Below are 57,671 nucleotides of genomic sequence, written 5' to 3' on the forward strand. Positions count from 1 at the left end.
CCCACGTTAAACTGCAGCCCATCGACTTTTCTACCAAGGGGGTATTTGTCTGCGGCCTGGCCCATTCGCCCAAACCGGTGGACGAGGCCATCGCTCAAGGCCTGGGCGCGGCGTCTAGGGCCTCGGTCATACTTTCTAAAGACAACACTACGGTTGAAGGCATTGTCTCTCATGTGGATGAGCATTTGTGTCGGGGCTGCGGCGAATGTGTTCAAGCCTGTCCTTATGGTGCTATTGAAGTCGAGGATAGAAAAGAGGATAAAAAAGTGGCCCATGTGCAGGAAGCGCTTTGCAAAGGATGCGGCGCCTGCTCTGTCGCCTGCCCCACCGGCGCAGCCTCGGTTTTTCACTATGAAGACCAGGAGGTGCTGACCATGGTGGAAGCCGCTTTGAATTGAAGATTGACGATTGAATTACCGATCAATCAACAAGCATTGATACAAACAGGAGTATGTATGACCGAAGAATTCAATCCAAAAATTATCGCTTTTGCCTGCAACTGGTGCGCCTATTCTGCCGCCGACCTGGCAGGTGTGTCTCGGTTGCAGTATCCGTCAAACGTTCGCATCATCCGTGTGATGTGCAGCGGTCGGGTCACACCCGGTTTTATTCTCAAAGCCCTTCAAAAGGGTGCCGACGGTGTGCTGGTGGCCGGGTGACACATCGGTGACTGCCATTACCTGGATGGTAATGTAAAGGCCGAAAAAATGTTCCAAACGACACAAGAACTGGTAAAGCTTCTTGGTATTGACCATGAAAGAATTCATCTCGAATGGATTTCGTCTGCAGAGGGCGCCCGTTTTGCCGAAGTCGTAAGAGATTTTACCGAAAAGATTAAATCTAAAGGGCCGGCCCAGCTAAGGCAGGCAGCTTAGACAGTAGGTTAATGGAAAAAGAGCCGTTTGGCTAAAAACAATTGCCAAATGTTTCAAAGGAGATAGATTGTGAGTAAAAACATTCTTGTTATCGGAGGAGGAATTGCCGGAATCCAGGCATCCCTTGACCTTGGCGAAATGGGGTTTAAAGTTCACCTAGTGGAAAGTCTGCCCAGCATCGGCGGAAAGATGGCCCAACTGGACAAAACCTTTCCCACCAATGACTGTGCCATCTGAATTCTTTCGCCCAAGATGCTGGATGTCGGTCGACATCCCAATATCGAGCTTTTGGCCTATACCGAAGTGGAAAAAGTAGCAGGCGAGGCAGGCAATTTTAAAGCAACCATTAGAAGAAAAGCCCGTTTCGTGGAAGAAGACAAATGTACCGGATGCGGGGCCTGCACGGAAAAGTGCCCGACAGTTGTTCCCGATGCATTTAATGTCGGCCAGGGGTCTCGCAGTGCCATTTACAGCTGGTTCGCACAAGGAATCCCCTCCACCCACACCATCGATCCCGATCATTGCCGTCAGCTAAACGGCAAGAAGTGCGGTATCTGTGCAAAGACCTGCCAGGCCGAAGCAATCAATTTTGATCAGCAAGATAGGACGATCAAACTCGATGTGGGGGCTATCATTGTTGCGATCGGTTATGATGTTTTTGATCCTTCACGAATCCCGGAGTATAATTATAAGGCCCTGCCCAACGTTATCACCGCACTTGAGTTCGAAAGATTCTTAAGTGCCAGCGGGCCCACCGGTGGCCATCTGGATCGCCCATCGGACCGGGCCATTGAAGCTGAAATTAAAGGGCTGGAAAAGAAAGTGAAGAAATCACAAAAAATGCTGGACAAATTTGAAAAGAAATATAATGAAAATTCTGCAGATTTTTATAACGCATTTTTAAACGGTGAATATAAAGATGAAAAAGATCATAAAAAATGGGCGGACAAATATGCCGCACATGTGGCCAACGCCACTCCGCTCGAAGCTTTGAAGAAAAAGGCCGAAAGCTTTACCTCAGCGAAAAAACTGGCTTTCATCCAGTGCGTCGGTTCGCGTGATTTCAGGTTCTACCCGTTTTGTTCCGGATACTGCTGCATGCATTCCATCAAGGAAGCGATCATTGCTCACGAGCATGGCCCTGAAACCACCTCCACCATTTTTGGAATGGATATCAGAGCGGTGGGAAAAGGATTTGAAGAATACAAGGTTCGTGGCGGAAATAATTCCAACATCAGCTATCGCCGTGGCAGGGTTGCCGAAATCAATGAAGGTGCGAATCATAACCCGATTGTAATCTATGAAGATACTTTAGCGCAAACAGTCAAAAGAGAAGAATTCGATTTGGTAATACTGGCCACAGCCTGCGCACCGAGCAAGGGAACAACGCAGTTGGCCCAACTTCTTGACATTGAAGTCAACGAGTTCGGATTTTTCCAAACCACATCTTCCCACCCCCTTGATACCACCCGGCAAGGCATTTTCGTATGCGGCTGTGCTCACGGTCCCATGGATATCCCGGAATCCGTTGCCCAGGCCAGTAGCGCTGCATCCAGGGCGGTACAGACAGTGGTGGGGGAAGAAATGCGTAAAGCGTCGTAAAGGAATCGTACAGTATGAGCAAAAAAGATAAAGACCCTGAAAAACTTCGTGTTGGTGTTTTCATCTGTGATTGTGGTTCTAATATTGCCGGACATCTGGACTGCCCGGAGGTAACTGAATATGCCTCCACTCTTCCGGGGGTTGTGTTTACCAAAGAAAATCTCTACACATGTTCCGAGGCAGGAATCTCTGAAATTCAAAAAGCGATTAAGGAAAACGATTTGAACCGTGTGGTGGTTGCTTCATGCTCACCACGCACACACCAGCCGCTTTTTTCCAGTTCATGTGCCCAGGCAGGACTCAATCCATATCTTTTTGAAATGACGAACATACGGGATCAGTGCTCGTGGGTACATATGGGCCAGCGTGAAAAAGCCACCAAGAAGGCAAAAGATCTTGTGCGCATGTGTGTGGCAAAAAGTGCTTCACTGGAGCCTCAGCAGGAGATTGAAACCTCTCTGATCCGCAAGGTACTTGTGATCGGCGGCGGGGTTGCCGGCCTGTCGGCAGCCGAAGCCCTGGCCTCCATGGGCCTTGATGTAATACTGGTAGATAAAAAACCTGAGTTTGGCGGACTTCTTCGCAAGGTCAACCGTCTTTCCAATGGCGCACTGGCGGCTGACCGCATTTCAGAGCTGGTTGAACAGGTTAAGGCAAAATCCAATATCACTATTCATCTCGATGCCGAGGTGAAAACAGTGGGGGGGTATATAGGAAATTTTGACATTGCCATAAAAACAAAACAAAACACTGTGGAAGATAAAGTTGGCTGCATAATAGTGGCGACAGGTGCATTGCCGTTAATCCCCACCGACATGTTCAGTTACGATGGCAAACAGGTCATTACCCAGATAGAACTGGAACAAAAGCTGAAAAAAGGAGCCCTTGATGCCCAGCGTATTGTAATGATTCAGTGTGTCGGAGCACGCACCCAGGAAAGGGAATACTGCTCACGAATCTGCTGTATGACCGCAGTTAAAAATGCGCTTTTGATTAAAGAGCAAAACCCCGATGCAGATATCCATATCCTGTATCGTGATATGCAGATGTATGGTACGGAAAATGAAAAGATGCTGTGGGAGGCAAGAGGAAACGGGATCAAGTTCGATGTATACCGTGCCGACCAACCGCCTGAAGTTAATAAAGGAAAGGTCCGCTTTAATCACTCCTTACTTGGAGAAAACATGGATATCCCCTGTGATCTGGTGGTTCTGTCAACCCCTTTGGTTTCACGGGAAGATGCGGGAGTTGTTTCCCAAATGTTACGGGTTCCCATGAATCAGGACGGATTTTTTCTTGAAGCTCACGCAAAGCTAAGACCTCTTGACTTTGCTGCAGATGGTATCTTCGTATGTGGCAGTGCACGTTATCCGGCCACAGTTTCAGAAGCCATGTCCCAGGGCATCGGTGTCTCCTCCAGGGTGGCAAGCATTCTTTTTAAAGACAAGTTGATCACAAGCGCAATTGTTGCCCAAATAAACCCGGAAACATGTGTGGGATGCATGGGATGCATGGACGTATGTCCGTTTCAGGCCATTTCTTTTAATCAAGAAAAAAATATTTGTGAGATAAATGAAATCCTATGCAAGGGATGTGGAAATTGTGCCGCTACATGCCCCTCTCAAAGTGCAATGCTTAAAGGATTTAAACCGCCGCAGCTTTTGTCTATGATAAGAGCGGCATAAAAAAGGATAAAAAACATGAGCAATAGTGATTTTGAACCCAAGGTTATTTGTTTTCTATGTACCTGGTGAGCGTATGCCGCTGCTGACCTGGCCGGGGTTAGTCGTATGCAGTACCCGTCGAATATTCGGATCGTCCGGGTAATGTGCAGTGGAAGCGTGTCCCCCCATCATATCATCCGTGCTTTTCAGCAGGGTGTGGATGGTGTTTTTGTGGGCGGGTGACGTCTGGACGATTGCAATTACCTGTATGGTAATTATTCAGCCCAGAAGCGGGTACGCTTTTTAAGACCGTTGCTAAAGTTCAGCGGTATTGAAGAAGACCGCCTGCGGGCCAGATGGGTTTCTTCCGCTGAAGCCCCTGAATTTGTCGAAGAGATCGAAGATTTCATTAAGGCGTTGTGCGAAATGGGGCCTTCGCCGCTGAACAAAGAGTCTGTTGAAAACAATATGCTGTCTGTTGCCACCGGATGAATAAGGGAAAACCATGATTGAAAAGGTAAAAGAAAAAGTACAGGAGCTTTTAAAGTCGGAAAAAATAACGGGATTTCTGGGCCTTGGCGAAAAAAACGGCCATATCGGTCCCCATCTTTTTTGTGATGAAACTGATCTTGACAACCTGGTTTTGGGAGACTGGAAAAAGCCGGGAGATACACGTTATCCCCTTAATAAACTGCTGGTTCATCTCGCCCGGAAGTATCCTGAAAAAAGTTTTGGAGTGCTGGTGCGCGGTTGTGACGAACGTGGACTTAAAACCCTTTATATCTGGAACCAGCTTAATCCGAACAATGTCGTTCCGGTGGGCATTGCCTGCCCCCAGGAGCTTGCGGACGCCTGTGAATGCAGCCAACCTTTCCCAGAGGAGTTTGTGGCCGGAGACAAGGCAAAAAAATCCACGGCTGTTTCGGTGGCCAATGTAGATGAGCTTGATCTTAACGCACGATTTGCCCACTGGATGGAAGAGTTTTCAAAGTGCATCAAATGTTACGGTTGTAGAGACATCTGTCCCATGTGTTTTTGCAAAGAATGCAGCCTGGAAACGGATGAACTGATCAGTACGGGCAATATTCCACCTGAAATACCCGTTTTTCATCTGACCCGGGCCATACATATGGCAGGCCGATGCATCGATTGCGGCCTTTGCGAGGAAGCCTGTCCCGCGGATATCCCTTTGAGGACCCTTTATAAAAAAGTTGCTGCAATCATGGAGAAAGAATTTGACTACCGGACCGGGTTTATGGATGAAAAATCACCTTTGAACATTTTAGACCAGGCGTCTGGAGAATAAAAAAAGAGGAGTTTATATGGATTACAGGACCGTACTTACAACCTGCACCCACTGTGGTTGCGGATGTAATTTTTATCTGGAGGTGCTGGACGGTCAAATTATCGACACGATTCCCTGTAAAACCAGCCCTACCAATGAAGGAAAGCTCTGTATAAAAGGGTGGAATGTTCACCAATTCATCCAGAGCGAAAAAAGACTGACCAAACCCCTGGTACGTAAAAAAGGTGAGCTGGTCGAAGTCTCCTGGGATGAGGCACTCGATTACACGGTTTCCAAACTTAAAGAGATCAAAAAAGCCAACGGGCCGGACAGCATTGCCTTTTTAACTTCCGCCAAGGTCACCAACGAAGAGAATTATTTGCTGCAAAAGTTTGCCCGGGCTGGGGTGGGTACCAACAACGTCGATCACTGCGCACGTCTCTGACATTCTTCAACGGTGGCAGGTCTTGCCGCCGCATTCGGCAGTGGCGCAATGACAAATTCTGTAGCGGAGCTGGAAGATTCGGACTGTATTTTTGTCATCGGCTCAAATACGACTTCGTCTCATCCCCTGGTAGCCACCCGCATCTTTCGGGCCAGACAAAAAGGGGCCAAGATTATTGTGGCCGATCCCAGAAAAATCCAACTGACCCTGTTTTCCGATATACATGTCCGGCAAAACCTGGGAACAGATGTGGCACTTTTAAATGGAATGATGAATGTCATCATAGAGCAAGGATGGCATGGCCAGGGTTTTATTGAAAATCGTACCGAAAATTTTGACGAGTTTAAAAAAGTAATTAAAGGCTACCCTCCGGAAAAGGTTTCTGAGATTACCGGTATTTCCGCCGATGATATTATTAAGATGGCCGAATATTACTCTCATGCCAAGGCAGCATCAATTGTTTACTGCATGGGAATTACCCAGCACACCACCGGGGTGGACAATGTTAAATCCCTTGCCAATCTGGCAATGCTTACGGGTAATTTAGGCAAAGAATCCACCGGTGTAAATCCTCTTCGGGGTCAAAACAATGTTCAGGGTGCCTGTGATATGGGTGGACTTCCCAATGTATTTCCCGGATATCAGCCGGTAAATGATATTCCGTCTAATCAAAAATTTTCCCAGGCCTGGGGAGTAGACCTCCCCCGGGAAGTGGGACTTACCATTCCTGCAATGCTTTCCGGCCTTGCCGAAGGCACTGTTAAAGCTCTCTATGTGCTTGGTGAAAATCCTATGGTCAGTGACCCGGATATTAACCATGTTGAAAAAGCCCTGAAAACTGCTGAACTGCTTGTGGTTCAGGATATCTTTCTCACTCCAACAGCGAAGCTTGCCCATGTGGTACTTCCCGGATCTTCCTTTGCCGAAAAAGACGGCACCTTTGCCAATACAGAGCGACGGGTGATGCGTGTCAGGGAGGCTATTGCGCCTGTAGGAGATGCCCGTGTGGACTGGAAAATCATTCAGGATATTTCCAACCGGTTCGGATATGAAATGAAGTTTGATTCACCGGAAGATGTAATGAAAGAAATTGCAAGCCTTACACCTTCTTACGGTGGAATTAGCTATGATCGTTTGGAAGGTGAGGGCCTCCAGTGGCCGTGTCCCACCGCTGATCATCCTGGAACCAAATTTCTCCACAAAGATGCCTTTTCTCGTGGAAAGGGTCTTTTTCACGCCATAGAATTCATACCGCCTGACGAAAGTGTTGATGAGGAGTTCCCCTTTTGGCTTACCACCGGTCGTGTATTTGCTCATTATCACACCAGAACCATGACCCAGAACTGCCCCTCTCTGGATAGCGAAATTTCTGAAGGCTACCTGGAAATAAGTCCTGCAGATGCACAACAAATGGGCGTATGCCAGGATGATGAAGTGAAAATAACCTCGCGTCGTGGCCAGATTACAGCCAAAACCATGGTGACCGAACGGGTTAAGGAGGGTCTGGTATTTATGCCGTTTCATTTTGTGGAAAACTGCGCCAATATCCTAACAAACCCGGCCAATGACCCCGTTGCCAAGATTCCGGAGTTTAAAGTTTGTGCCGTAAATGTTGAGAGGGCAACCGATTAGAAAAAAGTATCCGCTCTTTTATTGAATTGTTAACACCCGGTCTTTTTTACAAAAAGCCGGGTTTTTATTTACGCTCTCTTATATATGGATTTTTTATCGTTTAAAACAGAATATATTTTCCAGAATTACTATAGAATTATAAAAGGGACCAAGAATTAATGGCCTGCCACCTTTCTTGCTTAAGATAAAGTAGAAAAATATGAGCAACCATGAAATTAAAAAAGAAGAATTGCAAGCCGAAGATATCGCAGTGTTAGGCGTTCCGTATGACAAAAATTCATCATTTCTAAGAGGGACAGCATTAGCACCTGCGCGAATCCGCGAAGCGCTGTTTAGTGAGTCATCAAACATGTGGACAGAGAATGCGATTAACTTGGGATTAATGGCCGGCTGGCAAATATTAGACGACTTAAAACTGGAAGATCATGGGAAGGCATTTGGGCAAATTGAAAACAAAATAACTGAGTTACTGAAAAGAACGGCTCGAGTCATTTCGCTTGGTGGGGACCACTCAATCACTTATCCCATCATCCGGTCATATGAAAAGAAGTTTAGCAACCTAAGTATCCTACAGTTGGATGCACATCCGGATCTCTATGATGAATTAGATGGCAATCGCTATTCCCATGCTTGTCCCTTTGCCCGGATAATGGAAGAAAACCTTGTTAAGAGATTGGTGCAGGTGGGAGTTCGCGCCCTGACCGGCCACCAGCGCGAGCAAGCCAAACGATTCGATGTTGAGATAATTGAAATGAAAGAGATCAACAAGGCAAACGGAATTATGTTTAGCGGGCCTGTATACCTGTCGATAGACTTGGATTGCCTGGATCCAGCTTTTGCTCCAGGGGTTTCCCATTACGAGCCAGGAGGAATGAGTACTCGAAACGTTTTGCAAATAATCCAGAATCTGAAAGGGCATTTAGTGGGTGCCGACATCGTAGAATACAATCCAAAAAGGGACCCGCAAGGGATTACAGGAATGGTTGCAGGAAAGTTTTTGAAGGAAATAATTGGTAGGATGATGGAAGAAAAATCAGCGGCAATACGGATCTTGGGAAAGAATCGAAGTTGACAATATTGTGGAAAGTACCTATTATGAAAGAATGGATGCCTTAATGAAAAAGAAACTGCAATCAGTGCTTGACAGGGTGAAAGAGCCCGAGACCAACATGGCGCTCTCCGAGCTGGGTCTGGTTGAAAGGTTTCGTTTTTATCCAGAGCAAAAGAAACTCTCCGTTTTTCTCAATCCAATAAAACCCGGCAAAGTCTGCTGCGCGATCATTTCCAGTCTTCTCCTGTCATCAACCATTAAAGATCTCATGAATGAACTCCAAAAGGAATTTTCGGATCTTCATGTGGAACGAGCCCAATAACATGGTGTAATCATTTTTTGTTAGAACTATTCAATGTGCCGAAACATGAGCAAGTGTTCTTTCGGTCATGGCTTCTTGATAAAAAGTCTCCACCCACATACAAAGGAGGTAGTTATGTTTAGGCTCACTATTGCTTCAAAGCGTGTTTTTTTACTCATTATGCTTATGGTGGCTCTCTCTGTTCTGGGATGTGCTTCTAATCAGTTCGTTCCTGACGCTGACACAGAGAAGTGGATTGGAAAAATTAGTGGAATGGCCCAGGGCGATTTGGAGCTTTATATTAAAAAAACAAAAAGCCAGAACAATTTTTATTCAGTTACAGGCCCTTTTACTATGAATTTAGCGACAACGGGAGGGTATGGTAGCGCTTCAGCCAAGGGCAAGGTGAACGGTAACATCAAAGATGGAAGCATCAAGGCCAAACTTTCAGGACATGCTCAAGCCGAGGACGGCACCTCGCATATATCCGGTAAAATGATCGGCAGTATATCCGAAACACAGGCAGTGGGAACTTGGGAGTTGGGACATATAGAAGGCTTCCTTTCGGGAAAATGGGCTGCAGAAAAGGTGGCAGAATAAATCGGTCGCAATAAATAATCCACCCATCCCTTTATAAAGAAAACATAGCCGTCTCGATTCACATCTGATTTTATATGTTATAAGCTGTCAGCACATCTTTGTTTTTATAAACCGGCAGGAAGAGAAACAGTATTTATTTCATGAAGTATCCAGAGACTCGCCACTTCCCGTCTTTGTCCCGCATGGGGGTGACGGTTTCAAGAGCATGTCTCTTGTTCTCGAAGGAGGAATCGTATTTGATTACAACATATTCTCCGTCCGGAGCTCCCGGCAGGGAAGTAAGATAGAGCTTTGACTGGAGTTTTCTTGAGATGTTTTTCCCCATAGGCCTTCGCACCGATTTCATTGATTGCAGCCACTGCTCTTTGGGTACAGCGCCTTTAAAAAACCCGGCTGTCTCATACCAGCTTTCTTCATATTTTTCACTATCCACCAAAGCCAGCCAGGCTTTTGCCGATTTTTCCGCTGCTTCTTTGGCTTCCGAGTTGCCAGATGGGGAACACCCGACAACGCTGATCATTCCAATTCCCACCAGAACCCAGACGAATTTTTTCATATTCATGCTCTCCTTTAATATGACAGCTACCCAATCAAAGAATAGTATTTTGCAAAACCTTCTGTTATTTCGTTTCGCCGGAATCATTTAAACGTACTACAGCCTTTTTTATTTTAGAAAAGCCGGGAATCAGGGTGTTGGTACTACTCACCCCCGGTATGAGGCGTACTTTTTCATGCACAAACTGAGAAATGGTTTCGGCATCTGAACTGAGCAAATCACGGGTTAATTCAACTTTCACCAAAAAATCCACATCTCCATGAACGGAATAGATCTCTCTTACCTCTTCAAGCTCATAGAGCCTGTCGATGATTTTAGACTCTTTTTTGGCCTGAACGTTCATTAAGATGAAAACGGTTATTCTACTTTTCATTTCCGGATATTTGATCCCTTTTAGATTATTCATTTTCGTTCGAAATTCCTCCATATTTTGCTCAATGAGTTTTGCGATATTAATACCATAACGTCGTTTACGGCCTTTTCCCCATTGGTGAAACGTAATATAGGAATACAAATCGGCATCGGTGCGCCCGGGAAAAGAAGCGACCAATTTCTCCCGTTTAATAATGGTACAAAGTGGACGGTAAATCGTTTTGTACCAATCCAGGGCCGCCTTTTCAAAAGGAATCATATCCCCCTTTTCCTGCTGAAGGTATTCCTGATGCTTGGTAATCTGATCTATAATATGTGAATATTGTCCGACCTCAGTCAGATTGATTTCAGCAGGTAAATTTGTTCGATCGGCAAATTCCGCCCGTTCACGGTAAAGGATGTTGGCAAGGGTATCTTCCGAAGGGATAAACTCGACAATACGAGCCAATATTTCATCGTGACCAAATTCCTTGGCTGCTGCTATCCGGTGATTTCCATCCAGCACATAGTATTCGTCTTTGATCTGAAAAAGCTCAACCGGCTTCAGTGACCGACCAAGGCGCATGGATTCTTTGATCCATTGCAACCGTTCCGATGAGCTGCTCTGCTTGAAGCGAAACTGGTTGTCAAAATCCTGGTAACGACAGACACTGCCGACAACCCGGCTCAAAGGGACCGTTCGGATTCCACGGTCTCTGGAGTCAAATGCCGCTTCCTTTTTCTGCTGATCCTTGAAGCTCTTTACCTCTAACGGCTCAGCACTTTTCTTTGGAGAATCCGCAGATTTATTGAATATCTGCAGGAAACGCGATTTCCAGGAGGTAATACCCATACGTGTTCACCACCTTGGTTGAATTAACCACCGTTAACCGGTCGGAGTCATCGGGAAATATTTTATGGATGTGTCCATGGATGAAATAACTCGGTTGATATTTATCAATCAGGCGGCGAAAGCATTCAAAACCCTGATGACACGGGTCTTCAGCATCGTGTACATATCGAGGTGGCGCATGGGTAAAAACGATATCAACACCGCCCTGCCACCAGATTGTCGGTCGAAGCCAACGTATAATGGAGCACATCTGCCTTTGTGTGTATTGATAAGGACCGCCATTGTACCAGTGGGATCCTTCCAAACCAAGAATATTTATTCCTCCAACCTTGACCAATTTGCCGTGTAAGTCATGCCCCCCTTCAGGCTGTTTATCTTTATAACGAATATCATGGTTGCCTTTGACATAGTACAGGGGGGCCTCCAGATAATGAACCAGACGGGAAAGATATTCAGGAGGCAGATCACCACAGGAAACAATCAGGTCAATTTCTGAAAAAGGTGCGGAATCGATCCGCTGGTCCAATATCGGATCAACAACGTCCGAGACCGTTAAAATTTTTATCTTCCTGCCGGTATTCAATTTAATCCGCTTTCAATCAGTGGATTTTTTCCTTTTTACCAAGGTGGCTGCATTCTTGCCGCAAATGCGATCCATTTCAGCTTTGGATAAACCCGCTTGTTTCATTTCGTTAAAATATCTTTCCGGCTTAATGAGGGGAAAATCACTTCCGAAAAGAATCTTGTTTTGTCCGGCCAGCTTTATTGCATACCGGTAAACTTCAGGGTCATAAAGAAACGGAGAGGCTGCTGTGTCGAAATAGACATTTTTCAGGCTCTCTTTTACTTCCTTTTTTAGAATATTATACAAAAAAATTCCACCGCCCCAATGAGCCAGCACGATTTTATTTTCAGGAAACCTTTTAACCAGATTGTATATCTGGATCAGCGTATTTGGGGTTTTGCCCGCATAAATGTGTCCAATGGGTTCATTGGTGTGAATCAGTGCAGGTAAGTCATTTTCCCGGCAGATTTCAAAAAGGGGTGCCAGTTTATCAAGGGCGGTTTCATCAATTCCGGATTCATAAAAGGCAAGTTCACCTATTCCTGCAAGTCCTTGCTCAAGGCATCGCATCACCTCATTAACCGCAAATTTGTTGAACGGGTCAAGACAGCAAAGGCCGATCAGTCTACCAGGGTACCTTTCCACCGCATCCAGAATATAGTCGTTTTCTTTTCTAAAGATATCGGAATTTTTCCATGGAAACCCGAAAACAACAGATTGGTCCACACCGTGTTGGTCCATTGAGCGTATGACTTCACTTGCGCCCACAATCTTCGATTTTGGCGATTTATACAAAAGCTTGAACGCAGGTTCGGGAATAAAGTGTTTTTCCCTGTTTTCACGGATTTCCTTAGAAAAAATGTGAGTATGAAAATCGATAATCATAGGTCTCTCTCCGTTTATAACTTAAATTATTTCCACCTTTAGCCGTGCTTGAGATTGTGCTCCCTGAGTACCTGACAGTCAGCATTCCATTTTTCAGCAATATTGATAATATCTTTTCTTAATTCAAGATGCTGAACTTTGCAAGAGTCCGGTATCTCTCCACGAAGCTGGCTGCTCGAATTCTCAACCAGTTGAATAAGCTCAGTGGCGATGATCGAGTTGATCTTAACCAGATCTTTCATAATTTCAATTAGGTCGGTTCGATTTTCGCTCATGTATTCCTCCAAATCTAGCAAAAGAAAAAAGGATTTGTAAATGTTGACGGTTTATGTTCTTTTTTTATAGTATTTAGTCACATTTAATAGCATGTTTTATATTCATATGCCATCATTATCATGTTTATCATCGCTGGTGTTTCACCAAAGACAATAATTATAGATAAAAACCCAAGGCGGTGCCCTGTATGCGGGTTGCACCAGGCCTATTTTACCAGGGTGGATCATTATTTCAGCCTGTTTTTTATTCCGTTAATACGGGTTAAAAAGGGCGAGCCTTTTATTATGTGTGACCGATGTAAAGGCCAGGTGAGTGAATTTGGTAAAGAACAAAATGTCCGACCGGGAAGACAACAGCATCGATGCAAAAACTGTGGACGAAGCATAGATAAGGATTTTAAATTTTGTCCCCACTGCGGTAAACATGTGTCATAAACCCAATAAAAATGCGAAAAGCAGTTTTGAACGTCATGTGGTGCTGGTTTCTCCTGAAATACACTGGAATACCGGAAACATAGGACGTACCTGCCTGGCAGCAGGGGCATATTTTCATCTGATTAAACCCCTTGGATTTTCCCTTGAAAGCCGTGAGGTGAAACGGGCGGGATTGGACTACTGGAATAAAGTCAAGTTAAGTGTCTGGGACAATTTTGAAGATTTTAAAAGAAACATGGCACCACAAAAAGACGAGGTGGTCCTATTGACGAAAAAAGGAGCTCAGCCTTTTTGGTCAATGCCCATATGCGACCGGATGTTTCTTGTTTTTGGCTCAGAAACCTTAGGGCTTCCTGAAAAAATCCTTTTAATGTACAAACAGTCCACCTTCCATATCCCCATCACCCAACAGACCAGAAGCTTAAATTTATCCACCGCGGCAGGAATTGTGCTGTATGAAAGCCTGCGGCAAGTAAAATTTAACCATTTTTGGGCCTGATTTTGCAATATAGCTATCTGAGGGGTCAGGGTGCTTTTCTATCTCTACTCAGCTCGTCCGGGGAAGCGACCCTATGCCGGTACAAGCCTTAACCAATGAGCATATCACTCTGTACACGCCCCCTATCCTTTGCGTTAAACCGATACAGGCAGTAATGATCATTGTCACCGTGGGAATCTGTTTGATGGGGCTGGTTCAAATCCAGTCTCAGTCCGCCTAGGCGGACCGTACGTAAGTATCTCGGTATTATTTTTAAGGCTTGTACCGGCATAGGGTCGCTTCCCCGGACGAGCTTCTATAGTGGTTGTCAAAAAAACGTTCCGTTATCGAAACGTTTTTTTTCTACAACCACTTATACCGCAATTCCAGATTTCTGAACATATTTATGGCAAGCGGTATAACAATCATTAAAGCGCAAATGGTTCACCAAAAAGGCCATTGATGAAAAACTCCCAAATTCCTCAGCTATTTGTTTTTCAGCTTTTCCAGCTCTTTTGCCAGATCTTCTAAATCCGGCCTTTTGTTAATATCCCCCACATGAGCATATTGCAGAATTCCTTCTTTATCTATCACAAACAGCGCTCTTTCGCTGCTACCATCAGAGCGAAAAACACCGAACATGTCCGCCACTTTACCATGGGGCCAAAAATCAGAAAGCACATGAAACCATAATTTCCCCATCTGTTTTGTCCAGGCAAATAGGGTGGGAATATTATCAACCGTAATCCCCAGAAGAATCGCATCATGCTCGTCAAATATGGATTTTGCGATATTATATCCCGGCCATTGATCGGAGCATACAGGGGTCCAAGCAGCCGGAACAAAGGATATAACCACATTTTTTTCCCCTTTAAATTGATGGAGGGAAATCTTCTCTCCCGATATAGAAGGGAGTGTAAAATCAGGGATTTTTTCACCGACTTTAACTTTCAGAACGCTGTCTATCGGTTTTAAGTTGCCCGGGTTATAGATGTTATCTTTAAATGCTGCTGAAAATCCATCGGCATGACCACCTAACAGCCCAGAAACTACAAAGAACATGGTAATAATGAATATGTTTTTCCCCATGGCAAATACCTCCTTATTATAATCCTGAGCGTTTTAAAAGCCTGTTTAGAAACTGCTGGGCATTCTTGGGGCCACCAAGCTGTGAATAAAATATGATCGCTTTTCCCTTGTCCGTTATTTTAAGAGCGATAAAATAGGGTGTTCTGACCTCGCCGATTTTTTGGTGAATGAGAAAGTCTCCATCGGGAAAAAGCGGAAACGGAACGTCATACTTCTTTTGAAAAACCCCCATTTCAAAACTGGAGTTACCCGCACCAATTCCGATAAGCTTGACTTTACCTTTTAATTTTTTACTATTTTCAATTTTTCGATAAAATTCATTTATAGTCGGCGCTTCCCTTTGACAGTGAGGACAGTACATACTCAAAATCTCAATGATCACCACCTTGGCTTTTATCTGGGGTACTTTGAAGGTTCCCTCACCTGTTAGGCCGAGATACTGTTGGTGTCCCTGATTTTTGGGAATGGTCAGCTCCATGTCAGGAAGCTCGTTGCCCTCAGTCAGTGGGCTGCCATATAAATAAGCAGGATATATTGATGAAGCCAGAAAAACCAGAATATATAGCAAGATAAATTTTATTTTCATAATGCTCCCCTCCGTTTATTTCAAAAATATTTAATTGATATTTCAGTTAAAATTTAGCGGTTCCTTAATCCAGCCCGGCGAGACCGCGTGGCGCTGTATTGCATAACCATTCAAGGGGCGATATACAACTCATGGTTATCCGGCTTTAGCAAGGCAGGCCTTTTTATGCCGTTGCTTTTTAGCAGGGGAATTCAAATTTTCTACAGATTCGTCACAATTTGTCTAATAACAAAAATTTTGAGAAATTTTATCAATGCGTAGTTAGAAGATTAGCCGTGGAAAGCAATAATAACTAAGTAGCGTAACCGGTAAATGAGGAATGCTGGACCAAGAATGTATTGCGAATAAAATGTAGGGTTAAATAAATACGCAAAATTTATGTTGACATCTAACAAAAATTATAATTAGTTGGGGACATTGTCAAGTGTTGTGTGTGGAAAATTCAGGCGGTGATCCGTTTTTCTTCAACTCCTTTGGCAAATTTCACTTCATTAATGACTTCTCTTATTCTTGCTGAAAGATGTAGGGTCACTTATTCTCAGCACACCATCACCGTTTTAATTCCACCGTTAAAACCATCTTTGATGAAAAACTACTTCTTACTTTAGCTGTTTACGGATCTATAAGTGTTGATAGTTGGGGATTTTTAGTTCGTATATTTACTCAGTGCTTGGCTGAGAAATGATTAAATGGCTTTGGCTTCATCCTCATCCGGTCCCATTCAGATCCGATATTATTTTTCCACACATCTTCAGCTGCCGAGATTAAAACAAGAAGTGTCTCGGTTACCGGCTTTGAGCTGAAAAATTCAGCGAGTCCTTCTATGCCTTAACCGAGGAATAATAACCCATAACTTAAAATGGAGGTGATGGCTATGAAGGTAACTCGGCGAGAGTTTATCCAGGTCACAGGTGCAACGGCCGCGGGTCTTGCAGTCAGTGGACTGGGTTTTGACCTTAAGCCGGTCAAGGCCCACGCCCAGATGCTTAAGACCAAGTATGCCAAGGAGACCACCACAATCTGCTGTTACTGTGCAGTGGGATGTGGGGCAATTGTGCATACAAGCAAGAGAGGGGACGGCCGTGTCATAAACATCGAAGGTGACCCGGATCATGTGATCAACCGGGGATCGCTTTGTTCCAAAGGGGCTTCACTTAAACAGCTCACGGAAAATTCAAATCGACTGACCGAACCCATGTACAGAGCTCCCTATTCCAAAGAATGGAAACAGGTATCATGGGACTGGGCACTTTCAAAAATCGCTAAAAAAGTAAAAGAAACACGCGACGCCACTTTTCAGGTAAAAACCCAAAAAGGACAGGTGGTCAACCGTACCGAAGGAATTGTGTCTGTGGGCAGTTCGGCACTGGACAATGAGGAGTGCTGGATTTACCAGGCCCTTATGCGTTCTCTCGGGCTTGTATATCTTGAACACCAGGCGCGTATCTGACATAGCGCAACTGTTGCGGCTCTGGCAGAGTCGTTCGGACGCGGCGCTATGACCAATCATTGGATTGACATCAAAAACAGTGACTGTATTTTAATCATGGGGAGCAATGCGGCAGAAAATCATCCCATATCCTTCAAGTATGTGACCGAGGCACAGCAAAATGGTGCCAAACTCATCAGTGTGGACCCCAGGTTTACCAGAACATCCTCCAAGGCGGACATATACACTGCCTTGCGCTCCGGAACAGACATCGCCTTTCTCGGCGGGATGATCAAGTACATCCTTGATAACCAGCTTTATAATAAAGAGTATATAAAAAATTATACCAACGCCCCCTTTATAGTTGGCAAGTCTTTTAAATTTAAAAACGGTCTGTTTTCAGGGTATGATAAGAAAAAGAGAAAATATGATAAAAAGCAATGGGCCTTTGTCATGGATAAAAAGGGAGTCCCCAAAATGGATCGGTCATTAAAAAATGGCCGCTGCGTTTTTCAGCTCTTAAAGAAGCATTATAAGCGGTATAATACAAAGCTGGTTTCTAAAATTACAGGCACACCCAGAGAGGATCTTTTAAAAGTTTATAAAACCTATGCTGCGACAGGGGCAAGGGGCAAAGCAGCAACAATCATGTATGCCATGGGCTGGACCCAGCACACAGTGGGGGTTCAGAATATTCGAACCATGGCCATGATTCAGCTCCTCCTTGGCAACATGGGTGTTGCCGGTGGTGGTGTGAATGCGCTGCGCGGCGAATCGAACGTACAGGGCTCTACGGACCATTGCTTATTGTTCCACATCTGGCCGGGTTATTTGGCTACGCCAAGCACTAAATGGCCCACTCTGGGAGATTATCTGAAAAGAAGAGCCAAAAGCAACGATCCCCTTTCCGCTAACTGGTGGCAAAATGAGCCAAAATACATGGTGAGCCTGTTAAAATCGTTCTTTGGTGAAAAGGCAACTAAAAACAATGATTTTGGCTATAACTGGGTGCCGAAGATTGATGCCGGTAAAACGTATAGCTGGCTTGACCTGTTTGACAAAATGTACAGAGGCTCAGTCAGGGGTTTATTTGCATGGGGTATGAACCCGGCCTGCAGCGGTGCCAATGCAGGGAAAAACAGAAAAGCCATGGCAAAGCTTGACTGGATGGTCAATGTGAACCTCTTTGACAATGAAACCGGTTCTTTCTGGAAAGGGCCGGGAGTAAATCCTGCCAAGGTCAAAACCGAGGTTTTCATGCTGCCGGCGTGCACATCGGTTGAGAAGGAAGGAAGCATTACCAACAGCGGCCGCTGGATGCAGTGGCGTTACCAGGGGCCAAAGCCTCTTGGCAACAGCCTCTCCGACGGCGATATCATCATGAGGCTGGGCAACAAAATTAAAAGTGAATATAACAGCAGCGGGGTTTTTCCTCAAGCCATCCGAAACCTGAAATGGGATTATATGACTCACGGTGAATATGATCCGCACAAGGTAGCCAAAGAGATTAACGGGTATTACCTTGAAGGCCCGAAGAAAGGAAAACTGGTAGAGTCTTTTGGTAAACTTAAAGCGGACGGCTCGACATCTTCCGCCAACTGGCTTTACTGCCACAGCTATACGGAGAAAGGAAATATGTCCGCCAGGCGCAGCAAGAAAGATGCGCCAAACAACATCGGCCTGTATCCCGAGTTTGCCTGGTGCTGGCCGGTAAATCGCAGGATTATTTATAATCGCGCTTCCGTCGATCTTAAAGGACAGCCCTGGGACAAGAAAGATTGGGTGATTAAATTTACCGGTGATGTTAAAGATGGCAAGTATGTTTCAAAAAAATGGGTCGGTGATGTCCCTGACGGTGGGTGGTATCCTCTGGAAAACCCGGACGGATCAAAGCGAAAGGATGCCAAATATGCCTTTATCATGAAACCCCATGGGCATGCGAACATATTCGGGCCCGGTCGTGCAGATGGGCCGTTCCCGGAACATTACGAGCCTTTGGAGTGTCCGGTTGAAAAGAACCTGATGAATAAACAGAGGGTCAACCCGGTAGCACCTATTTATACTACGAAAGCAGATGCTTTTGCCACTTGCGATCCCAAGTATCCTTTTGTCGGCACAACTTACAGAGTGTCGGAGCACTGGCAGACCGGTCTGATGACTCGTCCTCAGCCGTGGCTCCTTGAGCTCCAACCACAGGTTTTTGTGGAGATGAGTGAAGAACTTGCCAGGCTGAAAGGGATCAAAAACGGGGAACGGGTTTTGGCTATGTCGGCTCGTGGATCTCTTAAGTGCACGGCTATTGTAACCAAACGATTTAAGCCTTTCACGATTGCCGGCAACACGGTATATCAGGTTGGCTTTCCATGGAATTTCGGATGGCGTTGGCCTGAAAGTGGGGAAGAGGAGAGCGCAAACCTCCTGACACCATCCACCGGCGATCCAAACACCCGGATTCCGGAAACCAAGGCTTTTATGGTCAATATTAAAAAAATATGAAAGGGAGGTGATCTGATATGAGTAAGTCATTTTTTATTGATACAACACTGTGTACGGCCTGCAGGGCTTGCCAGGTGGCATGCAAACAATGGCACGATCTTCCTGCAGAAGAAACCAACAACCGTGGAACTTACGAAAACCCCGCAGATCTCTCCTTTGACACCTATAAGCTGGTGAGAATGCGTGAAGAGGTAATCGGCGGTAGGTTGAAATGGCTTTTCTTTCCTGAACAGTGCAGGCACTGCGTTGAGGCGCCGTGTCTTGATACAGCAGGAGATGCGTCAGCTATTTACAGAGATATGGCAACCGGAGCGATTATTTTCACAGCCAATACAAAGGGCATGAATGTTGATGAAATTATCGAGTCCTGTCCGTACAATATCCCACGGAAAGGACCGGACGGTGCTTTGGCAAAGTGCGACATGTGCCTTGACCGGGTTCATAACGGCCTTTTACCGGCATGTGTTAAAACATGCCCCACAGGCGCCATGAATTTCGGTGAACGTGAGCAAATGGTTTCTCTGGCTAAAAGTCGCCTTTCCATAGTCAAAAAGGCGAATCCAAATGCAGCACTTTTAGATCCCGATGATGTGAATGTCATTTATCTTGTGGCTGAAAAACCAAGCCTGTATCACAAGTTTGCGGTTGCTTCCAATACGGCATTCGATATTACCAGACAGGTTGCCCTGCAAAGGATGTTTAAACCGCTGACAAACTTTGTTTCACGACTTCTATAATAAGGGCATCGCAGCATAACCAGGAAGAGGGGGGAAGATTTATTTCTTTTCCCCTTTTTCTATTTTTTATGATAGGGTAAGCAAAAATTTTTTCTTGCCGGTCATCACCACACCAGGGAAGAATGCTAAGAAATTTTGTCTTAATTTAAACAGTTTATATTAAGGGGGACATTATCTTAAGGAGATCTCATGATAGACAATATAGCTCTTACTTCAGACCATATCAAACAGGCAGTAACCGCATTAAGGAGTCTAAGACCCGTATATAGGGATCTGCTCGATTTTTATCAGCAAATTTTCATTGCCCAGGAAGATTCCAAAAGCCACGTACAGATAGAGCCTATTCAAATTCCCCACGATATTATTTCAGTTAAGGCTAAGGATGATTTTCCCTTAATCAATATATCGGATTTCGTTATTGATATACAGGCATCAAAGGATCTGCTGATACAAATATGCAATATTATCAAAAAGATGAAAGGTGATATGGCTGCTTCAGCTCAAGCCGTTTTACAAGGAATTGAGACAGGAAAACTAGATCCTGAATCGCTTTTTTTCAGCCTTTTTGAAGGGGGGGCTTCCTTCTTCGAAAAGACGGCCACCAGGCTTAAAATCGATAAAAGTGCACTGGCGTTCATCACTTACAACAGCATAAAGCCTTCCTTAACTATCTGTGCAGCCCAGTTGTCCACTTATCTGGAAAAGGAAAGTATGTGGGAAAAAGGTTATTGCCCCGTTTGTGGGAGCATGCCGGGGCTATCAATGTTTATGGAAAAAGGAGAGCGTTTTTTATTTTGCAGTTTCTGCTGGCATCAATGGTCTTCCCAACGGCTGCATTGTCCTTTTTGTAATAATACAGACAGTAAAACACTAAATTATTTTTACAGCGAAGAAGAGAAAGAGTACCGGGTCGATCTTTGTGACAGCTGCAAAAAATACATAAAAACAATAGACACACGAGAAACTCAGCGTTATATTTACCCGCCCCTTGAAGCCGTCTCCACGCTTCATCTTGATATCAAAGCACAGGAAAAGGGCTTTGAAAGCGGTGTAGCGCTTGATTTGAAAATATAGCCAAACAAGAAAAGCACAATATCTTCAATCATCACGTTTTTAATGCTTGCTACACGCCATGATTATACGGATAATTCCAGGCGAGTCGCCTTATTTTTCGGCCGCAAATTCCACTTTCTTTGTTGACATGTTTAAGATAGACAAATCAAAAATAAAATCAGCAAAGGGCAGGTTTATATGAAAAAGATTCTGGCATATGTTGCTGCAATGCTCCTGATACTAAGCGCTGCTTGTGGTCCGTCTGAAACGATCGCCGGAGACATGGAAGATCTCCTGTCACCGATTTCAACCAAAACTGCCGGCGACGTTGTTAAAGTACGAACGGCCTGGTCGCTGGACAGGGTGCATCCTGGAAGTCATATTATACTGGCTGTTATTTTTAATATTGCAAAAGGTTTTCATATCAACGCAGACGAAAGCCAGATTATTCCGCTTAAAGATTTAACCCTGTTCCCCACCAGAGTGAAGGTTATAGAAATCCCTGAAGGAATAGCGGCGGAAACCCCTCGATTTCCACGGGCTCACCCAATAAAGGTCGAATATGCAGACAAACGTATGATGTTCTTTACCGGGCAGGTGGTCGTTTATCTTCCCATAAAAATCGATGAGAAAGTCAAGCCCGGACTCCGGCATGTTAAAGTTCAAATCGATTATCAGGCATGTGATGCGCGGACCTGTTTATTGCCCAAGAAGGCTGCAGTGGAAGAGACTCTTGAAGTGATTGAATTAGATCAGGAGCCAGTAGAGATTAACACAGAACTTTTTGCGGACTATAAAACCCGGCACACAGACGTATTCCGAAAAGCAGTCGGGTTTGATCTTTTTGGCTGGAGATTCTCGGTTAACGTTTCATCATGGTTTGGCAAAATTCTGCTGATGCTCACCGCAGTACTTGGAGGTTTGTTGCTCAACTTTACCCCCTGTGTTTTGCCGATCATTCCGATCAAGATTATAAGCTTATCAACAGCTGCAGAAAACAGGAAGCGATGTTTTATACTTGGTCTGACCATGTCTTTCGGCATCCTGGCCTTCTGGCTGATGCTGGGCATGATGGTTGCCCTGGTAAGCGGATTCACTGCGGCGAATCAGCTTTTCCAGTATCCGGTTTTTACCATTTTAATCGGTGGAATGATCGCAGTGATGGCCGCAGGCATGTGCGGGCTGTTTTCCCTTCGTCTGCCCGGCTTTATTTACCTGATTCACCCAAGACAGGACAGCCTTCAGGGGTCTTTTGGCCTTGGCATTTTGACCGCCATTTTGTCCACGCCGTGCACGGCTCCTTTTATGGGTGCTGCAGCGGCATGGGCGGCAACCCAGCATCCGCTGACTACCATAATCACATTTGCATTTATCGGGTCTGGAATGGCTTTGCCCTATCTGGTACTTTCAGCTTCACCCGGGCTGGTTAAAAAGATGCCAAAAACAGGACCGGCCAGTGCATTAATAAAACAGGTAATGGGTCTGTTTATGCTGGCTGCCGCAGCATATTTTATCGGCAGCGGCTTAAGCGCACTTTTATCATCCCCACCTGACCCGCCGGGCACATCATACTGGTGGGGCGTGATGTGTTTTTGTGCTACTGCAGGCGGGTGGTTTGCTTATCGAACTGTTCAAATCGCTTCCGCAAAGGGGCAAAAAATATTTTTTGTGGTCCTCGGCATTGTTATGATTGTCATTTCCGTCATTGGCGGCGTGCGTCTCACCGCCAGGGGACCCATCGACTGGGTTTATTATACCCCGGAACGTTTAAACAAAGCTTTCCAACATCGAAAAATTGTGGTGTTGGATTTTACCGCCGAATGGTGCCTGAACTGCAAAGCACTGGAACACGGGGTTTTAAACACCCGCAAAATAACTGATCTTTTTGCAAACGACGATATTGTGGCCATCAAGGTGGATATCACCGGCAAAAACCCGGCGGGTAAAAGAAAATTGAAGGAGGTCGGCTCTCTGACCATCCCTTTGCTGGTGATCTATTCTTCGAATAACAAGCTGATTTTTAAAAGCGATTTTTACACTGCGGATCAGGTGGTGAATGCAATTAAAAAAGCAAGAGAAAAGAGGAAATGACGGTGTCGTGAAGGCCATTAATCGGCAAGCATACTCAGGTAATACCTGATCACAGCGATCTGGTCTTCGTATTCCGCAACATTTTCGCTTTGATGGATGGCATCTATCAGGTGCCGGGAAATCGATCTGGCAAGCTCCGGTTTTCCGAAATCTGCAAATTTCCGGAACAGGTAACCGTAAATTGCTATTTGGGAGGAAAGGGAGCCTGCTAAAAAACTTGCCGCAGCCTCATCCCACCTGCTCTGATCTGCCAGGTAAGCACATGCCAAGGTCTCAAATCTGTTGTTATCATAATTGTTCTGATAATCGATGGAAAAAGGGAGAAACCGTTCCAGGTAATTTTTGATAATCGGCGGACTATCAGGAGAACAGTAATAGTAAGGCTGAAGGTATCCTTTGGATTTTTCTCCATACAAATGTTCATCATGACCAAGTTGTTCAACCAAACGACTTAAAGGGGTGCCCTGGTAAATTCTTCCACCTATGGTATATTCGTATCGTCTGATTGCATTGGGAGGGTATTTCACCATTTCTCCGACGGTGTGATCCATGGTTTTATAAGATTCACCAGGCAAACCGAAAACAAGATTTACCGTGCAGTCAATATTGAATTTTTCGCACAATTCAATGGTTCCGGTGATGTCTTTTTGGCGATAGGATGTCCGGTTTTTCGATAGAACACTGTCTGCAAAACTGTCACAGGTAAGGATAACGGAAAAGCCGGTTTCGGCCAACAGTTTGGCAAAATTTTCATCAAAGGGTTTAGGCAAAAATTGAGAAGAGAATCTGAGATAGTTATGTAACCCTGCCTCCAGGATTTTTTTAACCAGATGGGAACAATCTGTAAGGTCGGGTAGATTAAATTCAGTATCGGTAAAGAAAATGTTTTTAATGCTGGTGTAATTTTCCAATATGGTGTTAAGTTCTGCAATAATGTCACCATGGTTCCGGAAAATAAATTTAGTCCCTTCAATCATGGGCTCCACACAGTATGAGCAATGCTGATTGCATCCCCGTTTTATCGTTACGGGCAATCCATGGGTTTCATGGGCATAGTTGAATTTGCTGTTTCTTTTATTTAGAAAACTGTTTTTGTTAAAAACGTAAGTCTGTCTCCGGTTTACCTGAAACCCGGGACTTACTTTAAATACCATGTTGGGAATCTTATGTATTTTTTTCTTATCCGGGTACGCCTTAAGAAACTGCACCAGAGAATTTTCGCCTTCACCGATAATTCCGTATTCCATTTCCAAAAATTCTAAAATGGCTTCAGCGGATACGGTAAAAGCCCCTCCACCGGCAACAATTGGAATGTGAGGGGAGACCTTTCGAATAATTTCAACGATTTTTTTAATATCGTGGAGGAAGTAAAAGGTTTTGTAGCCTGACCCCTCAAGGTTGCCAAATTTCTCACAGGACATGGCGGTATCAATATTTCTGATACCCAGACCGATTGCGTCAGGCTGGCAGCGCTTTATGGTCTCAATCAGATTGGTTTCAATGTCCGGCAGCGGAAGGAAGGGATAGTCGATGGTCACATTAAAATGATGACGCCTTAAATGATTGGCAACCAAATCAAGCCCAAAGGGATAGACCTGTTTTATGAGATAGTACTTATCTGTATAAAGGAGTAGTACATTTTTAAGGTTGCGAGGCATAGGTATTAGGAGAGCTTTGAGAGGCCTTTGCAAAAAGTGCCATTTTGCAAAGGCTTCGAAGGAAGACGCTATTTTTCTTCAGTGTCTTTCCGTGATAATCCGTGGTGACCTATCATTCAAGAAGGGACGCCCCTAAAAGATACTCTTCGTATTCGGTGGGTCCATCTTGATAAATTTCCATCATCGCATCAAATTCTTTTCTTTTACTACTGTTTATCCAGGTATGCCAGCTTTCAATATTTTCCCACGTGGTGATCACCAGCATATGCTGAGGGTCGTTATGTTCCAGCAGGGTCTCACCGGAAATATATCCCGGCTGACTCAAGGCTGCAGAGCGCAATTTTTTAAACAAAGCAAATATTTCTTTTTTTTTCCCTACTTTAAAGCGTCTTCTGATTAAAATCTTAGCAACCATGGTATCCTCCTTTTATACCAGAAAACTCCACAAAATACCGGCGCATATTGCGGAACCGATCACACCGGAAGAGTTACATGCCATGGCATGCATCAAAAGATAATTGGTAGGATCTTCATGTTGTCCGACCAGGTGAACTTCCCGGGCGGATCCGGGTACGGCTGACACACCGGCAGCACCCAATAAAGGATTGATTTTATCTTTAAGGAAGAGATTCATTATCTTGGCAAATATAACCCCTGATGCAGTGGCTATACTGAACGCAATGGCGCCTAGGCAAAAAATACCAACCGATTTTCCGGTCAAAAACACATCCCCCTGGGTGCTCGCTCCAACGGTGAATCCAAGGAAAATGGTGGCAATATCGATAATGGCTGTGCGTGCAGTTTGAACCAGGCGTTTGGTTACACCGCACTCTTTCATAAAATTTCCAAAAAAGAATGTTCCCAGCAGAGGGATAGAGGCCGGAGCCAGAAAACAGCAAAGGATCATACCGACGACAGGAAAAATGACCAGTTCCTTCTTGGACACCTCGCGCGGTTCCGACATGTGGATCAGCCTTTCCTTACGGGTGGTCAGCAACCTCATGATGGGAGGCTGAATGACCGGTATCAGTGCCATGTAGGAATATGCAGCGATGGCAACCGGTCCGATAAGATGCGGTGCCAGTTTTGCCGTAAGGAATATGGATGTGGGCCCGTCAGCGCCACCGATAATTGCGATGGATCCGGCTTCCTTGGGCAAAAACCCAAGCGCAAGGGCACTCAACAGAGTAAAAAATATACCCATTTGAGCAGCCGCTCCCAAAAGCATCAGTTTGGGGCGCGCAAGCAAAGAGGAAAAATCGGTCATTGACCCAAGCCCAAGAAAAATAATAGACGGGTAACATCCGGTGGTAACTCCAAAATACAAATAATGTAAAACACTATTCGGTTCATATATACCCAGTCCAAAACCTTTAAAAAAGGGTACATTACCCACGAGAATACCGAAGCCAATGGGTACGAGAAGAAGAGGTTCAAATTGCTTGGCTGTGCCCAAATAGATAAATATAGACCCCACCACCAACATGATTATGTTGCGATAATCTGCAAGATAATAGCCTGTATTTGTTAAGAATTGAATTAGAAGTTCCATTTATTTACCTTTTTTCATAAATTCTTAGGGTTGGTTCCAGGTAAACCGGCCATCTCCAGCGGGTGCCAGGATACGGGCCTGTCTGAAGTTTGAAATCGTTATATGCGGATGCGGAAAGCCCTTTTGCTGACAAATTTCATAAAGCCGGGTTAGCTCAAAAGGCTGTTCAAGTTCTTCAATCAAATGAGAATAATAACGCGCAGCTTCATTGATGTCTGCAGGAAAACGATGGGGGATCACGGAAGTATCTTCATCCTGCACTTCTTCGGTTTGTTCCGGGGGATGATTATGGTTGAATTTTGATATGAAATTTTCCCAGAACCTTAAAACTCTATTAAGCTGGGAAACCACAAAAGACAAAACCACCAGACCGGAAAAAACGATGATGGCTCCGGTATAAGCCATGGCCCATCCATTGGCATTATTTATTGCTTCTAAACCGTACAATTTAAACCTCCCTGTTTAACTAAAGAAACCGTGGTAAATGCTAAATCAGCAGTACCTTTAATAGAACATCGGTTAAAATAAACAAAAGAGTTAGTTGCTCATAAAACATAAAAGATGTCAACAGAAATGATACTTTTTAATAAGGAAAAAACCGTTTGCAGCAGACAGGAATGATGATACCCTTGTTATATTTTCTATTGTAAAAAAAAATTGCCCGGCATAAATAAAAAACGGATAGAAAGGATACGACTTGCCCATGTCTACTTCCGCATCTGAAAAATTGCGCCGTTTTTATGATCAGTTTTCCAGCAATGACCATGTGCTAATCTTGATTAATGCTGATCCGGACGCCATTGCATGTGCCATGGCGGTGAAAAGGCTGCTGTGGAGAAAAACAGCCGGTGTAACCCTATCCAATATCAATGTGATCAAGAGGCCGGATAACTTAGCCATGATACGCCTGTTGGGAGTAAGCCTTGTTCATGTGGATGAAATTGATGAAAATGCGTTTAGTCGAATAGTGATGGTGGATTCTCAACCGGATCATCACCAATCCTTCGCAAGATTCAGACACGATGTGATTATAGACCATCATCCGGATACCGGGGTTGATGCACCTTTTACCGATATCCGCCCCAATTACGGCGCTGCTACCAGCATATTGACCGAATACCTTCGTACCGCGAAAATCAAGCCTTCAGCCAAACTGGCAACCGGCCTGTTTCTCGGCATTAAAGCAGATACGGATAATTTTAAACGGCAAACGCAAATTGAAGATGTCAGGGCATTTCAATATCTTTTTAAATATGCCAATATCCACCTTGCCAGAAAGATCGAACAGGCGGAACTGAGGCTTGATTTTCTTAAATATTTTAAGACCGCCCTGCAGACCAGGCGCATGCGCAAAGGCAAGGTCTTCGTCCACCTAGGGGCTGTGGCCAACCCTGATGTTTGTGTGCTTGTGGCTGATTTTTTTATGAGGGTTGATTCAGTCACATGGAGCATTATCTCAGGTACCTATGAAAAGAAACTGGTGGTCATCTTTAGAAATGACGGTATCAGGAAAAATGCAGGCACCGTGGCACAAAAAGCTTTCGGCTTTATCGGTTCAGCCGGCGGTCATAAAAGTATGGCCCGTGCCGAGATGCCTGTGGTCGAAATAAAGGAGTACACCGATTACAAAGATGAAAAAAAACTGCTCAGGTGGATCATAAGCAGGATTGAAAGAAAGGCTGGGTAACCCGCATGGAATCAACTGAAATAACCGTTACCATTCTCGGTTCCGGGACGTGTGTTCCATCACTTAAGCGAAGCGCCTGTTCCGTTCTCCTTGACATTAACGGGTCAAAGCTGCTGTTCGATTCAGGACCGGGCACCATGAGAAGGCTCCTTGAAACCGGAACAACCATATCCGACATCTCTTTTATATTTTACAGTCACCTGCACCCGGATCACACCGGAGAGCTGGTTAACTTTTTGTTTGCCACCAAATATCCGGATGAAAACAGCCGAACCATTCCATTAACGATCATCGCAGGACACGGCTTTTCCACCTTTTATAAAAAGCTTAAAAACATTTATGGGAACTGGATAGAGCTTTCTCCGGGTCTGCTAACCATACTTGAGCTGGACAACACCTCCCCTGATTCGATTGGTTTCGATCACTTTACCGTAAAATCAATCCCGGTTGAACACACTGAGGAAAGTATCGCATACAGGGTAAACACCGTGAGGGGAAAATCCGTGGTCTATTCAGGTGATACGGATTTTAATGAAAATCTGATTACACTCGCCAAAAAGGCGGATCTGCTTATCTGTGAATCTGCCATGCCCGATGAATTAAAGGTCACGGGCCACCTGACCCCTTCCCTGTCCGGTGAAATTGCCACCCGGGCAAATGTCGGCAAGCTGGTTCTCACCCATTTTTATCCCGAATGCGACCACACCGATATTAAAAAACAATGCCGCAAAACCTGGTCCGGTCCACTTGTGCTGGCAGAGGACCTGATGAATATCGATTTTATATAAATAACTCTTATAGTTTGAGCCGGCAGGTCAATCCTGCTTTTGTCCTTTTGCTCAACCTTGCATAGATCCGGCAAAGTCTCCACCGTTTTTAAGGCAGCAAGTGCAATCTTAACCAGGCAGTTAATGTGTCTATTTTTCTCCCAAATGTACCGGCACCGGTTTTACAAAACTGCTGTATCTAATACTAAATGTAATATCAAGCGGACATGTTTATTTAAGACAGTTTTTCCGATCCAGTCATGTGTGTGGCTTTTAGTATCGGTTCGAAATCTTTTAATGCTTTTTCACTCAGCATGTTCAGTTTTTTTGCCACTTTTGGTTCGAAAAGGACATAGATACCCTTTGATTCGGTGCAAAGAACACCTTCTTCGTTGTATATCCTGCCCTGCATCACGGCTTGCCTTTCGCTCTTCTTTTCAAAAACATTCCCCGCGATTTTAAGCTCCATTCCATGGTATACGGGTTTGATAAAATCTATCGTCATGGATTTGGTTAGAATCATTTTTTTTAACAGATAGATGGCTGACCAGCTCATAATTTCATCCAGCATGGTGGATAATATGCCGCCATGAACCAGGTTGTCCCAGCCGACCAGATGATCAGGCACCTTCACCCATGAAAACACGGACTTGTCATCAGAAAAGAATTTCATCCTCAGCCCGCTGGGATTTGCCGGACCGCACCCGAAACACATATGATCATCGCGATTATGAAGCTGTTTGATTCCAGTTTTGATATGATTGTCCACGTTTTTCCTCCGTCATGCTTCAATGGATTGTAAAATCTTTGCCGCTGAAAACGGGATGCCCGATATATAGGCGCAAGACCAGGGCGGCCCAACCTCGAAATTGGGCGCATGGGGAGGTTTTGAAGCCCCCTGCTACATGTCGAACCGTTCAATAATTATCTCAAATAATCTATTATGATAAAAAACGGGTAAAAATGCAAGGTTATATCGCAGTCGAATTAAAATACTGTTGCAGAATGGGTGGCGTTGATTTAAACATCAGGATTATTTTAAAAAGTTTAGCTTTGCAATAGAACATAATGGATTTAAGGCCTCAAGGGTAAGAACCGGAAAGGTTTTGACACCATTTCAGCTTATTATTCATCCCTCTGAAACACAGGAGAAATTCATGAAAAAACTAAACGGGCAGCAAAAAAAATATTTAAGGGGGCTTGCACACAACCTAAAACCGGTGGTCTTGATCGGGCAGAGCGGTTTACCCGGCCCTGTGATAAAGGCCATCGATGAGGCACTGGTTGCTCATGAACTGATTAAAATTAAGTGTAATGCACATAAGGAAAAAGAAAGTAAAAAAGATATGGCGATGACCATTGAAAACAGTACACATTCCCAACTGGTAGGGATTGTGGGTCATACCATCATTTTTTTCAGACAGAACATTGATCCGGAAAAACAGAAAATTCATTTTCCCCAACGGTCTGACAATGATTAGAATCTCTTGCTGAGATGGAAACCAGTAAAGATTAAGAGGGTGCGCTGAGGCCTTGGCAAAATGGTAATTTTCCTGTCACCGATACAACGTTTTTAATTTTATCATTTTATTCCGCACCTGTTCCTTCAGAGTATCGATTGCAAGGTCCTTAAATGACGCGTAAGGAATCGGTTTGCCGAAAATGACTGAAACGGTTTGCGGATGCAAGTGCCAGCTGTTCTTATTGTTAAATTCATACAACCCGTTAAACGCGAAGGGAAGAATATCCGCCTTGGCTTCTCTGGCAAGGTGAAACGGGCCTTTTTTAAACGATCCGATTTTTCCTGTCAGCGTGCGGTGACCTTCCGGAAGAATTATAATGGATGTACCGGATTTAATCACCTGTTTTGCTTTTTCCAGAGCTTTGACTGCCTCGGTGATATTTTTCCGCTGTATGGGAATGTTACCCCATTTCCGTGTTAAATATCCAAACAAAGGTAAAGAAAAATGGGATGCTGCCTCCACACCCACCCAGTACTTCGGAAAAGCTGCGGGTAATGTAAAAATATCAAAAAGACTTTCATGATTTCCCATGAATATGTATGAATGGTTTGGGTCAACATTTTCAACCCCAAGGGTTCTCAAATTCACACCCATGATCAGCAGTTGCATTCTCGCCATGATACGAATAGCCGGATAGATTGTTTTGGTAGAGAACAGGATCATACCGAAAACAATGATGCAAAATATTACCATAAAAAATAATGCCCCTATTGCCCAGAGTAACGCTGAAATAATCGATCTCACGAGAAGTACCTCACACGCCCCGATAAAATGGTGACCTGTGTCGGTGTGGCCCCGAAAATTTCTCCGTCCGGGAGCAGTGTTTTTCCTGGTGTGGTGCGAATAGATACGGTTTTTGCCTGGTAAAATAATACGGCAGGATTCTCGCCATGGGTTCCCTTAAATATCTTGGGAAATGTGGATATCAGGTTGGTTCTGCTTAGGGGTGACAATACCACCACGTCGAAAAGACCGTCATCGATTTTTGCCCCGGGTGCCATCAGCATTTTGCCACCGGTAAATCTTGAATTGCAGATTTCCACAAAACAGTTTTTTGCTGAAATGTTTTGGCCATCTATTTCCATTTCCAGGGAGTGGAATTTCAAGTTCATGGTGCGGTACAGTACGCCGATGATATAACTCAGATCGCCTGTCCATCCAAACCGTGCGGCTGTTTGGGCCACGTCGGTAACAAATCCCAACCCCATCAAATTAACAAAAAAATACACATCTTCACCCTGGGTAAAGCGGCACACATCGACCGCCATTGTGGTCCCACGGCAAAGAGCCGCAAATCCGTCTTCTTCGGTAAAAATCTCAAGATCCCTGGCAAATGAGTTTCCGCGTCCGGCCGGGATGATTCCCAGCGACGGCAACTCAGTGTCATGGTGGTATTTAAGCAACCCGTTCAATAAATGGTAGTTCGTTCCGTCCCCGCCCACACTAACAATTCCGTCATATTCCGCTAAAGATATGTGTTTCATTATTTCAGCGGCATGACCGTGGTACTGGGTGACAAACACATTAAACCGAATATTGGCTTCTTTCAGCCGTTTTTCAGCTAACTTCATCAAATTTTTGGCTTTTTTCGCGCCTATCCGCGGATTGAGGACCAATGCAATTTTCATGGGTTATGCATCTCGACAAAGAATCCGGAGCCTCATATTCACTTTAACCGAGGGTTTCCTTTTCAATAAGAAGTTGAGCATAGTTTGGACTTCAATCTTTTCAGATCTCAAAATTACTTTAAAGCTTGCCAGCCCCTAAGGACTGAGCTGTGGTGCCGTTACTCCCTTTTACTGATAAAAAATGGATTCTATCATTATGGTTTTGGGAAAGCAAGTAACCGCCATGATCTTTTTTACTAAGTCGTTTATATATCATTTGGGTATTACAACATTCTGTATAACTCTGATACTGGCAAGATGGCTTATGAATTCAAAAGGCCGGTTTTTATAGGGCACTCTCAATATATTACCCGTCTGAATTTTCTTGACATTAAGAGGTGTCCCATAATATTTAAACTTTAATATGGTCCTCACCTAAAGCTTAATCTCACTTTTACAATTACTTTCCTTTATTTTGGCAATTTCTATCCATCGTTGAATCGATGCTCAACTTCTAAATGCTCTTCCCTCTTAAAGATACTGGTTTTTTCTTATATAACCTATAACTTATGTAAAGATTAATATGGAGAAACCCCTCAAAATGTGCCAGCCTTGCTCCTAACAGGACGTTTGTTCTGTTGGGAGCTAAATCACTTCTACAAAAAACCAAATCCAGAGAAATCAGCCACAGATCTTCACTAAATTATTGTATCAAAGAGTCTGTCGCATTGCCAAAGCAACTAAAATTCAAAAGATAAGGAAGTGATATAGCTTTTGGTCTTTAGGGCTGAATATTACAATTTCTTAGAAAACAAGGAGGCTACACTATGAAAAGGGGCGATGGACCCCATTGTATGGACAGCCTGAGCAGAGAGTTAAGCTTTTAATCAGCAGGTTGAAAGAGGAGGCATCAGGCAGCCTCTGCAAATGGATGAGGAAGGTTGTAATAAACTTCATCCGGTGTCAGATTGTCAAGGGCCTGGTGAGAACGTTCCTGGTTGTAAAACCTAAACCATTCCTTGAGTCCGTTTCGTAATTGCATGCCATGATCGAAAGCATGCAGGTAAAGATAGTGATACTTAACCGTCCACCACAGGCGTTCAATGAAAATATTGTCTTGGACACGGCCTCTGCCGTCCATGCTGATTTTGATATTCTGATGTTTTAAAACATCGGTAAAAGCACTGCTGGTAAACTGGGCTCCTTGATCCGTGTTGAAGATTTCAGGTGCACCGAATCGATGAATAGCTTCTTCCAAAGCCTCAACACAAAAGTCAGCATCCAGGGTATTGGAGACACGCCAGGATAAGACTTTACGGCTGTTCCAGTCCATGACAGCCACAAGATACATAAAACCACGGCTCATGGGAACATAGGTGATATCTGCCGCCCACACTTGATTTGGGCGGTTAATATTTAAGTTTCTAAGGAGATAGGGATATACCTTGTGAGCCGGATGTGGGCGACTGGTCCTGGGTTTTGGATAAATAGCTTCAAGGCCCATGAGGCGCATCAGCCGCTGAACACGCTTGCGATTGATTTTATATCCCAGCCTGCGCAGATGGTTCCTCATGGAGCGACTGCCCCATGTGGGTGTTTTTAGATACTGTTTATCGATGAGTTCCATCAGTTTTAAGTCTTCGGGCTTTATCGGTTTCTTTTTATAGTAATACGTGGATCGATTGATATTCAGCAGTGGGCATTGTCGGAAGATACTCAGATTCTGGCAGGCAGGATCGACCATTCCCTGCCGCTGTTTGCGTTTCAGAAACCGAGTTTGCGTGATAAAAAATCGTTTTCAACCTTCAGTTGTCCGATTTGCCGGTGAAGTTCATCAATCTTAGCATCCACCTGTTTGCGAGATTTATTGCCTTTGCCAAATGAGTCGGCGGCATTTTAAACCAGAGCTCGCTTCCAGGCGGCGATCATAGTCGGATGTACGCCAAATCGTTGAGATAATTCTGCGGTTGTCTGTTCGTTTCTTAAAGCCGCTAACGCGACTTTGGCCTTGAATTCGGGACTATACTTTTTTCGCTTGTTGCTCATGTCAGCTCCTTTCTGTTTATGCTGACTCAGAGCTTAACACGTTGTACTAATTTGTCCAATTTTATGGGTCCACCGCCAGGTACATGAATTTTTTTTTGATGATAGTGTGTTTTTTTCTTCTGTTAGGAACAGCGAATGCCCAACACATGACCGAGGTGAATGTTAGATATGATTCTCGTTATTTTCCAGAATTTGTTTATGGCAGAGGAGGATCTGAGGGGCATTCGGGTGCATACATTCAAATTGTTGCTGGAATAGACGGATACAATGATTTCAGTAAAATCAGAGTTAAAGCCAAACATATAGCCAGTGACTTTGAGGTTAGCCTTGTAGAACAACCCTCTGCATGTATTGGAGGATGGCCTTTTGATAATGTTGATCAATACTTTGTTATTTGGCTTCGACCAGATCAATCGTGAATGACAGGTAAATGGAGAATTATTTTAAAATACGAGAAAAATGGTACAAAAGAAAAAGAGACAAAGGCCGTTATGGTTCCTCGTTTCAACTTTCCACCAGAGCCAACGGGGATTCAGCTTGCGAATTGGAATGGAAAAACTTGGATTGTTTGGAATAGAATTGGAGATCCGGGTAATTCTGGAAAACACGTTGAGTACCGAATTGCCCATTTTACAACACCTGCCCCGCATTGCATGGACGACTGGTTAGTTATTCAGGAGGGAGGACCAACGTATTATGAGTTGTGGAGCGGCAACAGAATTGCAGTGGAACTTCCCACTAATTGGGTATCAGGAGATTTAATAAGAATTGAGAACAGGGTTTACGACGACATGGATGGAGTCTATCGAAATGACAGGGGAACCAGATTTTTCTTTTTGCCCTAAATGGATTGATGAAATGTTTTAAGGATCTTTGTCTACACGAAGGTAAAATCATCCAAAAGGCAGGGTCAGAAATTGACTCTGCCTTTCGTCTTTGCCCTACCTTTCATTAAAAAATATTATCCAATATACACCATCTCACGGCCTTTTAAAACCGCATGATAAATCAATACAAATAATATCTTATGATTATTGATGTTTTGTTTTTACAGGTTGGATATACGGTTGGAAATTGTATTTTCAGACATGAAAAAAGGGCTTACAATTTCTTGTAACCCCTTTATTAAGTAGTGGCGGCGACGATCCCGCTTTTCGGCGGGAAACTCGCGACCTTCCCGTCAGGACTGACGGGAAGGTCTAACCAGTTTTTCAATGAATATTTTGCTTTTACGGTTTTTTACGTATGCTTCTCTTTGTTTTCATCTCTAAACGCTCTGATTTAATTTCCTAAGCCCTTTTTTCAGCTCAATCATAAGTAGCTCCTTGAGTCCTCATTTGAAGAAGTTGTTGAAATAGGATATGGGGTCGGTCACTCGTATTTTACCCTTGTCATAGGGTCTCTTTATTTCCGCAACAATCTGTATGGCCTTTTTGGGGTTAAAGTTGTTTTGTCAACCTGCCGGGGACCTCCTACTAAAACCATCTTTCTTTTCAGATCATTCAGAATATGTGATGCTATATAGCGCATATGTCTATTTTACCCATAGTTCCAAAACAGCCAAGGCTATTTTGGATTCAAGGTACAGAAATAAAAAACTCCACCGGCATTTTAGATGAACCTGATGGGGTTATATATATCAAATCCTAGCCTCAGGCAGAAAAAAGATTTACCCATTAAAAAGTGCGAAAGGTTCTTGACACTACCATAATCAAGAATTTTCCCCATTGCCCATAGCTCAAATATGATCTGCAATTCTCCACCACTTTAAATCTGAAAGCGCTATCATATACGACTGCCAGCACAAAATAATTTACCCTGAATTGTCCCCTTTTTATGGTGGGGATAGTTGTGGGGACGGCAAAAAATAGCCATTAAAAAAGGGCTCACAATTTCTTGCAAACCCTTTATTTAGTAGTAGCGGGGACGACGAGACTCGAACTCGTGACCTTCCCGTCAGGACTGACGGGACGTTCTAACCAGTGCAATCCTTAATCAAGGTTTTTATATAATCTTTATTCTTTCTACGTTTAATTGCATTTTCTCTTTTCATTGCACTGGATCTGTCCGGATGTTCTTCATGGTAAACCAACTTCCAGGGGCGCTTTGGTTTAGTATATTTTGTACGGCCCTGGTTGTGACGTTCAATCCGGGATTGCAAATCCTGTGTTGAACCGACATAGTAGGTTCCATCCTTAAAGCTTTTCAGTATGTAAACATAATAAGCCATAAAAAGAAAAGGCCTGTCACTTATGATATATGACAAGCCTTGTTGATTACTGGCGGGGACGACGAGACTCGAACTCGCGACCTCCGGCGTGACAGGCCGGCGTTCTAACCAAAACTGAACTACGCCCCCGAATGATAATGTGGTAAAATATTAATAAATTAAATCAGTAAATCTTAACTCGCGATCTTCCCGTCAGTCCTGACGGGACGTTCTAACCATAACTGAACTATGCCCCCTAAACGAGGGATATGGTAGGCGGAACAGGGCTTGAACCTGTGACCCTCGGCTTGTAAGGCCGATGCTCTCCCAACTGAGCTACCCGCCCGTGAAAATATCTGCCACTTTATTGTAGCTTGTGAGTGAAACAGGCTTGAACCTGTGACTCTCCCGTCTGGAAAGACGGGATGCTCTCCCAACTGAGCTACCCGCCCCTGATTTCTTTTTAGCGTTTCCGCCGAAAAGACTGTTTTGCTAACAACTAAACAAAATAAAGTCAAGCTTAATTTATATTAAAGACGTTCTTTGTTCCGCCTCGTCTGCCACTATCTCAAGTGGCATGTCATTTTTCTGAAAAAGTGTATCCTCTTCGCCCCGAATCAGAGCCAGAGTAAGGACCTCGTCCATGTGCTCAACCGGAAAAATATCGATATGCTTGGATATGCTTTTGGGGATATCTTTTAAATCTTTTTCATTTTCCTTGGGAATAATGACCTTTTTAATTCCTCCGCTGTGAGCGGCCAGAAATTTTTCCTTTAAACCGCCGATGGGAAGTATACGACCCCTTAGGGTAATCTCACCGGTCATGGCAAGGTCGCGATGAACCGGCCGCTTGGTCAATGCCGACACAATTGATGTGCACATTGAAATACCTGCCGAAGGGCCGTCTTTAGGAATCGCCCCTTCAGGGATATGAATATGCATATCATACTTTCGGTAAAACTTCTTGTCGATCATAAGGCTATCCGAACGTGAACGCACATAGCTAACCGCAGCCTGGGCGGATTCTTTCATCACATCTCCCAATTTGCCGGTGACGGTAAGCTTTCCCTTGCCCGGCATGATCAGGGTTTCGATACAAAGGAGTTCTCCGCCCACCTGTGTCCAGGCCAGTCCGGTAACAATTCCTATTTGGTCCGTCTCTTCTATCTGCCCCTCTCTGAAACGATAGGGCCCTAAATATTTTTGCACAGTTCTTGCGGTAATTTTATTTTCTCTGTCGTCATTATTTTTAACCACTTTACGGGCAATTTTTCGGCAAATGGAAGATATTTCCCGCTCCAGATTTCTTACTCCTGCTTCGCGCGTATATCGATGGATAATCGAATAAATTGCTTTTCTGTTATACTGCACATTTTTATCCGCCAGTCCGTTAGCTTCAATTTGCTTGGGAACCAGAAAGTCTTTGGCGATATTATATTTTTCATAGTCGGTATATCCTGACAGACGGATGATTTCCATCCGGTCCTGCAGAGGAAGCGGTATTTCCGGCAGGGTGTTGGCGGTGGTGATAAAAAGGATATCGGAAAGATCATAGTCCACATCCAGATAGTGGTCGTTAAAACTAAAGTTTTGTTCAGGATCAAGCACTTCTAACAGAGCTGCCGAGGGGTCACCCCTGAAGTCCATACTCATTTTATCCACTTCATCCAGACAGAAAACAGGGTTATTCACTCCCGCTTTTTTCAGGGACTGGATTATTTTACCCGGCATTGCCCCTATATAAGTCCTCCGGTGGCCCCGAATTTCCGCTTCATCCCGAACCCCTCCAAGTGAAAGACGAATATATTTTCTTCCGGTTGCCCGGGCCACTGATTTGGCAAGAGACGTTTTCCCCACACCAGGTGGACCCACAAAACACAATATCGGCCCTCTTATTTTTTTAACCAGACACTGAACCGCCAGATATTCAAGTATTCTTTCTTTGGGTTTTTTAAGCCCGTAGTGGTCTTCATCTAAAATTTTTTCTGCTTTATCAAGGTCATCCAATATCTCACTGGTTTCAAACCAGGGAAGGCTGATCATCCACTCTATATAATTTCTCACCACAGTGGCTTCAGCCGACATGGGTGTCATTTGCTTTAATTTTTTAAATTCCTGTTTGGCCTTTTCCGTGGCCTCATCAGACATCTTTTTTTCTTCGATCTTCTTTTCCAGCTCTTTGAGCTCATCCCGCCCATCATCTTCGCTGCCCATCTCCTTTTTTATGGCGCGCATCTGCTCGTTAAGGTAATATTGCTTCTGTGTTTTTTCCATCTGTTCCTTAACCCGGCTTTTTATCCTTTGGTCCATGGAAAAAATTTCAATTTCCATCTTCACCAGTTTAAGGAGAAGCGAAAGCCGCTTGGTTGGAGATGCTGTTTCCAGCAGACGTTGTTTATCTTCAATTTTAAAGGAAAAATGGGAGGCCAGGGTATCGGCCAGTTTGGAAAAATCTGAGATGGCGGAAATATTGTTTACCAGATCCTCGGAAATATTTTTGTTAAGGCCGGCATACTCTTCGAAACTCTCCATAACACCCTTTGACAGGGCAAAGCCTTCTGCGGTGTTTACTTCCGGTTCAACGACAGGTTCAATCTCCACCTGAAAAAAATCTTCTTGCTGAATAAAACGGGAGATATGACCACGAATTTTCCCCTCAACCAATGCTTTCACTGTTCCATCCGGAAGGCGAAGAAGTTGAAGAACCTTTCCTATTGTTCCGGTCAAACTAATGTCTTTTTCAGAAGGATTGTCCACACCGGCTTTTTTCTGTGTCGCCAGAAAAACACTTTTGTCCTTATTCATTGCATCAGAAAGCGCATTTACGGACTTTTTTCTGCCCACAAAGAGGGGAGCAACCATATAAGGAAAGACCACGATATCTCTTAGGGGCAACAGGGGAAGAATTAACTTTGATGAATCCATTTCGTTATCTTTTTCATTTTCTTTAAAAATTTTAGGCAAATTGACCATATCCTTAATCTTATTTATAAATTTTGCCGGGACCGTAATCCGCCGCGGATCAAATTCCCCCGCTTAAAATCAGCGGGCTAAAAAGGCGTGCAGCACAACATCCCGCTATGCTTGTTTTTTTGTCTGTTCATACAGCAATATTGGATCTTCTTTATTCAGCACCACATCTTCGCCAATGACACATTCTTTGACATTCTCTTTGGAAGGGATCTCATACATAATATCAAGCATACATGTTTCAAGAATTGCACGCAGCCCCCTTGCGCCTGCTTTTCGTTTTACCGCTTCTGCGGCAACCGCAGAAAGGGCGCTGTCGGTCAATCTGAGATTTACATTCTCCATTTCAAAAAGCTTTTGGAATTGCTTTAGCAGGGCGTTTTTAGGTTCGGTTAATATCCTTATCAACGCGCTTTCATTCAGTTCGGCAAGTGTGGCAATGACCGGCAAGCGACCTAAAAACTCCGGGATCAATCCGAACTTAATTAAATCTTCGGGTTGAATCATTTGCAGAATCTCTCCAATATTTTTTTCTTCCCGTTTGACTATTTTCGCTCCAAAGCCCATTATTTTGGCTCCGAGTCGGCGCTGAATGATTTTATCAAGGCCATTGAACGTTCCACCGCAGATAAAAAGTATGTTTGAAGTGTCCACCTTTACAAAATCCTGCTGGGGATGTTTTCTGCCACCTTTGGGAGGCACGCTTGCCGTGGTTCCTTCAATGATCTTTAATAAGGCCTGCTGCACACCCTCCCCTGAAACATCACGGGTAATGGAAGGGTTGTCGGACTTGCTGGCAATTTTATCAATTTCATCAATATAGACAATTCCCCGCTTTGCCTTTTCCACATCATAGTCAGCGTTTTGCAGGAGAGAAAGAATAATGTTTTCCACATCTTCTCCAACGTAGCCGGCCTCTGTCAGACTGGTTGCATCCGCGATGGTAAACGGCACATTTAAAAACCTGGCAAGGGTTTGTGCCAGAAGAGTTTTCCCGCAGCCTGTGGGTCCGATCAGAATAATATTGCTTTTGGCAATCTCCACATCTCCTGTATTGATGGGAGAGTCGAGGCGTTTGTAGTGGTTATAAACTGCGACGGCAAGAATTTTTTTGGCTGCTTCCTGTTCAATGACGTAATCATCAAGCATCGATTTAATTTCTTTGGGAGTGAGCAGATTCTCGATATCCCGGGAATCCTTTTCGGTCTCCTCGTCAATGATTTCGCTGCAAAGCTGAATGCACTCATCACAGATATAGACTGCCGGTCCGGCGATAAGTTTGGTAACCTCTTTCTGATTTTTCCCGCAAAATGAACAGAAAAGATTATTGTCTTCTTCTTTTTTTGCCATTTTACGCCTCCGTTTTGTCTAATTTGTCAAGATCATCTCGATTAACGATCACATGGTCGACAATCCCGTAATCTTTGGCCTCTTCACCGGACATAAAAAAGTCACGGTCCGTATCCTCTTGGACTTTCGCCAGGTCATTATCCGTATGAAATGCCAACACGTTGTTCAGTGTATCCCTCATTCGAAGAATTTCCTTGGCCTGGATGGCGATATCAGATGCCTGTCCCTGTGATCCCCCCATGGGCTGGTGGATCATAATTCTTGAATTGGGCAGACAATAGCGCTTTTTTTTGGCTCCTGCGGCAAGAAGCAAGGCGCCCATGCTGGCTGCCTGACCAATACATACGGTTGCAATGTCCGGCTTAATATACTGCATGGTGTCATACACGGCCAATCCTGAGGTCACCACACCACCGGGAGAATTTATATAAAAGTTGATATCCTTATCAGGGTCTTCTGATTCAAGAAAGAGAAGCTGTGCGATTAAAAGATTTGCAATATCATCATTTACAGCGGTTCCAAGAAATATAATCCTGTCCTTTAGCAGCCTTGAGTATATATCATATGCACGCTCTCCTCTGCTGGTCTGCTCTATTACCATAGGTACTAGTGTCACTGATCGTCTCCTTTATTATGTTTAAGCGAAACAGCACTCTCCGGCTCCCTCTTCAGGCGGAGCTGAGTTTCATTTCGTCTTATCCGATTCTTTTTTTTCAGGTTTCTCACCGGCCTCGGGCTTTACCTCTTCAACGGTACTACTATCAATAATAAGTCCAATCGCCTGTTTTTCAAGCAGGGTATGTTTAAAAAACTCCACTTTATCCTTATTCTGGCTGTAAAAATTCTTTATTTCTTCAACCGGTTGGTTAAAGCTGTCCGCCATCTCCTTGAATCCATTTTCCAGATCTTCATCAGATAAAGTCAGTTTTTCCTGGTCAATCAGCTTTTTTAAAATCAGATGCCTTTTTACCTGTTTCAAAGCCGTATCGCGATATTTTTCAGCAAGACCTTCCCTGGTAAGTCCCATATCCTCCATAGACATATTTTGGGATGCAAAAGATCGTTCTGCTTCTGCTATAATGCCTTCCAGTTCATAATCCACCATGGTGTCGGGCACTTCAAAATCTGATTTTTCGATTAACGCCTTAAAAATTTGCTCGTTGAGTTCCTGTTCCACCCTTTTTTCATAACCCTGTGTTAAATTATCGGTGATTGTTTTCTTTAACTCATCCAATGTGTTCATGTGGCCAAGATTCTTTGCCATCTCGTCATCGATTTCAGGCAACACTTCCTCTCTGATCTCATTGAGCTTGATGTTAAATGTTATATCCAACCCTGCCAGCTTGGCGTTAAAATAGTCTTGGGGAAAAGTGACTTTAACCTCCCTGGTTTCGGAAGGTTTCATACCGATCATGCCGCTGTCGAACTCCTTTAATATTTGTCCGTTTCCGACTTTCAGGGTAAAATTTTCAGTCATCTGTGTTTCGGCATAAGGCTTCCCGTCTTTAAATCCCTCATAATCGATCAGGGCAAAATCGCCTTCTTTTACAGGTCGATCTTCTTCAACGGTTTTTTGCTGGGCAAGGCTTTTTTGAAGCATCTTGAGTTGCGCATCAACCTCTTCCCCACTGATCTTGTACAGTGTTTTTTTCAGCGTTAATCCTTTAAAATCAAGATCTTCAATCTCAGGGCTGATCTCTATGGTCGCATTATATTTATAAGGCCCTTTTTCTTCCAGTCCGGGTGGGTCCACCTTGGGGTTTCCGACCATATTGAGCCCGGTCTCCTTAAGGGCATCTAAAAAAGAGTCCTGAATCAATCTGGAAGATACATCGGCATGCACGTCTTTCTGAAACATACGTTTAAGAACTGAACGGGGTGTCTTACCCGGACGAAAACCTTTCACCTTTGCGTTTTTCTTAAGATTTTTATACGATGCATCCAGTTCATTTATCACCTTTTCTTCAGGTATTTCAATGTGGAGTATCTTTTTTACACTGCTCAGATCTTCAACAGTAACTTGCATGGTTTTCCTTTCTGATAAGTTGCATTTTAATAAGTTTATTGGCTAAATTCATTCGTTTCACCAGAAGTTTTTTTGGTGCGAGAGGGGAGACTTGAACTCCCATTCTGTCTCCAGAGCTGGATCCTAAGTCCAGTGCGTCTACCAATTCCGCCACTCTCGCAATTTTTTTACAAACAAACCACCTTTAAAGAAACAGGTGCTTGACTTCTTGATGAAATATATTAAATTAAAGAACTTACAAAAGTCCTTCTTGCTCGACAGTGTTTCCCGAAATGCAGCTAGGTGTTAAGCAAATCAAAGATATTAAAAACCGTGAGGTCTCTGAAACTGCATATTTTATTTGCGGACAGACGATAAAAGTAATATCAAACTATAAATGTGTCAAGTAAAATTGAAGAAAGCGCTTACTGTGTCAACATCTCGGAAATTTTTGATCATTAAATTTTGCCTGATTATCCCCATGATCGCGATGATCATTCTCAGCCTGTCACCCCGGCTTTCATACCCAGTCAATCCTTTTTTAGCTGAAAAAAAAACAGTGGTTCTTGATCCCGGACATGGGGGAGATGATCATGGCGTACAGGGGCCTGCGGGAACGCTGGAAAAAGAGGTAGCACTCAGTCTGACAAAACTTATGGCAAGCCGGCTACAAAAGGATTACCAAGCGACACTTACCCGAAGCGGTGATTACCGGATCGATATCATGAACAGAACAGCCATGGCCAACCATTTGAAAGCCGATCTGTTTATCAGTATCCACTCAGGAGGAAGTTTTCTTCACCAGGCCAAAGGAATCAATATCTTCTATTTTAAACAACTGTCCGGATTGGCCCTTGAAACTGGTACTGATTCGTCAAAACAGAAAAACGAAGGTCGCTCCCTGACTCTCTGGAACAATATCCAGGCTAAACATATTGCATCCAGCAAAAAACTGGCTGAAATCATGCAAAAACACCTTAACAGTCAGTTGGATTTTTCTATCAGTAACATACAACAAGCCGATCTCATGGTCTTAAAAGGTGCGGATATGCCCGCCATTCTTATTGAAGTGGGCTATCTGACCAATCCCGGTGATGAAAAAAAATTGCAAAACCCAGAAGTGTTATCCGCTTTTGCCAGGGTAATCTGCAGCGGGATAGATGATTATTTTCAAAAGTCTAAAAGATGATTGCATTTATAAATAAGCCGTGATATTTAGACCGTCCATCATCAAAACCTACCTTAATCGGGGCGTGGCGCAGCCTGGAAGCGCGCCTGCTTTGGGAGCAGGAAGTCGGAGGTTCAAATCCTCTCGCCCCGACCACCATCGATTCTATCGATAGTGGGGCGGTTATTGCCCCATATCCTATTTTCATTTTTTGAACCGCAGAAAGTCGTTCCGACATATAATTTCAAGCACTTAGGGGTCATCCTAAAATGCTTTTTTTGTGGATTTCGGAGTTGAACAATGCCGCTGTTTTTTAATCCTTTAACAATATGTAAAAACGCGTTAATAAAAGTTGCATAATCGCGGTATTTATAATATAAAAATAGCGGTATAAAAAATGACAATATCGCGGCAGGAGAATTCGAAATGATGGAACGTTACCCAAGATGGCAAAAGGCAACCATCAAAAAACTGATGTTTGAAAGACGTGTGCTGTTATTGAGCGGTCCAAGGCAATGCGGTAAAACCACACTCGCACGTGAACTGGAATCCAATCAGACTGAATACAGAACACTTGATGACGGTACACTTAGAGAAGCTGCCGAAAATGATCCACAGGGATTCATCAAACGTAGCACCAAAACATTGATTGTTGATGAAGTGCAGCGAATCCCGTCCCTGCTTTCAGCAATTAAGAAAGCTGTAGACGAAGACACCCGTCCCGGGCAGTATCTATTGACTGGATCCACTAACATACAATCGCTTCCAACCGTTAGAGAATCTCTTGCCGGACGAATCGCTAAAATCCGATTGCGCCCACTCGCCCAGGGGGAAATCGAAAAAAATGCTGCCCGGTTTATTGATTCCGCATTTGAGCAATCGTTCTCGCGCAAACATAGCCACTATGACCGAGATGCTCTTCTAGAAATCGCTTTCAGAGGAGGCTTTCCAGAGCCGATGTCGCTTCAGGATCGCGGTCGAAAGCGATGGCACTCCGACTACGTTAATGCCATACTGGAACGAGACTTGAAAGAGATCGCCAGAATTCATCGAAAAAATACCATTAGAGAACTAGTACACACCCTTGCAGCATGGTCAGGTAAATTTATGGACATATCCGCCATCGGCTCTGGCCTATCCATCCGGCGACCCACACTCGAAAGCTACATCAACGCATTAGAGACACTCTATCTGATTGAGCGTGTATACCCTTGGACGAAAACAGACTATGCCCGTGTCGGTAAACAAAACAGGCTTTTTATGGTCGACAGTGGCCTGATGGCGTCCCAGCTCAGCTGGAAAATGGACCAAGTACGACTAGATTCCGATCGCTCCGGTAAATTGATTGAAACGTTCGCCTTCAATGAAATCATGGCGCAAGTTGACGCCGGAGAAGGTCGCTATGAACTATTTCACTACCGTGACCGTGAAAAACGTGAAATTGATTTCTTAATAGAAAGAGAAGATAATGCATTGCTAGGTATTGAAATCAAAGCCGGATCTGCTGTTGGAAAAAGTGACTTTAACCATATTCGCTGGTTCCAGAAAAATCTAGTAAAAAAACAAAAGTTTATCGGTATTGTTCTTTACACAGGGGAATTTCCCGCCTCTTTCGGCGATAACTTGTGGGCAATTCCCTTTAGTCTTTTGTGGTCTTAATGCATAATTTAAAAATTGGACAGCTACTTTACAGCAAGTACTGGAGATGCTAACATACAACGACATCAGTGTTGTTTTCAAACCCAATATTCATCAAAAAATCGCTTGGTATGGCAGCATCAATCTAATGAGTCACGGCAGTGCTCAAAAAAGTATTATGCGCATTGAAAGCTCTAATATCGCAAATGAATAGGAGAACAATTTGTGATAATATTCACATTATATGGACGTAAAAAGTGGTAATTATCACATAATTTGTCTGAATTAGGCTTAGAGAATCTTCTTTTTCATAATGAACACCCGGAATGAAATCAGTAGCCTTTTGAGTTTTTGCGGCTGCAGACCCAATAGAAACCCTTTTCAGGCGATAGTATGCACAACTTATTGATATTATACACCATGCCCATCATACACGGGGAGATGGAAAAGAATAGCTTAATAAATACGATTTAATTTAAAATAGTTATGGGTATATTTTTTGAAAAGATCAACTGCATTGAGAGCAGGAAGTCGTCCCACCAAATGGCAGGTTCGCCCCGATCACAAATACAATAGATTCTGTATCCTTTGATTGGTGTCTTACCAGACCAGAGATTTATGTATCCAGCCTTTGTCGCCGTCCGCATGTTGAATGTGAATCCATTTGCCTTTTTTCCTTAAAATCTTAAACGGAATCCCCTTGTCAACGGTAAACAGGATTTTATTGTTAGTGCCCGGGCCCGAACGGATGTTGGCTGTTTCTGATTTGGTAATAACTGTGGGCGTTTTATTGACCAGAGATTTATGTATCCAGCCTTCATCCGCTTCGAAATCCCGAAAATGGTACCAGGTATCGGTTTTTTCAATTATAAAAATAGGGTGATATTTTTCCACCTTCCATAAAATATCATGATCGGTTCCGGGCCCTGAGCGGATGTTGGCGGTGGCGGATGAAACCGCAACACGCTCGGCAAAAGCGACACTGCTAAGCAGTATCAGAAAAATTACCAAAAAAGCAGAATAATGTTTCATTATAAAAGCTGTTTCCTTTGTAAGCATTAATCTGACGGATAGGTAAAAAGCATCACCGTTGGCGTGATAACCAGTATCAACGATGGCTAAGTAAAAAGTTCCATTTATGCGCTGTAAAATACAAGATCCGGTAACCTGACGCAGGTAAGTTTATTACCGTAAACTGCTCCGGTATCGATCCCTATTTTGTTGGGAAGCAAAAGTGGTTCCGGAAGCGGTGTGTGCCCGAAAACCACCTGTTTCCCGAAATCGTAATCGGTCTTGATGAAATTTTTTCGAATCCAGAGCAGATCTTCAGGTTTCTGTTTTTCAAGGGGAACATTCTTCCTCAGTCCGGCGTGTACAAATATATAATGGTCGGTTTCATGATATAGAACCAGCGATTTAAAAAATTCTAGATGTTCGTCCGGAAAAACAGAATGATCTGCCGGATTGTAGTGTCTGCTATAGCTTTCCAGGGTTTGTTGGCCCCCATTAATAAGATATGTATATCTGTCTGTTTCTGCAAGATATTTCTCCAGCATATCTTCATGGTTTCCTTTTAAGAATATGATGTCCGGGTATTTCTTTTTCAAGTTAACTAAATATTCCACCACTTCATAAGAGTCGGGCCCGCGATCGATATAGTCTCCCAGAAACACCAATTTTTCGCTGTCAAGATCGATATTTATCTTATCCATAAGCGTAATCATTCTGTCGTAGCACCCATGTATATCGCCAATCACATAAGTTGTTTCCATTATTGCCATAGAAAAAAGCCCTTGCTGAGCGCACAGAAAATGAAGCTTAAAATGACATCATTATCAATATAGGGTGAAAAAAGAGATCACTGTATGCTATTTCGTAATAATTTATCATATCTTGCTGGACCTATAAAAAGTGCCACCGACGGCACAGCAGTCCGCCGCGAACCATATACCGGGCACAGCGGTTTTTCAGGTCGAAACCATACATGTCATATGCCGGGTATCTGAAAAACCCCGGCAACGCAGTAAATGGGAATTTCCACGACACCATCTTATCTTATTTGCGCTACTTTATGACAAACACACGTTTTGGTTTGTCAAGGCGTTCAATCCCCTCTTCCACAGCTGCCTGGTATGCAGCTGCAAAATCCTTTGGCTTCAGGCGGGTGGAAAGTCCCTCTATCTCATCGGCCCTGCCGCAGGGTCTGTACTGGGCCATTATATTTACATAGCTGTTGGCTGAAATATGGCTGGCAATGAATTGCATAATTTCACGCGTCCCGGCAAGTCCCCCGGGCAGAACAAGGTGACGTATCAACAAGCCTCGCATGGCAATCCCATGTTCATCAACAACAAGATCTCCAACCTGCCGGTGCATTTCAATCAGCGCATTTCGAGCGATTTCAGGGTAATCTTTTGCCTGGCATGCCGCTTCAGCGATTTCCGGGCTCCAGAATTTAAAATCCGGCATATAAATATCAACCACACCTTCAAGCAATTTCAGCGTTTCAATACTGTCGTAACCACCGGTGTTATATACCAGGGGGACATTCAAACCGTTTTCCACAGCAATGGAGAGTGCCGAAAGAATCTGGGGAACCACATGCGATGGGGTGACAAAATTAATATTGTGACATCCAATATCTTGCAGGTGAAGCATGGTTTCCGCCAGTTGCTCGGATGTGACTTCTTCCCCGTAGCCCTCATGGCTTATATCGTAATTTTGACAAAAAAGACACAACAGGTTGCAGTGTGTAAAGAAAATGGTGCCGGATCCGCCTGTTCCCACCAAAGGTGCTTCTTCACCAAAATGGGGATTATAGCTTGAAACAAACGCTTTTTCGCCTGTATTACATACGCCTGTTTCACCGGCAAGCCTGTCAACCCCGCATTCCCTGGGACAAAGCCTGCAAGAACCCATAATTTTGCTGGCTGCTTTTATCTTTTCCTGAAGCAGACCATTTTTAAACGTCTCTACATAAGTGGGTTTAAAAGCCGGCATTGTTTTAACTTTTTTACTCAAGAATGATCGTTTTTAAAATTTTTTATTTCCTTCAGCTGGCTCTACCATTATCTTTTGTGCCAAACCCCGTCCGAGTATAAAGCGTTTAAAATCCACCGCAACCACAAGTTGCCCCTGTTTCGGATTGGTGACTACTTCTATTTCATCCTTCAGCCTTAGACCCATTGAAAGCAAGCGCATCCTGGCACCTGATCCGCCGGTGATATCTTTAATAATCAGGCGCTCACCCGGTTTTGTCATGACAAGAGGCATCTCTTGTATGCGTGTTTTAAGGCATTCTGAACAGATACCATATATTTCCATTTTATGCTGAAGCATGTGGAAGCCATGAGCCTTCGCCACCTGTGCCTGAAGATCCTCCAAACGATCTTCCCTGAATTCAACAATCTTTCTGCATTTTGTGCAAATCATGTGATCATGGTGTTGGCCAAGGTGCATGTGTTCATAACGGACAGGTCCATTATTAAACCTGTTTATTTTAGCGAAACCGAAACGGATCATAAGCTTAAGGGTATCCCTGACAAAATCAGGTTCAAAATGATATCCTTTTTCCTCCAGAAGTTCAATCAACTCACTGCTGGTCAGGTGCTTTTCGGTTTGCAGAAAAACTTCAAGAATACTGAATCTGTCTTCAAAATCATCTATGTATTCCTGTTTAAAAAGTTTTTTGAACTGCTGTTTTTCCTGCCGGTGAATATGTCTCATATCAATTCCTTACCAAACAACCATGATGGTGCCGCATAAAGGTTCATCGACTGCCCGGGTGCAGCGTAACTCAATTCATGGTTGCCCGCCTCGCTGTATTCAAGCAGGGCATTTAAAATTTTCCTCCCCTGTTCAAGGTCTGAGATCTTCGACCTGACCTTGAACAGACAAGCGCAGACTTTCAACTGAAACGGTTTGAAACTGGCTCGTTTTTTGGATTTTCAGAAAAAAATCATCTGGTGGGGCCAGGAATGTCGTAGGTGGTGCATGTTCCAGTTGAACAGGTCCTTGTGGTAGCGGTTGGGCCTTGATTTGCACCGGTGTCGCTTCCTGTCGCGAAGTTGGTCACACTAAGAACACGTTCAAATTCTTCTGAATTGCACTTTGGGCATCGAAGCTCGGCTTCATCATCATCGTTTATAATCAGCAATTCAAAAAATTCCTGGCATTTTAAGCATTTAAATTCATATATCGGCATAGTTATATTCCTACATCGGGTAAAATAATAAGTTTTCTCCCCATGAGCTGGGAGAAAAAAGTTAAGTGTTTATTTTATTACGATTCTATATATGTTGTCAAGAAAATGGATGAGCACCTGATGGCAGCTTCATCACAAAACAGGTGCCCTGTTTATCTGCTTCTTCTAAGGACAAAACGCCGCCATGTTTTTTAACAATTTCGTGGCAAATATACAGGCCGAGACCGGTTCCCTTACCAACCGCCTTGGTGGTGAAAAAGGGTTTGAAAATGTCCTTCTGGATTGATTGGTCGATTCCCGGCCCGGTATCCCGACAGGTAAAAATAACCTGATGGGCATTTTTATCGAAGCGGGTGGCCAGAAAGATCGTTCCCTTGTTACCGGCAACCGCCTGTATCGCATTTTTAATTATGTTTAAAGCAGCCTGACCTAAATTTGCAAAATTCCCCTGAATATCGGGCAGGTCAGAGTCATATTTTTTTGATATTTCAAGATCATAGTGTTTGTATTCATTATAAAGAATTCTCAAGGCATCGGTGATCACCATGTTGAGGTTGACCGGCTCCGTGTAGGTCTGTGTTTGTCTTGAAAGGCCGAGAAGACTGGAAACAATATCCCTTGCCCTGCCAAGCTCTTTGTGGGCAAATTTGAGATCGTCTATCATTTCTTCATCTAAGGTGATCTTGTCGGCCATCTGAGATAGGTCCTCTATGGTGGATTGTACCAGGCTGGAAACACTTGTCAGCGGGTTGTTTAGCTCATGAGCTGTGCCTGCAACCAGTTGGCCAATTGCCGCAAGGCTTTCCGAACGAATTAACTGATCCTGGGTTTTTTCCTTTTCCACCAGGGCATCATTTAACTTGGCCGTTCTTTCCCGGACTATTTCTTCCAGATTCCGGTTAAGCTCATCAAGACGCCGGTATGAATTCGCATTTTCTATTGCCAGGGCACTCTGGCTTGATAAAGTTTCCAGCAGGTCAAGATCTTCCGGAGAAAAAAGGTCACCGGAAAGTTTTTCACCTAAAACAACAAATCCGCTTAACCTGTCCTTGAAGATCATAGGAAGTACAACCTCAGCGCCCAGTTTATCCAGATCTGAAAGGAGATGCTGTTCATCCGGACCTTTTTTTCGCCCTGCTATTCGCTTTTTTATAATCGGCTGGTGATGTTCTTTCATAAAGTGAATAATAAAAGACTTGTCGAGACGGGAGATCGGGTGGGTAAAATTGATATGTTTTTCTTCAGATGAATATTTTTTAAAACCTGTACCGGAAATATCACGCAAAAAAAGAATACAATGTTCAACCTGCATGGCTTTGAAAACAGTCTGTATGAGAAGCTTGGCAATTTCATCAAAATCGAGTACGGACGCGATCATCCGGCTAACCTGTTTAATGGTTTTCTGGTAGTCATATTTCCCCTTGGAAAAGATATGGTCTATAACGGTTTGGACTTTTGTTTTCAGCGGCCCGAAAATAAAAGCAACAAACAGAAATAACAGTATCGGAAAATAAACGGAATCTGAAAAATCAAAATTTTTAAATACCTTGTCGGCAATAATAATGATAAGGGCATAAATGCAGGTCAGGAAAGCGGTAATCAAAGAATAAAGCAGACTTTTTTTGATCAAAATACCCATATCGAGCAGATCGTGTCTGAAAAGCCCCACGGTAAAAATGATAAGCAGGATAAAGCTCATATTGCCCGGCGGGTAAACTGAATAGCCCAGAATCGGAAGGACATCTAGGCCGTTGATCAATCCTATAATGCCAAAACCGGCCAATACATATTTAAGCCGGTTTTTTCTTGAGCTGTTTTTTTCGTGTCGGATCGCATTGTAGAGTATAAAAAGAATATAGGTGCTGATCATCAGGCCGCCGATGCCAAAAAATAGATAGAGCCTGCCTCCCCTGGCAAAATAACCGAAAAAATGCTGTTGCATGGATTCAATATAAAGCGAAGTCGGTACAAGGCATACGAGAAAAACGGAATAGGCATAAGCCAGATAAACCAGCCATTTTCTGCCCGGTATCTTAAGATAGGTATGAAAAAACTGAATGAATACCGGCCCGGAAAAAACAAGGAACACATGATCGATGCGGCTGACCCAAAGAGCTCTTTCCGCTGAATGAGTGTTGAAGGCAAAAAGAATGTCCAGGTTAAGAAACGAGCCGAATATGCAGATGGCTAAAAAGAAGATGTTGGCTTTTGACCAGTGCCCCCTGACGACTGTCAGAACGACAAGCCCGAGAAAGCAACATAAAGTCAATAAAGGAGGAATACTGTATAGATTCATATTGCAGTTTCAAGCATTTCACGGGCATGGTCAAGGGTTGCCTGGGTAATTTCCACTCCGCCAAGCATCCTGGCAATTTCTGTAAGACGATCTTTTTCGTTCAGGGGATGAATGGAGGTGCTGGTTCTGCCTGCTGTAACTGATTTTGCTATGCAAAAATGCTGCCTGGCAAATTTTGCAATCTGAGGAAGATGGGTGATGCAGATAACCTGATGGTGATCGGCAAGGGAAGAAAGTTTTTTCCCCACGACTTCAGCCACACTCCCCCCTATCCCCGCGTCCACTTCATCAAAAACAACCGTTTCCACCGAATCTGTTTCAGCCAGTATCGCTTTCATGGCCAGCACCACCCTTGAAAGTTCACCTCCGGAGGCAATGCTTGCCAAAGGCTTAAGCGCTTCTCCTATATTGGGGGCAATCATAAAAGTGGCTCTATCAAGCCCGGTTTCAGTTAACAGGTTTCCTTTCCATGTAAGATACCGGTGTGTTTTTTCGTCTGCAGGTGTATGCTTAAGTAAAATTTGAAACCGGGTCCTGGACATCTCAAGAGAGTCCAGCTCACTCACCACTTTTTTGGCAAGCATGGTTGCGGTTTTTTTTCTTTTTTCTGACAGCGTTTCGGCCAGCTGAACGATTTTTTTATGGCGCAATGAAAGCTCTTTTTCGGTATCTGCAATGGTACCGGATATATTTTCAATTTGGCAAAGTTCCTGTGAAATTAAATCAAGGTGTTCTGAGACCGCCTCTATGGACCCCCCATATTTACGTTTCAGCCTTTGAAGGGTATCGATTCTATCTTCAACGGCTTCGAGACGCTTCTCATCCACCTGTATGGTTTTAAGATATGTTCTCAGACTTTCAACCATATCTTCCAGATTAAATGTCACCCCTGCCACACCCTCGGCTTTTAAAGTAAGCTGTGGGTCTATACTGCCGGCTTTTTCCAGATTTTTTTTCACCTCCACCAGTCGTTCAACGATTGAGCCATGGGCTGAATAAAGTTCTTCAATACTACCATTTACCGCCTGATAAAGCGCTTCACCGTTTTTAAGGATGGTGTGTTCTTGTTCCAGATCGGCGTCTTCCCCCAACACCATTGAAGCTTCTGTGATTTCCTTTTGCTGGAATTCAAGCAATTCAATATGTTGGGCCTGTTTTTCTTTTGTTGAAATAAGCTGGTGCAGTTTTTCTATCATAGGAAGTATTTCATGAAAACATTGAAATACCTCTTCACGCAGGGATATCAGGCCACCAAATTGATCCAGAATCAAAAGATGCTGATCTTCTTTTAACAGCCCCTGGTGTGCATGCTGCCCCGATATGCTTGCCAGGTTTTCTGTAATAGAATTTAAAATCTGCATGGTAGATAAACGGCCGTTAATGTATATCTTGTTGTGGTCCGTTCTGGATATGAGTCTTCTGACCAGAAGCCCTTCAGCTGGATCGTAGCCCTGTCGCTCCATGATGCTTGCGACATCGCTTGTGGGGGAAATTTGAAATAAAGCCTCAAGTTCCGCGGTTTCAGCTCCTGTGCGGATGAGGGTTGCATTTGCACGGCTGCCTAAAAGAAGATTAACCGCATTTAATATGATCGATTTCCCGGCGCCGGTTTCACCGCTGAGCACAGTGAGATCGCCGGAAAAACTGATATTTAAGTCATCGATGATGGCAAAATTTCGGATGGTGAGTTCTTGAAGCATATAATTTATGTTTTTATTGATGAATTCGTAAAAAACTATAATATGCCATTTTGTGGCACTGTAGCCAAAATCATCTTTGCAATTATATCAATATGTTATGATTAATTTATTTGAAAGATATTGCAAATACAAGATACAACTATTTGAATATCGAATATCGAACAAGGAATTTCGAATGACGAAGTGTCGAATCGCTGCGCTCTATCTTTTTAAGATTAAAAATGGTAGAATACCTTACTTCGATATTCATTATTCCTTGTTCGATATTCTGCGGTTCAAAACAGACTTGTAAGCTTTATTTTTATTAAAAAAACTTATTTATTATATCAATAGGTTATGATTGAGTTAATTGAAAGTCAACTTCATCAGGTTTTAGGTGTTAACCTTGAACCACAGAACCTCTAAACCGTGAATGGCTACCATAATGTCCGATTTTTGTAAAGGTTCATTTCGGATAACCGGTAATTTCGCGGATACGCTCATAGAACGGTTTAAGGCGTTTATACATCTTTTTATAGACGTCGTGGTAAAGTTCATTATAAAGCCGATGTGTTTTTACATCAGGCTCAAAAACGTCTCCCACACGGGTCATTGCTTTCACCGCGGATTTAAAATCTTGGTGCAGCCCAAGACCGACCGCCACATCGATGGACGCTCCCAGACCCGAAGTCTCATAAATATGCGGCCGGTCCGTGGGTAAACCGAAGATATCCGCCGTAAGCTGCATGGCGCTTCTGCTCTGGCTCCCGCCGCCCGACACTTTTAGGTTTTTGATGGGAATCCCTGTTCGTTTTTCTATGCGCTCTTTTCCTTCTCTGAGAGCATAGGCCAGCCCCTCCAGAATCGACCGGTAAAGATGCGCCCGGGTGTGAACATCACCGAAACCTATGATGGCTCCCTTGGCCTCAGGCCCAGGATTTTTTAAACCCGGTGACCAGAAAGGCTGAAGCATTAGACCCATGGAACCTGGAGGAACATTTTCCACCAATTTCTCAAAAAGCTCTTCGACTTCCAAGCCCTGCCTGGCAGCTTCACGCTGTTCCTCGTATCCGAATTCTTCTTTAAACCAGCTCACCATCCAGTATCCACGAAAAATCTGCACCTCAATGGTATGATATTTTGGTACCGCGGAGGGATATGGAGGAAGCAGGGGAATGGCTTCAATATATTTTTTGCTGGTGACATTAATGGTAGCGGTGGTACCGTAACTAAGGCAGCCGATGGAAGGATCGAGACTCCCTGAGCCGATAACCTCGCATGCTTTATCAGCCGCGGCTGCAATCAGCGGCAGCTCTGCCGGAAGGCCTGTTTCTGAGGCTGCCTTTTGAGTGATTTCCCCAAGTATCTGGCCGGGCGGTATTACTCTAGGCAGTATTTTTGGGTCAATATGCAATACTTCCCATTTCCAGTTATGTTTCGCAGCCCAGCGCAGCTTTTTATAGTCAAAAGGAATGTAGCCCACCTGACACCCGATGGAATCAACAAATTCCCCGGTGAGCCTGTATGTCAAATAACCGGAAAGAAGCAGGTATTTATAAGTGTTTCGCCACAAATCCGGCTGGTATGTCTGTATCCAGTTGGCTTCCGCTTCTGCCTGAAAATAGGCAATGGTATCGCTTAAACGGATCAGCTTGAAAAGAAAGCCCCAGGGACCTCCAAGAGACGGCATACCGTGAGTTTTACGCTGATCAAGCCAGATCATTGCAGGACGGAGAGGGTTTCCGTGTTTGTCTACATTGATCACCGTGCTTCTTTGGGTGGTAACGGCAATTCCGGCTATTCGTTCTTTAAAATTTTTATCCTGCTCCCACAGTCCCTGACAGGCCTGGCAAAGGGCCTGCCAGAACACCTCCGGATCCTGTTCCGCCCACCCGGGCTGATCAGAATAATAAGGCGTAAAGGGAGCGATTTTCTTTGCCACGATCCGGCCTTCAAGATCAAAAATAATGGCTTTAATACTCTGGGTTCCGTTGTCAATGGCCAGTAACAGATCTTTATTATTCATGTATCACCTGTATCGATCTGGTTCGTTCAATTTTTTAAAACCATTTCCTTTGGGCATAGACTCTTTATACCGGTAAAATATTTCATAACGGCTCAGGTAGTTAGGTTGAAGGCTGAAGCGCGCTAACCGTCTTCAACCTTCAGTCTATCTGACCGAGTCGTTTAACTATTTTTTTAAAAACCGCTTTAAATTTATTAATAAATAAAGGTCTGGGTTCATCAGGAGGTGCAGCCTCTGTTGGTACAGGGGCATAACAACGCTCCCATTTTTCAAGGTATATTTTTATTTCTTTCCTCCAGCGTTTATGATTCCATGGCAAAGAATTTTTACAAAGCCTTCTGATTCGTTTAAGGTACGATTTTCCACCCTGTGGTGTCAACAGTCCTATTCGCAGGCGTCTTAACAGCAGATCGTCCAGATGTTTAACCTGTTCATGTTCTGCGGCAAAGGGCACCTCCGCCCATAGAGTTTGGGTACCGGAAATATTAGACAGATCTTCGGGGGAAGCGCTGCCAACCAGCTCTTCTGCTTTTTTACCGTACCGACCGTACAGACGATGCCAATGGGTCAATGACAGGCCATAATCCATTTCAGGGCGGTCCGGCACCCGGGAAAGCTCAGGGGCGTTCGGCCCGTTCATTTGACCTGGGCCAAAAAAAGGTTTGGCGGCCTTTAAAGCCTCCTGTGCCGACCGCCTGAAGGTGGTCAACTTTCCACCGGTGATGGTGACCAGACCTTTATCTTTCCAGATCATATGTTCTCTGGACTCTTCAGAAGGTGAAAGATTACCTCTGCTGAGTATGGGGCGAACACCGGCAAATGTTGAAATGCAGTCTTTTAATGAAATATCGACTGAGGGAAACATGGCTGTGAACGCATCCATCAGGTAGTCAATTTCCTCCTTGCTGATGGTTGGCTCCTTTGAAAGGTCATCATAATGATCCACATCAGTGGTACCAAGCAGTATGGCCCCTTCCCAGGGAACAATAAAGACAGGCCGGTTATCTGCAGGATGAACAAAACTGACTGCATGGGATAGATCCAAAAGGCTGCCAGGAAACAGAAGATGACTTCCCCGTAAAGGACGCAGGTGAAGTTTCGATTCCGGTGACGGATGAAGTTCCTCAGCCCATGATCCTGTAGCGTTAATAACTGCCGGTGTTGACAGGTTTTTCACATTGAGTGTTTCCGTATCTCTTGCGGTGATGCCCACAACTTCTCCATTAACATTGCGGTTTATTTTGATTGCGCTGGTGTAATTTAAAGCTGTGCCACCTGATTCCACGGCCTCATTGATCAGGCGCAAAACGAGACGGGCATCATCCACCTGTGCATCATAAAAAAGAAATCCCCCTAAAAGTGCTTCCTGTCTAATTTGTGGGATGAGAGAAGAAAATTTTTCTGCTTCATAATATTGATGCTGTTTTTCCCCGGCGATCATATCATATACTGAAAGACCTACACTTAACATTTTTTTCCCTGGCTTTTGGTTTTCATATACGGGCATCAGAAAACCTAAAGATTCCACCAAACCGGGTGCGCTGTGAAGCAAATGCTCCCGTTCATTCACAGACGCCCGGGTAAGCAAAAAACGCTTTTCCTTAAGATAGCGCAACCCGCCATGGATTAATTTGGAAGATCGGCTGGAAGTTCCCCAGGCAAAATCTTTTCTCTCTAACAAAAGCACATCCAACCCCATGTGGACTGCTTCCCGAAAGACGCCTGCCCCGGTAATTCCACCGCCGATAACGATAAGATCCCAGTTTTTCTTTATGTCTTCAAGTTTCATGTTTTTCCCTGGATGGTTTTGACTTCGTTCCAGATGACAATGCTGTTTTCCATGGCTTTGCGGACGGTTTCCTCAACGTCTTTGCTGCCCTTATGAATGGCATGTATAAGGTCAATATAATATTTTCGGGAGGTCTTACGCGATTTATTAAGGCTGAAATAAT

The 57,671-nt window shown here is 43.9% G+C and carries 53 protein-coding genes, 5 tRNA genes and 1 pseudogene (1 of these 59 running past the window's edge); 25 read left to right on the forward strand and 34 right to left on the reverse strand.

Features of this window, described 5'->3' with window-relative positions; translation table 11 throughout:
• The 11 genes from SWH54_19170 to SWH54_19220 form a co-directional block, all read left to right on the forward strand.
• A partial coding sequence (locus tag SWH54_19170; GenBank protein ID MDY6793394.1) for a 4Fe-4S binding protein occupies positions 1–398 on the forward strand: 398 nt, incomplete at its 5' end.
• Positions 399–455: 57 nt separating this feature from the next.
• Positions 456–875, forward strand: a complete 420-nt coding sequence (locus tag SWH54_19175) for a hydrogenase iron-sulfur subunit (protein ID MDY6793395.1) — start codon at positions 456–458, stop codon at positions 873–875.
• A gap of 69 nt (positions 876–944) precedes the next feature.
• Positions 945–1,112: an FAD-dependent oxidoreductase gene (locus SWH54_19180; GenBank protein ID MDY6793396.1), complete on the forward strand. Its 168-nt coding sequence runs from the start codon at positions 945–947 to the stop codon at positions 1,110–1,112.
• Between the two features lie 15 nt (positions 1,113–1,127).
• Positions 1,128–2,477, forward strand: a complete 1,350-nt coding sequence (locus SWH54_19185; protein ID MDY6793397.1) for a 4Fe-4S binding protein — start codon at positions 1,128–1,130, stop codon at positions 2,475–2,477.
• Between the two features lie 14 nt (positions 2,478–2,491).
• On the forward strand, positions 2,492–4,162 hold the full coding sequence (locus tag SWH54_19190; protein ID MDY6793398.1) for a CoB--CoM heterodisulfide reductase iron-sulfur subunit A family protein: 1,671 nt from the start codon (positions 2,492–2,494) through the stop codon (positions 4,160–4,162).
• A 15-nt stretch (positions 4,163–4,177) separates the two neighbouring features.
• Positions 4,178–4,633 (forward strand): hydrogenase iron-sulfur subunit, encoded by a 456-nt coding sequence (locus tag SWH54_19195; GenBank protein ID MDY6793399.1) that lies wholly within the window; start codon positions 4,178–4,180, stop codon positions 4,631–4,633.
• 13 nt (positions 4,634–4,646) lie between these two features.
• Positions 4,647–5,447: a 4Fe-4S dicluster domain-containing protein gene (locus tag SWH54_19200; protein ID MDY6793400.1), complete on the forward strand. Its 801-nt coding sequence runs from the start codon at positions 4,647–4,649 to the stop codon at positions 5,445–5,447.
• Positions 5,448–5,463: 16 nt separating this feature from the next.
• On the forward strand, positions 5,464–7,503 hold the full coding sequence (gene fdhF / locus SWH54_19205) for a formate dehydrogenase subunit alpha (protein ID MDY6793401.1): 2,040 nt from the start codon (positions 5,464–5,466) through the stop codon (positions 7,501–7,503).
• A 199-nt stretch (positions 7,504–7,702) separates the two neighbouring features.
• Positions 7,703–8,575 carry an agmatinase gene (gene speB / locus SWH54_19210; protein MDY6793402.1) on the forward strand — a complete coding sequence of 291 codons (873 nt, stop codon included), beginning with the start codon at positions 7,703–7,705 and terminating at the stop codon, positions 8,573–8,575.
• 43 nt (positions 8,576–8,618) lie between these two features.
• On the forward strand, positions 8,619–8,876 hold the full coding sequence (locus SWH54_19215; protein MDY6793403.1) for a hypothetical protein: 258 nt from the start codon (positions 8,619–8,621) through the stop codon (positions 8,874–8,876).
• A 114-nt stretch (positions 8,877–8,990) separates the two neighbouring features.
• The gene (locus SWH54_19220) at positions 8,991–9,455 is read left to right on the forward strand and encodes a hypothetical protein (GenBank protein MDY6793404.1); all 465 of its coding nucleotides are present in this window, start codon (positions 8,991–8,993) and stop codon (positions 9,453–9,455) included.
• Between the two features lie 133 nt (positions 9,456–9,588).
• On the opposite strand, the gene SWH54_19225 is transcribed toward SWH54_19220, so the two are convergent.
• From SWH54_19225 to SWH54_19245, 5 genes are all read right to left on the reverse strand, one after another.
• Positions 9,589–10,011, reverse strand: coding sequence for a DUF4019 domain-containing protein (locus SWH54_19225; protein MDY6793405.1), 423 nt, complete (start codon positions 10,009–10,011; stop codon positions 9,589–9,591).
• A 64-nt stretch (positions 10,012–10,075) separates the two neighbouring features.
• The gene (locus SWH54_19230; protein ID MDY6793406.1) at positions 10,076–11,215 is read right to left on the reverse strand and encodes an Lrp/AsnC ligand binding domain-containing protein; all 1,140 of its coding nucleotides are present in this window, start codon (positions 11,213–11,215) and stop codon (positions 10,076–10,078) included.
• Positions 11,169–11,798, reverse strand: a complete 630-nt coding sequence (locus SWH54_19235) for a metallophosphoesterase (protein ID MDY6793407.1) — start codon at positions 11,796–11,798, stop codon at positions 11,169–11,171. Before SWH54_19235 ends, SWH54_19230 begins: the two co-directional genes overlap by 47 nt.
• A gap of 12 nt (positions 11,799–11,810) precedes the next feature.
• Entirely contained in the window at positions 11,811–12,665 is an 855-nt protein-coding gene (locus SWH54_19240) for an amidohydrolase family protein (GenBank protein ID MDY6793408.1), read from the reverse strand.
• 38 nt (positions 12,666–12,703) lie between these two features.
• The gene (locus tag SWH54_19245) at positions 12,704–12,940 is read right to left on the reverse strand and encodes a hypothetical protein (GenBank protein ID MDY6793409.1); all 237 of its coding nucleotides are present in this window, start codon (positions 12,938–12,940) and stop codon (positions 12,704–12,706) included.
• 424 nt (positions 12,941–13,364) lie between these two features.
• On the opposite strand from SWH54_19245, the gene SWH54_19250 reads away from it, so the two are divergent.
• Together SWH54_19250 and SWH54_19255 are read left to right on the forward strand one after the other, a co-directional pair.
• The gene (locus SWH54_19250; protein ID MDY6793410.1) at positions 13,365–13,874 is read left to right on the forward strand and encodes a tRNA (cytidine(34)-2'-O)-methyltransferase; all 510 of its coding nucleotides are present in this window, start codon (positions 13,365–13,367) and stop codon (positions 13,872–13,874) included.
• Positions 13,875–13,947: 73 nt separating this feature from the next.
• Positions 13,948–14,094: a hypothetical protein gene (locus SWH54_19255; protein MDY6793411.1), complete on the forward strand. Its 147-nt coding sequence runs from the start codon at positions 13,948–13,950 to the stop codon at positions 14,092–14,094.
• Positions 14,095–14,339: 245 nt separating this feature from the next.
• Here SWH54_19255 and SWH54_19260 read toward each other — a convergent pair whose 3' ends face one another.
• Together SWH54_19260 and SWH54_19265 are read right to left on the reverse strand one after the other, a co-directional pair.
• A complete protein-coding gene (locus tag SWH54_19260) occupies positions 14,340–14,942 on the reverse strand; it encodes a peroxiredoxin (protein ID MDY6793412.1) in 603 nt (200 codons plus the stop codon).
• A gap of 16 nt (positions 14,943–14,958) precedes the next feature.
• Complete coding sequence (locus tag SWH54_19265; GenBank protein ID MDY6793413.1) at positions 14,959–15,528, reverse strand: redoxin domain-containing protein; 570 nt, start codon at positions 15,526–15,528, stop codon at positions 14,959–14,961.
• Positions 15,529–16,402: 874 nt separating this feature from the next.
• On the opposite strand from SWH54_19265, the gene fdnG reads away from it, so the two are divergent.
• From fdnG to SWH54_19285, 4 genes are all read left to right on the forward strand, one after another.
• The gene (gene fdnG / locus SWH54_19270) at positions 16,403–19,453 is read left to right on the forward strand and encodes a formate dehydrogenase-N subunit alpha (GenBank protein ID MDY6793414.1); all 3,051 of its coding nucleotides are present in this window, start codon (positions 16,403–16,405) and stop codon (positions 19,451–19,453) included.
• A gap of 17 nt (positions 19,454–19,470) precedes the next feature.
• The gene (locus SWH54_19275) at positions 19,471–20,190 is read left to right on the forward strand and encodes a 4Fe-4S dicluster domain-containing protein (protein ID MDY6793415.1); all 720 of its coding nucleotides are present in this window, start codon (positions 19,471–19,473) and stop codon (positions 20,188–20,190) included.
• Between the two features lie 189 nt (positions 20,191–20,379).
• On the forward strand, positions 20,380–21,264 hold the full coding sequence (locus SWH54_19280; protein ID MDY6793416.1) for a formate dehydrogenase accessory protein FdhE: 885 nt from the start codon (positions 20,380–20,382) through the stop codon (positions 21,262–21,264).
• Positions 21,265–21,441: 177 nt separating this feature from the next.
• Positions 21,442–23,334, forward strand: a complete 1,893-nt coding sequence (locus SWH54_19285) for a cytochrome c biogenesis protein CcdA (protein MDY6793417.1) — start codon at positions 21,442–21,444, stop codon at positions 23,332–23,334.
• Positions 23,335–23,351: 17 nt separating this feature from the next.
• Here the strand turns inward: SWH54_19285 and SWH54_19290 are convergent, their stop codons facing one another.
• The 4 genes from SWH54_19290 to SWH54_19305 form a co-directional block, all read right to left on the reverse strand.
• Positions 23,352–24,992 carry a cobalamin-dependent protein gene (locus SWH54_19290; protein ID MDY6793418.1) on the reverse strand — a complete coding sequence of 547 codons (1,641 nt, stop codon included), beginning with the start codon at positions 24,990–24,992 and terminating at the stop codon, positions 23,352–23,354.
• Positions 24,993–25,104: 112 nt separating this feature from the next.
• Complete coding sequence (locus tag SWH54_19295) at positions 25,105–25,407, reverse strand: antibiotic biosynthesis monooxygenase family protein (protein MDY6793419.1); 303 nt, start codon at positions 25,405–25,407, stop codon at positions 25,105–25,107.
• Between the two features lie 12 nt (positions 25,408–25,419).
• Positions 25,420–26,544, reverse strand: coding sequence for a sodium ion-translocating decarboxylase subunit beta (locus tag SWH54_19300; GenBank protein MDY6793420.1), 1,125 nt, complete (start codon positions 26,542–26,544; stop codon positions 25,420–25,422).
• 24 nt (positions 26,545–26,568) lie between these two features.
• Positions 26,569–26,991, reverse strand: a complete 423-nt coding sequence (locus tag SWH54_19305; protein MDY6793421.1) for a hypothetical protein — start codon at positions 26,989–26,991, stop codon at positions 26,569–26,571.
• A gap of 256 nt (positions 26,992–27,247) precedes the next feature.
• On the opposite strand from SWH54_19305, the gene SWH54_19310 reads away from it, so the two are divergent.
• Positions 27,248–28,231 (forward strand): DHH family phosphoesterase, encoded by a 984-nt coding sequence (locus tag SWH54_19310; protein MDY6793422.1) that lies wholly within the window; start codon positions 27,248–27,250, stop codon positions 28,229–28,231.
• Positions 28,232–28,236: 5 nt separating this feature from the next.
• The gene (locus tag SWH54_19315) at positions 28,237–29,019 is read left to right on the forward strand and encodes an MBL fold metallo-hydrolase (protein MDY6793423.1); all 783 of its coding nucleotides are present in this window, start codon (positions 28,237–28,239) and stop codon (positions 29,017–29,019) included.
• A 214-nt stretch (positions 29,020–29,233) separates the two neighbouring features.
• On the opposite strand, the gene SWH54_19320 is transcribed toward SWH54_19315, so the two are convergent.
• Entirely contained in the window at positions 29,234–29,767 is a 534-nt protein-coding gene (locus tag SWH54_19320; GenBank protein ID MDY6793424.1) for a PaaI family thioesterase, read from the reverse strand.
• 388 nt (positions 29,768–30,155) lie between these two features.
• Here SWH54_19320 and yhbY point away from each other — a divergent pair, with 388 nt between their 5' ends.
• Positions 30,156–30,479: a ribosome assembly RNA-binding protein YhbY gene (gene yhbY / locus SWH54_19325; GenBank protein MDY6793425.1), complete on the forward strand. Its 324-nt coding sequence runs from the start codon at positions 30,156–30,158 to the stop codon at positions 30,477–30,479.
• Between the two features lie 75 nt (positions 30,480–30,554).
• On the opposite strand, the gene SWH54_19330 is transcribed toward yhbY, so the two are convergent.
• The 3 genes and pseudogenes from SWH54_19330 to SWH54_19340 all read right to left on the reverse strand — a co-directional run bounded on the left by SWH54_19330 (position 30,555) and on the right by SWH54_19340 (position 34,174).
• Positions 30,555–31,214 (reverse strand): lysophospholipid acyltransferase family protein, encoded by a 660-nt coding sequence (locus tag SWH54_19330; protein ID MDY6793426.1) that lies wholly within the window; start codon positions 31,212–31,214, stop codon positions 30,555–30,557.
• A gap of 47 nt (positions 31,215–31,261) precedes the next feature.
• Positions 31,262–32,149, reverse strand: coding sequence for a diacylglycerol kinase family lipid kinase (locus tag SWH54_19335; GenBank protein MDY6793427.1), 888 nt, complete (start codon positions 32,147–32,149; stop codon positions 31,262–31,264).
• 889 nt (positions 32,150–33,038) lie between these two features.
• A pseudogene (locus tag SWH54_19340) lies at positions 33,039–34,174 on the reverse strand (IS3 family transposase).
• Between the two features lie 146 nt (positions 34,175–34,320).
• Between SWH54_19340 and SWH54_19345 the strand changes: the two are divergent.
• Together SWH54_19345 and SWH54_19350 are read left to right on the forward strand one after the other, a co-directional pair.
• Complete coding sequence (locus SWH54_19345; protein MDY6793428.1) at positions 34,321–34,593, forward strand: hypothetical protein; 273 nt, start codon at positions 34,321–34,323, stop codon at positions 34,591–34,593.
• Complete coding sequence (locus SWH54_19350; protein ID MDY6793429.1) at positions 34,594–35,019, forward strand: hypothetical protein; 426 nt, start codon at positions 34,594–34,596, stop codon at positions 35,017–35,019.
• 1,076 nt (positions 35,020–36,095) lie between these two features.
• On the opposite strand, the gene SWH54_19355 is transcribed toward SWH54_19350, so the two are convergent.
• The 9 genes from SWH54_19355 to SWH54_19395 all read right to left on the reverse strand — a co-directional run bounded on the left by SWH54_19355 (position 36,096) and on the right by SWH54_19395 (position 42,889).
• Positions 36,096–36,165, reverse strand: a tRNA-OTHER gene (locus SWH54_19355).
• Positions 36,150–36,404: a GIY-YIG nuclease family protein gene (locus SWH54_19360; GenBank protein ID MDY6793430.1), complete on the reverse strand. Its 255-nt coding sequence runs from the start codon at positions 36,402–36,404 to the stop codon at positions 36,150–36,152. The genes SWH54_19355 and SWH54_19360 overlap by 16 nt, the downstream gene beginning before the upstream one ends.
• Before the next feature lie 50 nt (positions 36,405–36,454).
• Positions 36,455–36,533 (reverse strand) — tRNA-Asp (locus SWH54_19365).
• Between the two features lie 120 nt (positions 36,534–36,653).
• Positions 36,654–36,729: transfer RNA gene (locus SWH54_19370), tRNA-Val, on the reverse strand.
• A 179-nt stretch (positions 36,730–36,908) separates the two neighbouring features.
• Positions 36,909–39,308 carry an endopeptidase La gene (gene lon / locus SWH54_19375; protein MDY6793431.1) on the reverse strand — a complete coding sequence of 800 codons (2,400 nt, stop codon included), beginning with the start codon at positions 39,306–39,308 and terminating at the stop codon, positions 36,909–36,911.
• A 153-nt stretch (positions 39,309–39,461) separates the two neighbouring features.
• Complete coding sequence (clpX, locus tag SWH54_19380; protein MDY6793432.1) at positions 39,462–40,703, reverse strand: ATP-dependent Clp protease ATP-binding subunit ClpX; 1,242 nt, start codon at positions 40,701–40,703, stop codon at positions 39,462–39,464.
• Position 40,704: 1 nt separating this feature from the next.
• A complete protein-coding gene (gene clpP / locus SWH54_19385; protein MDY6793433.1) occupies positions 40,705–41,319 on the reverse strand; it encodes an ATP-dependent Clp endopeptidase proteolytic subunit ClpP in 615 nt (204 codons plus the stop codon).
• 69 nt (positions 41,320–41,388) lie between these two features.
• On the reverse strand, positions 41,389–42,729 hold the full coding sequence (gene tig, locus SWH54_19390; protein MDY6793434.1) for a trigger factor: 1,341 nt from the start codon (positions 42,727–42,729) through the stop codon (positions 41,389–41,391).
• Between the two features lie 73 nt (positions 42,730–42,802).
• Positions 42,803–42,889 (reverse strand) — tRNA-Leu (locus SWH54_19395).
• Between the two features lie 270 nt (positions 42,890–43,159).
• Here SWH54_19395 and SWH54_19400 point away from each other — a divergent pair.
• The 3 genes from SWH54_19400 (at position 43,160) to SWH54_19410 (ending at position 45,535) form a co-directional block, all read left to right on the forward strand.
• Positions 43,160–43,897: an N-acetylmuramoyl-L-alanine amidase gene (locus SWH54_19400; GenBank protein MDY6793435.1), complete on the forward strand. Its 738-nt coding sequence runs from the start codon at positions 43,160–43,162 to the stop codon at positions 43,895–43,897.
• 58 nt (positions 43,898–43,955) lie between these two features.
• Positions 43,956–44,032, forward strand: a tRNA-Pro gene (locus SWH54_19405).
• A 270-nt stretch (positions 44,033–44,302) separates the two neighbouring features.
• Entirely contained in the window at positions 44,303–45,535 is a 1,233-nt protein-coding gene (locus SWH54_19410; GenBank protein MDY6793436.1) for an ATP-binding protein, read from the forward strand.
• Between the two features lie 579 nt (positions 45,536–46,114).
• On the opposite strand, the gene SWH54_19415 is transcribed toward SWH54_19410, so the two are convergent.
• The 10 genes from SWH54_19415 to SWH54_19460 all read right to left on the reverse strand — a co-directional run.
• Complete coding sequence (locus tag SWH54_19415) at positions 46,115–46,546, reverse strand: SH3 domain-containing protein (protein ID MDY6793437.1); 432 nt, start codon at positions 46,544–46,546, stop codon at positions 46,115–46,117.
• Between the two features lie 104 nt (positions 46,547–46,650).
• On the reverse strand, positions 46,651–47,295 hold the full coding sequence (locus SWH54_19420; GenBank protein MDY6793438.1) for a metallophosphoesterase family protein: 645 nt from the start codon (positions 47,293–47,295) through the stop codon (positions 46,651–46,653).
• A 283-nt stretch (positions 47,296–47,578) separates the two neighbouring features.
• A complete protein-coding gene (locus SWH54_19425; protein ID MDY6793439.1) occupies positions 47,579–48,514 on the reverse strand; it encodes a radical SAM protein in 936 nt (311 codons plus the stop codon).
• 33 nt (positions 48,515–48,547) lie between these two features.
• A complete protein-coding gene (locus SWH54_19430) occupies positions 48,548–49,240 on the reverse strand; it encodes a transcriptional repressor (protein MDY6793440.1) in 693 nt (230 codons plus the stop codon).
• Positions 49,241–49,472: 232 nt separating this feature from the next.
• Positions 49,473–49,718 (reverse strand): zinc ribbon domain-containing protein, encoded by a 246-nt coding sequence (locus SWH54_19435; protein ID MDY6793441.1) that lies wholly within the window; start codon positions 49,716–49,718, stop codon positions 49,473–49,475.
• Positions 49,719–49,815: 97 nt separating this feature from the next.
• Positions 49,816–52,014, reverse strand: coding sequence for an ATP-binding protein (locus tag SWH54_19440; protein MDY6793442.1), 2,199 nt, complete (start codon positions 52,012–52,014; stop codon positions 49,816–49,818).
• The gene (gene recN / locus SWH54_19445; protein MDY6793443.1) at positions 52,011–53,714 is read right to left on the reverse strand and encodes a DNA repair protein RecN; all 1,704 of its coding nucleotides are present in this window, start codon (positions 53,712–53,714) and stop codon (positions 52,011–52,013) included. Before recN ends, SWH54_19440 begins: the two co-directional genes overlap by 4 nt.
• A gap of 445 nt (positions 53,715–54,159) precedes the next feature.
• A complete protein-coding gene (locus SWH54_19450) occupies positions 54,160–55,719 on the reverse strand; it encodes an FGGY-family carbohydrate kinase (protein ID MDY6793444.1) in 1,560 nt (519 codons plus the stop codon).
• Between the two features lie 139 nt (positions 55,720–55,858).
• Positions 55,859–57,508 (reverse strand): glycerol-3-phosphate dehydrogenase/oxidase, encoded by a 1,650-nt coding sequence (locus SWH54_19455; protein MDY6793445.1) that lies wholly within the window; start codon positions 57,506–57,508, stop codon positions 55,859–55,861.
• Positions 57,505–57,671, reverse strand: partial view of a GntR family transcriptional regulator gene (locus SWH54_19460; GenBank protein MDY6793446.1) — the 3' portion only. 541 nt of this gene lie beyond the right edge of the window; only the last 167 of its 708 coding nucleotides appear in the window; the start codon falls outside the window, past its right edge; its stop codon occupies positions 57,505–57,507. Before SWH54_19460 ends, SWH54_19455 begins: the two co-directional genes overlap by 4 nt.

It is taken from the genome of Thermodesulfobacteriota bacterium (assembly GCA_034189135.1).
In the GTDB taxonomy this organism is placed as follows: Bacteria; Desulfobacterota; Desulfobacteria; order Desulfobacterales; family JAUWMJ01; genus JAUWMJ01.

What these genes read in the sequence shown, in the direction of transcription:
- SWH54_19330 (MDY6793426.1), bottom strand. Translation starts at nt 31,214, where the DNA reads ATGGTAATATTTTGCATCATTGTTTTCGGTATGATCCTGTTCTCTACC.
- SWH54_19250 (MDY6793410.1), top strand. Translation starts at nt 13,365, where the DNA reads ATGTGTCATAAACCCAATAAAAATGCGAAAAGCAGTTTTGAACGTCAT.
- SWH54_19420 (MDY6793438.1), bottom strand. Translation starts at nt 47,295, where the DNA reads ATGGCAATAATGGAAACAACTTATGTGATTGGCGATATACATGGGTGC.
- SWH54_19215 (MDY6793403.1), top strand. Translation starts at nt 8,619, where the DNA reads ATGAAAAAGAAACTGCAATCAGTGCTTGACAGGGTGAAAGAGCCCGAG.
- SWH54_19335 (MDY6793427.1), bottom strand. Translation starts at nt 32,149, where the DNA reads ATGAAAATTGCATTGGTCCTCAATCCGCGGATAGGCGCGAAAAAAGCC.
- SWH54_19350 (MDY6793429.1), top strand. Translation starts at nt 34,594, where the DNA reads ATGACAGGTAAATGGAGAATTATTTTAAAATACGAGAAAAATGGTACA.
- SWH54_19410 (MDY6793436.1), top strand. Translation starts at nt 44,303, where the DNA reads ATGATGGAACGTTACCCAAGATGGCAAAAGGCAACCATCAAAAAACTG.
- SWH54_19310 (MDY6793422.1), top strand. Translation starts at nt 27,248, where the DNA reads ATGTCTACTTCCGCATCTGAAAAATTGCGCCGTTTTTATGATCAGTTT.
- SWH54_19190 (MDY6793398.1), top strand. Translation starts at nt 2,492, where the DNA reads ATGAGCAAAAAAGATAAAGACCCTGAAAAACTTCGTGTTGGTGTTTTC.
- SWH54_19185 (MDY6793397.1), top strand. Translation starts at nt 1,128, where the DNA reads ATGCTGGATGTCGGTCGACATCCCAATATCGAGCTTTTGGCCTATACC.
- tig (MDY6793434.1), bottom strand. Translation starts at nt 42,729, where the DNA reads ATGCAAGTTACTGTTGAAGATCTGAGCAGTGTAAAAAAGATACTCCAC.
- SWH54_19285 (MDY6793417.1), top strand. Translation starts at nt 21,442, where the DNA reads ATGAAAAAGATTCTGGCATATGTTGCTGCAATGCTCCTGATACTAAGC.
- SWH54_19425 (MDY6793439.1), bottom strand. Translation starts at nt 48,514, where the DNA reads ATGCCGGCTTTTAAACCCACTTATGTAGAGACGTTTAAAAATGGTCTG.
- SWH54_19225 (MDY6793405.1), bottom strand. Translation starts at nt 10,011, where the DNA reads ATGAAAAAATTCGTCTGGGTTCTGGTGGGAATTGGAATGATCAGCGTT.
- clpX (MDY6793432.1), bottom strand. Translation starts at nt 40,703, where the DNA reads ATGGCAAAAAAAGAAGAAGACAATAATCTTTTCTGTTCATTTTGCGGG.
- SWH54_19220 (MDY6793404.1), top strand. Translation starts at nt 8,991, where the DNA reads ATGTTTAGGCTCACTATTGCTTCAAAGCGTGTTTTTTTACTCATTATG.
- SWH54_19260 (MDY6793412.1), bottom strand. Translation starts at nt 14,942, where the DNA reads ATGGGGAAAAACATATTCATTATTACCATGTTCTTTGTAGTTTCTGGG.
- SWH54_19290 (MDY6793418.1), bottom strand. Translation starts at nt 24,992, where the DNA reads ATGCCTCGCAACCTTAAAAATGTACTACTCCTTTATACAGATAAGTAC.
- SWH54_19360 (MDY6793430.1), bottom strand. Translation starts at nt 36,404, where the DNA reads ATGGCTTATTATGTTTACATACTGAAAAGCTTTAAGGATGGAACCTAC.
- SWH54_19295 (MDY6793419.1), bottom strand. Translation starts at nt 25,407, where the DNA reads ATGGTTGCTAAGATTTTAATCAGAAGACGCTTTAAAGTAGGGAAAAAA.
- SWH54_19415 (MDY6793437.1), bottom strand. Translation starts at nt 46,546, where the DNA reads ATGAAACATTATTCTGCTTTTTTGGTAATTTTTCTGATACTGCTTAGC.
- speB (MDY6793402.1), top strand. Translation starts at nt 7,703, where the DNA reads ATGAGCAACCATGAAATTAAAAAAGAAGAATTGCAAGCCGAAGATATC.
- SWH54_19255 (MDY6793411.1), top strand. Translation starts at nt 13,948, where the DNA reads ATGCCGGTACAAGCCTTAACCAATGAGCATATCACTCTGTACACGCCC.
- yhbY (MDY6793425.1), top strand. Translation starts at nt 30,156, where the DNA reads ATGAAAAAACTAAACGGGCAGCAAAAAAAATATTTAAGGGGGCTTGCA.
- SWH54_19435 (MDY6793441.1), bottom strand. Translation starts at nt 49,718, where the DNA reads ATGCCGATATATGAATTTAAATGCTTAAAATGCCAGGAATTTTTTGAA.
- SWH54_19275 (MDY6793415.1), top strand. Translation starts at nt 19,471, where the DNA reads ATGAGTAAGTCATTTTTTATTGATACAACACTGTGTACGGCCTGCAGG.
- SWH54_19315 (MDY6793423.1), top strand. Translation starts at nt 28,237, where the DNA reads ATGGAATCAACTGAAATAACCGTTACCATTCTCGGTTCCGGGACGTGT.
- SWH54_19300 (MDY6793420.1), bottom strand. Translation starts at nt 26,544, where the DNA reads ATGGAACTTCTAATTCAATTCTTAACAAATACAGGCTATTATCTTGCA.
- recN (MDY6793443.1), bottom strand. Translation starts at nt 53,714, where the DNA reads ATGCTTCAAGAACTCACCATCCGAAATTTTGCCATCATCGATGACTTA.
- SWH54_19265 (MDY6793413.1), bottom strand. Translation starts at nt 15,528, where the DNA reads ATGAAAATAAAATTTATCTTGCTATATATTCTGGTTTTTCTGGCTTCA.
- SWH54_19230 (MDY6793406.1), bottom strand. Translation starts at nt 11,215, where the DNA reads ATGGGTATTACCTCCTGGAAATCGCGTTTCCTGCAGATATTCAATAAA.
- SWH54_19240 (MDY6793408.1), bottom strand. Translation starts at nt 12,665, where the DNA reads ATGATTATCGATTTTCATACTCACATTTTTTCTAAGGAAATCCGTGAA.
- SWH54_19200 (MDY6793400.1), top strand. Translation starts at nt 4,647, where the DNA reads ATGATTGAAAAGGTAAAAGAAAAAGTACAGGAGCTTTTAAAGTCGGAA.
- SWH54_19245 (MDY6793409.1), bottom strand. Translation starts at nt 12,940, where the DNA reads ATGAGCGAAAATCGAACCGACCTAATTGAAATTATGAAAGATCTGGTT.
- SWH54_19430 (MDY6793440.1), bottom strand. Translation starts at nt 49,240, where the DNA reads ATGAGACATATTCACCGGCAGGAAAAACAGCAGTTCAAAAAACTTTTT.
- SWH54_19280 (MDY6793416.1), top strand. Translation starts at nt 20,380, where the DNA reads ATGATAGACAATATAGCTCTTACTTCAGACCATATCAAACAGGCAGTA.
- lon (MDY6793431.1), bottom strand. Translation starts at nt 39,308, where the DNA reads ATGGATTCATCAAAGTTAATTCTTCCCCTGTTGCCCCTAAGAGATATC.
- SWH54_19455 (MDY6793445.1), bottom strand. Translation starts at nt 57,508, where the DNA reads ATGAAACTTGAAGACATAAAGAAAAACTGGGATCTTATCGTTATCGGC.
- SWH54_19345 (MDY6793428.1), top strand. Translation starts at nt 34,321, where the DNA reads ATGACCGAGGTGAATGTTAGATATGATTCTCGTTATTTTCCAGAATTT.
- SWH54_19440 (MDY6793442.1), bottom strand. Translation starts at nt 52,014, where the DNA reads ATGAATCTATACAGTATTCCTCCTTTATTGACTTTATGTTGCTTTCTC.
- SWH54_19450 (MDY6793444.1), bottom strand. Translation starts at nt 55,719, where the DNA reads ATGAATAATAAAGATCTGTTACTGGCCATTGACAACGGAACCCAGAGT.